This is a genomic window from Streptomyces sp. NBC_00223, from assembly GCF_036199905.1.
Classification (GTDB): Bacteria; Actinomycetota; Actinomycetes; order Streptomycetales; family Streptomycetaceae; genus Actinacidiphila.
Genome location: NZ_CP108109.1, coordinates 7,814,906 through 7,869,963, shown reverse-complemented (window position 1 = coordinate 7,869,963; position 55,058 = coordinate 7,814,906). Strand labels below are relative to the sequence as shown.

The window sequence follows — 55,058 nt, the reverse complement described above, 5'->3', positions numbered from 1 at the left end:
CGGTGTGGCCGCCGGGCGCGAGGGGGAAATGCTGCTCAAGGTGAGCCCTCCTTAGGGGATCGTGCGTCCCTGTTCCATGGGCGTCGTGACGGGTGGCTGTCTGACTCGCCCGCCGCCTGGCGGCGGGGGGCTCACAGTGGCGCGACCGTGCCGGATTCCCACCGGCTTCCCCACACCATCACTACGTCAAGGAGCGTAGGGCTGCCTGTTCAGGGCGTCAATCAGGGCGAACGTCAATCCGCCGGGCGTTCCGACCAGTTGTGACCAAGCTCTCCCGCCGGGCCGGCCCCGCGCCCGCGCGCCCGGCGCACCACCGTTGTCCACAGCCGCACGGGTGACACCCGCGCTATTGCGAGTAAATTGCAACTAGTACATTGCCGCAGTCAGCGCCGCACGCCGTCAGCACGGAGGACCAAACCATGACCAGCACCGCCGAGGCACCGGCCGGTACCGCCGCGTCCCGCTGGAGACGGATATCGGGATCGATGAGCAGGTCCGAGTGGAGCAGGCTCGGCGGCATGGCCGCGTTCATCGTGGCACTGCACGTGATCGGCTGGTTCACGCTGGTGGCGGTCGTGGCCCCCGAGCACTACAGCCTCGGCACGAAGTCCTTCGGCATCGGCATCGGCGTCACCGCGTACACGCTCGGTATGCGGCACGCCTTCGACGCCGACCACATCGCGGCGATCGACAACACCACGCGCAAGCTGATGGGCGAGGGCAAGCGCCCGCTGTCGGTGGGCTTCTGGTTCTCCCTCGGTCACTCCAGCATCGTCTTCGCCCTGGCGCTCCTGCTGTCGCTGGGCGTCAAGGCGCTGGCCAACCCGGTCGAGGACGACAACTCGCAGCTGCACAACGTCACCGGCTGGATCGGCACCACCGTCTCGGGCACGTTCCTGTACGTCATCGCGTTCCTCAACCTGCTGATCCTGGCCGGGATCTGGAAGGTCTTCCGGCAGATGCGCCAGGGCGACTTCGACGAGGCCGCGCTGGAGGAGCAGCTCAACAACCGCGGGTTCATGAACCGGTTGCTCGGCCGGCTGATGAAGTCGATCACCAAGCCGTGGCAGATGTACCCGCTGGGGCTGCTGTTCGGCCTGGGCTTCGACACCGCCACCGAGATCGCGCTGCTGGTGCTCGCGGGCTCCGGCGCCGCCTCCGGGCTGCCCTGGTACGCGATCCTGTGCCTGCCGGTGCTGTTCGCGGCGGGTATGTCGCTGCTGGACACCATCGACGGCTCGTTCATGAACTTCGCCTACGAGTGGGCCTTCTCCAAGCCCGTCCGCAAGGTGTACTACAACCTGACGATCACCGGTCTGTCGGTCGCGGTCGCGCTGATCATCGGCACGGTGGAACTGCTGGGCCTGATCGGTGAGAAGGCCAAGCTGCACGGCGCCTTCTGGGACTGGGTCGGCGGCCTGGATCTGAACATCGTCGGGTATGTGATCGTCGGCCTGTTCTTCGGCACCTGGGCGATCGCCTTCGCGGTGTGGAGGTTCGGCAACATCGAGGAGAAGTGGTCCGCCGGGCTGCGGCCCGCGGAGCAGCAGGACTGAACCCCGAGCCCCGGCACGGCGGCAAGGGGCGGCTCCCGGCGCGGGGGCCGCCCCTTTCGCCCGCGCGGAGGTCAGCGGGCCGCGCGCGTCCCGGTCACGACCGTCGCGTACAGCCCGTCGTCGCTCACCACGCGCGGCCGCAGTCCGGCGGCTTCGACGACCCCGGCAGCGAGGGCGGCCTGCCGCTCGCTGGTCTCGAAGAGCAGTGAGCCGCCCGGCGCCAGCCAGCCGGGCGCCCCGGCGGCCACCCGGCGCAGCACGTCGAGCCCGTCGGGGCCGCCGTCGAGCGCGATCAGCGCCTCGTGCTCCCGGGCCTCCGGCGGCAGAAAGCCGACGTCCCCTGTGGGCACGTAGGGCACGTTGGCGGCGAGCACGTCGACGCGCCCGCGCAGGTCCGCGGGCAGCGGGTCGAACAGGTCGCCCTCGTGGACCCGCCCGCCCGCGGCGCCGACGTTGCGGCGGGCGCAGCGCACCGCGGCCGGGTCGAGGTCGGCGGCGTGCAGTTCGACCCGGCCCAGGGCCGCGGCGAGCGCCACGCCGACCGCGCCCGAGCCGCAGCACAGGTCCAGGACGACGGCTCCGGGGCGGCCGAGCCGGGCCGCCTCCCGGACCAGGAGTTCGGTACGGCGGCGGGGTACGAAGACCCCGGGGTCCACGGCGATCCGCAGTCCGCCGAACTCGGCCCAGCCGATGACGTGTTCCAGCGGCAGACCGGCGGCGCGCCGCTCGACCATGGCGGCGAGTTCGCCCGGGGTGCGGGCGGCGGCGGTGAGCAGCCGCGCCTCGTCCTCGGCGAAGACGCAGCCGGCCGCGCGCAGGGTGGCGACGAGAACCGGTTCGGACGGTTGTGATGCGATTTCCGACATGAGAGCCTTTCGGGAAGCCTGCGGGAGCTCCCCGGCGTCGATCGGCGGCCGCGCCGTCAGTCCGCGCGGCCGTGGGGCGGGAGCGCCCGTCGTGTGCTGGGGGTAATCGGTCCCACCTCCTCCGGTTCGTCCGCGCTGCCGTACCCGGCGCACGCGCGGTGCCGATGGGCTTCAACCTACCCCACCGGCGGGGCCGCCGGGCCTGTCCCGCCCGTCCGCCGGGGCCTCGCCGCGCCTTCTCCGCGTGCCCCGCACTGAACCGCAATGTAACGGTTAAGCATCAGCGCTGAATCAGTCCCTTTACCGACCAACAACCCAATGCAATAGTGCGGTCGTTCCGCTACTGAATCGCTTAAGTAACCGCGCTGCGCGACTCGTCCCCTCCTGGACTCGCTCGGACGGATGTCGTGAAACGGAGATGGTGCACATGAAGCGCAAGGTACTGGCCGGTTCGCTGCTCGCCACCATGGCGCTGCTGGCGACGGCCTGCGGCGGTGGCGGAGGCTCGTCGTCGAGCGGTGAGTCGGCCTCCTCACCCACCGATCCCGCCAAGGTGACCGGTGACGTCAAGGTCCTCACCCAGCGCACGGACCTGGTGCAGGACGGCACGATGAAGAAGTACGCCGCCGAGTTCAACAAGATCTACCCGAAGGTGCACGTGACCTTCGAGGGCATCACCGACTACGAGGGCGAAGTCAAGATCCGCATGAACACGTCGAACTACGGCGACGTGCTCATGATCCCCGCGGTCATCAAGCAGGACGACTACCCGAAGTTCTTCGCGTCGCTGGGCAGCGCCGCGGACCTCAGCAAGCAGTACACCTTCACCGACAAGGCGACGGTGGACGGCAAGGTCTACGGCATCGCCAACTTCACCAACGCCAACGGCTTCGTCTACAACAAGAAGGTCTGGGAGCAGGCCGGCATCACCACCTGGCCGACCACGCCGGACGAGTTCATCAGCGACCTCAAGGCGATCAAGGCCAAGACGTCCGCCACGCCGTACTACACCAACTACAAGGACGGCTGGCCGCTCACCGCCTGGTCCAGCGTGGTCGGCGCGGTCTCCTGCGACCCGAAGGCCAATGACGAGCTGGCCACCGAGCCCGACCCGTGGAAGGCCGGAAGCGACCTCAACGTCGGCGACACGCTGCTCTACAACATCGTGCACGACAAGCTCTCCGAGGAGGACCCGACCACCACGAACTGGGAGAACTCCAAGGGCCTGCTCGCCACCGGCAAGATCAGCTCGATGTGGCTCGGCTCCTGGGCGATCGTCCAGATGCAGGACGCCGCGAAGAAGGCCGGCCAGGACCCGTCCGAGATCGGCTACATGCCCTTCCCCAGCCAGGTCGACGGCAAGTTCTGCTCCCCGATCGCCCCTGACTACCAGGAAGCGGTGAGCATCCACTCCAAGCACAAGGCGGCCGCCCGCGCCTGGATCGACTGGTTCACCGACAAGTCGGGTTATGTGCAGACCAACCAGGCCGTCCCCTCGCTCAAGGGCGCGCCGCTGCCCAGCTCGCTGAAGCCGTTCAGTGACGCGGGCGTGAAGCTGGTCGAGGTCTCCCAGGCCAAGAACGCCGAGGTCAACAACATCGACAACCAGTCCGAGGTCGGTCTGACCAAGCCGGACTACCGCCAGCACCTGATCGACGTGGCCAGGGGCGCGGCCGGCGGCGACCTCGACGGGGTCTTCACGTCGCTGAGCAAGAAGTGGGCCGAAGCACAGAAGACCGCGGGCCTGTGACCCGGGCGCGGGTGTGGCGGCTCGTCACGCCATGGATGTTCCTGGCCGTACCGCTCGCCCTCCTGATCACGTTCACCTATGTCCCGGTCGCGAACATGATCTCGGACAGTTTCACCGACTGGGACGGGGTGAGCCCGGACAAGAACTTCGTGGGCTCCAAGAACTACGTCGAGCTCTTCACCCGCCCCGAACTCTTCCAGGTCTTCTTCGTCAGCCTGTACTACCTGGTGGCGTCGGTGGTGCAGATCACGCTGGCGCTGTACTTCGCCACCGTGCTGAGCTTCAACCTGAAGTTCAGGAACCTCTTCAAGGGGATCCTGTTCTTCCCCTACCTGATCAACGGTGTCGCCGTCGGCTTCGTCTTCCTGTACTTCTTCCAGCCCGGCGGCACCCTCGACTCGGTACTGAGCCTGTTCGGGGCGCACGGCCACCACTTCTGGCTGGGCAGCGGGCGGATGGCCAACACCTCGCTGTCCGGGGTGTCGGTGTGGCGGTTCATGGGCCTGAACTTCGTGCTGTTCCTCGGGGCGATCCAGTCCATCCCCGGGGAGCTGTACGAGGCCTCGGAGCTGGACGGCGCCAACCGCTGGCAGCAGTTCCGGCACATCATCGCGCCGGGTATCCGGCCGGTGCTGAGCCTGAGCGTGATCCTGGCGATCTCGGGGTCGCTGTCCGTCTTCGAGATCCCGTACATCATGACCGGCGGCGCGGCCGGCACCCAGACGTTCGTCATCCAGACGGTGAAGCTGGCCTTCCAGTTCAACAAGATGGGTCTCGCCTCGGCGTCGGCCGTCGCGTTGCTGGTCATCATTCTGCTGGTCACCTGGCTGCAACGGCTGCTGGTGCCCGACGAGAGGACCGACCTCGTATGACCTCGACGCTCGTCCCGCCGCCGGGCGCGAAGACGCGGGACCTCTCCGAGCAGGACCGTTCGGCGCACACGCGCCGGACGGTCGCCAGGACCCTGACGTACGTCTCGCTCGTGGCGGCCTCCGTGGTGATGCTGCTGCCGCTGTTCGCGGTGTTCCTCACCTCGCTCAAGACCTCGCGTGAGCTGGCGCAGGACGGCGGCGCGCTGTCGCTGCCGCACAACTGGCTCAACTACCACAACTACGTGACGGCGTTCCGCGACGGGAAGATGCTCTCGGCGTTCTGGAACACGTCGTTCATCCTGCTCTTCTCGATCACCGGGACCGTGCTCATCGGCTCGATGGCGGCCTACGCCATCGACCGGTACCACTTCCGGATGCGCCGCCCGGTGGTGGCGCTCTTCCTGATCGGCACGCTGGTGCCCAGCGTCACCACCCAGGTGGCGACCTTCCGGATCATCAACGACTTCGGGCTGTTCGACTCCCGCTGGGCGCCGATCCTGCTCTACACGGGCACGGACATCGTCTCGATCTACATCTTCCTGCAGTTCATCCGGGGCATCCCGGTGTCCCTGGACGAGGCGGCGCGGATCGACGGGGCGAACTCGTTCACCATCTACTGGCGGATCATCCTGCCGCTGCTCAAGCCCGCCATCGCCACGGTCGTGATCATCAAGGGGATCACCGTCTACAACGACTTCTACATCCCCTTCCTCTACATGCCCTCGGAGAACCTGGGCACGATCTCGACCTCGCTCTTCCGCTTCAAGGGCCCCTACGGCGCCCACTGGGAGGACATCTCGGCCGGCGCGATCCTGGTGATCGTGCCGACGCTGGTGATCTTCCTGTTCCTCCAGCGGTTCATCTACAACGGCTTCACCCAGGGCGCGACGAAGTAGCCGTCACGTCCCCGGACCGCGACAGCACTGCCCCGCCGGCGCTCAGGCCGGCGGGGCGGTGCTGTTGCGGGGGACGAGCACGGGTGTGGCGACCGGGCCCTGCCGCGGCTGCTCGCCGCCGAGGACCGCCAGCAGCCGGCGGGCCACCTCGGCGCCGAAGCCGTACACGTCGTGGCTCATCGCCGACAGCTGCGGCCGGGTGAGCTGGCACAGCTGCGAGTCGTCCCAGGCCAGCAGGGAGATGTCCCGGGGCACCGACAGACCCATCTCGTCGGCCACGGACAGCCCGGCGACCGCCATCAGGTCGTTGTCGTAGAGGATGGCGGTGGGCCGCACGGGGGCGGCGAGCAGGGTACGGGTGGCGCGGGCGCCCTGGCCGCCGGAGAAGTCGGTGACGACGCTGCGGCCCTGTTCCAGGCCCAGTTCGCGCACGGTCTCCTCGAAGGCGGCGGTTCTGATGGCGGTGTGGCCGAGCACGGCGGCGCCGCCGACCCGGGCGATCCTGCGGTGGCCGAGCGCGGCCAGATACCGTACGGCGTCGGAGACGGCCGCCGCGTCGTCGGTCCAGGCGGCGGGCACCGGCCCGGTCAGCGAGGGGTGGCCGACGGCGACCGCGGGCATGCCCAGCGAGCCGATCGCGGGAACACGCGGGTCGTCCTGGCGGAAGTCGACCAGGATCGAGCCCGAGACCTGCCGGGAGCGCCACCACGCCTGCTGGACGGCGATCTCCTCGTCCACGTCGCGGACCAGCCGCAGCAGCAGCGCGCTGTCGTGGTCGGCGAGCACGCTCTCGATGCCGGAGATGAACTCCATGTAGAAGGGTTCGAGGCCGAGCATCCGGGCCGGCCGGGCGATGACCAGGCCGATGGTGTCGACCCGGGTGCCGGACAGGGCGCGCGCGTTGAGGCTGGGCGCCCAGCCGAGCCGGCCGGCGGCGTCGAGGATCCGTGCCCGGGTGGCCTGCGAGACGCCGGGGCGCCCGTTGAACGCCATGGACACCGCCCCCTTGGACACCCCCGCGAGCGCGGCGACGTCCTTGATGGTGGGGCGGTGTCCCGGGTCCTGGGCCGGTTCGCTCACCGGCCGCCGTCCGGGCCGGACAGCTGCCCGGCGGCGCCGGCCGCCGAGCCGACCGCGGTGTTGACGGTGTACAGGGCGGCGGACACGGAGTCCGGGTTCGGCCGGTCCCAGCCGCGTACGGTGATCGTCGCGCTCTCCCCCGGCAGCAGCGTGATCAGCCCCCGGTCGGCGGCGGCCGACGGGCTCAGCCGGTCCGCCTGGAGCAGCAGGTCGCGCAGCAGGGAGCGGGCGGTGACGGTGACCTCGGTGGTGTCGCCGCCGGCCGTCACCGAGACGTCCCAGCGCGGCGCCGGATAGGCGAAGTCCTTGTCCGGTACGGCGAACCACAGTCCGCGCAGACCGTCGGCCTCGACGGTCAGGAACTCCTTGTCGCTGCCGGCCGCGGGCAGCACCCGCTCCGGTACGGGAAGGTCGGCGACCGTCCGGGAGGCCGCGGTGAACGGCTGCCGTGCCTCGGCAAGCACAGTGCCGTCCACCGCGACCCTGCGCAGGACCGCCGTGCCCGACCAGTCCCGCGCGCTCTGGTTGACCAGCGCCGCGACGAGCCCGCCGGGGCGCTGCTGCACGGTGACGAGCCGGTCGGCGTAGAGCCGCTTCAGCTCGTGGTAGAGCGGCTTCTCGCGCTCGTCACCGTCGATCGCCGCCCAGGAGGTCACCGGCCAGCAGTCGTTGAGCTGCCAGACGATCGTGCCGGCGCACCGCGGCCAGTGCGAGCGCCAGTGCTCGATGCCGGTGGCGATGGCGCGGGCCTGGTTGACCTGGGTCAGGTAGTGCCAGGTGTCGAAGTCGGCCGGGACCGGGAAGTGGTGGGCGAGTCCCCGGTCCAGCTTGCCGTTGCCGTCCTCGGCCTTCTGGTGGTGCAGCATGCCGGGCGAGACCGGGCTCAGCGGCTCGTCGCTGATCGCGCGGCGCGCGGTGGCGTACGCGGGCGGCGCCTGCCAGCCGAACTCGGCCACGAAGCGCGGGACGCTGTCGAGGTACTCGCGGTAGTCGCGGCGGTTCCACACCTCCCACGAGTGGGCGGTGCCGTGGCCGGGGTCGTTGGGGTGGTGGTCCCAGGAGCCGGACCAGGGGCTGCCCGCCCAGTACGGCCGGGTGGGGTCGGTCTCGGCGACGATCCGAGGCAGCAGGCCCAGGTAGTAGCCCTCGCCCCAGGAGCCGCCCGCGAGGTCGCCCTCCCAGTCCCAGTCGCGGAAGCCCCACAGGTTCTCGTTGTTGCCGTTCCACAGGACCAGGCTGGGGTGCGGGGTGAGGCGGGCGACGTTCTCGCGGGCCTCGGCGTCGATCTCGGAGCGCAGCGGCTGCTCCTCGGAGTAGGCGGCGCAGGCGAAGAGGAAGTCCTGCCAGACCAGCAGGCCGAGTTCGTCGCAGGCGTCGTAGAAGTCGTCGCTCTCGTAGATCCCGCCGCCCCACACGCGGATCAGGTCGATGCCGGCGGCCGCGGCCTGCTCCAGGCGGCGGCGGTAGCGGGCGGCGTCGATCCGGGTGGGCAGCACGTCGTCGGGGATCCAGTTGACGCCCCGGGCGAAGACCGGGGTGCCGTTGACGACCAGGGTGAAGGCGCTGCCGTGTTCGTCGGCGGCGGTGTCGAGCACGATGTCGCGGAAGCCGATCCGCCGCCGCCAGGCGTCCAGTTCGGCGTCGCCGTCCAGGAGGGTGATCTCCAGGTCGTACAGCGGCTGTTCGCCGTAGCCGCGCGGCCACCACAGGGCGGGGTCGGGCACCTCGGCGGTGACCGTCAGCCGGTCGGCGCCGGCCGGGACGTCCGCCTCGACGGAGGTCTCCCCCACCCGCAGCCGTACGGTCAGCGCGCGGTCGGCGCCGGTCGCGGTGCGCTCCAGCTCCAGCCGGGCCTCGACCCGGCCGGTGCCTGCGTCCACGGTGACCAGCGGGACGACCCCGGCCAGCCGGGCGGTGGACCAGTGCTCGATCCTGACCTGCTTCCACATTCCGGCGGTGACCAGGGTCGGTCCCCAGTCCCAGCCGAAGGAGCAGGCCATCTTGCGGATGTACTGGAAGGGCTCGGGGTACGAGTTGGGCCGGTCGCCGACCAGCGCGCGGACCCGCTCGGCCTCGGTGTAGGCGGAGGTGAACTCGACGGTCAGCGGTGTCTCCCGCTCCCCGTACGGCCCGGTGACGTCGAAGCGGTAGCCGCGGTGCATGTTGCGGGTGGTGCCGAGCAGCGTGTCGCCGAGGCGGACCGCGGCGACGGTGTCGAGGCCGTCGAAGACGAGGTCGGTGCGCTCGTGTCCGGTGGCGCGGGGCGGGAGCACGGTCTCGTACGTCCAGTCGGCGCGTCCGACCCAGGCGACCTCGGTCTCGTTCCGGTCCAGGAACGGGTCCACGAGCAGCCCCGCCGCCATCAGGTCGGTGTGCACGCAGCCCGGCACGACGGCGGGCACACTGCCGGTGTCGGGCAGGCGCAGCCTCCAGCCGTCGGCGACCGGCGTGACGTCCTTCATCCCTACTCCTTGCCTGCTGGTCCGGCCGACTCGGCTGATTCGGCCGGTGTGGCGCCTGCTGGTCCGGCCGCGGCGGACTGCTGCCGTCGGCTTTCACCGTCGACGCCGGTCAGTGGGCCGCGGGGCACCGGCGCTCAACCTAGCGGGCCGCCGACTGGCTGTCCATTAAACGGTAAAGCACCACAAGTGCAGATGGGAAGCGGGGTGTTCATTTGTTGTGGACCGTTTTACTGAACCGATCCAGCGCGCATTCACCTGGTGTGATGCCGGGTGCGCCGGGCGCTAGTCGCGGCGGTGGCGCAGCGAGAGCGCGAGGCAGGTGACGGTCGCGGCTACGGCGAGGGCCGCCGGGAGGCGGGCCCAGGAGGTGTCCGCGACCGGCGCCTGCGCGGCGAGGAGGACCACGGCGCTCGCCGCGGCCGCGATCAGCGGGGGCCCCGCGGCCGGGCGGCCGCGCGGCGCGGTGGCGCCGAACAGCCACGGGTCGGTGACCAGCAGATAGGCCAGGAGCAGTACGGCCACGCACACCGCCAGCCAGGCCGGCGGCTCGGTTACGGCGGCGAGGACGACGGCCCCGGCGGCGAGCAGGGTCGTACGGCGCCGGGCGGCCATCGCCGTCGGCCGCGTCGAGCTGCGCACCGGCCGCTCGTCGACCAACGGCGCGGCCCACCAGGCGGCACCGGCCGCGAGCACCACCAGCGCCTGGGCGAGCACCGACGCGTGCAGGGCGGCGGGCGGATCGCAGGCCGCGAGCACGAGGGCGACGCCCAGAAGACGGGCGGCGAGCCGTTCCCCGGCGGGGCTCATCGGGTTCCTCCGTGGATACGGGCGCGCAGCAGCGGGGCGAGCGCGAGGTCGAGGGTGTCACCGGGCCGGTGGCGCACGACCGCGATACCGCGTTCGGTGAGCGCGAACCGCGTCGCGTCGCGGTCGGCCCGCCACAGCCGCAGGGCGAGTTCGGCGGTGACGTCGCCGGGCTCGACCGGCGGGTCGCCGGAGGGGATCTCCACGACGACCATCGGGTTGGCGCGGCCGCGCACCTGGTGCAGCACGTCGAGGATGCGGGAGTCGGTGAGCGGGGTGAAGACGTAGACCAGGGCGCCTTCGGGCAGGGCGGGCGGGGGCAGACGGCTGATCCCGGTGGTGCGGTAGGCGAGGTCCTTGCGGACCTCCAGCACGCTCTCCACGATGCGGTAGAAGTAGCCGTTGCCGGTGCCTGCCTGGAGCCAGCGGGTGGCGCCGCCCACCGAGACCACGCCGATCCGGTCGTGGGTGCGCAGATAGGCGCGGACCAGCCCGGCGGCGGCGCGGAAGGTCTCGTCGAGCGAGGAGGTGCCGGTGCCGGGGTCGCGTACGTCGGTGAGCACGTCGAGCAGGACGACGGTGTCGGCGGCGCGTTCGGCGGCGAACTGGTGCAGTTGGATCGAGCCGCGGCGGGTGCTGGCGGGCCAGTTGATCCTGCGCTGCCGCTCACCGCGTACATACGGGTGGACGCCGGTGACCTCGACGCCCTCGCCGCGCTGTACGGCGGTGTGCTCGCCGAGCCGCTGCGGCAGCCGGACCGGGACGGGGGTGAGCGCGGCGTGCGAGGGCACCGGGAAGACCGCGATCTCGCCGAGGTCGGCGCGGACCGTACGGCGGGCGGTGCCCCCGGTGTCGTAGAGGTCGATGTCGACGGTGCCCAGGGTCCAGCGGCCCCAGCGCTCGGCGGTGAAGACCAGTTCCAGGTGGGCGCGGCCGGTGGTGAGGTGGTCGAGGCGCAGGCCGGGGCCGAGGGTGACGCCGGGGTCGAGCCGGCCGGCCCGGCCGTCGTGGGTGACGGTGATCCGCGCGGTGACCTGCTCTCCCTCGAAGACCCGCCGCGGCTCGACCTCGACGGAGGTCTCGACGCGCTCCGGGCGGGCGCCGTACGGCAGGGCGAGGGCCAGCAGCGTCAGCGGTCCGGCGGCCAGTGCGAGCAGCCACGCGTGGCCGGTGATCAGGGCGGCGGCCAGTGCGACGGCGGCCACGGTGGCGTGGCCGAGGGCGCGTTCGCCGGCCCGCCAGCCGGCCGGGGGCGGCGGCGGGGGTTCGGCGGGCTCGCCGGGCTCCCCACCGAGCGCCCGCCGCACGGCGGCCTCGGCCCGGGCGTCGGGCACGGCGGAGGGGGCGGGGGCGGGGGTCGCGGTGGGTCCGGGCACGCCGGAGGGTACGGCCGGGACCAGCGGCGCGCCCCGGCCCGGGGACACGGCGGCGTCGAGCGGGCCGGAGGGCACGGGCGGGACCGGTGTCGCGGGCGGGACCGGCATCGCGGCCCGACCCGGGGTCGCGGCGTCTCCCTGCGTCCCCGTCCCCGTCCCCGCCTCGCCCGCCGGCCCGGCTCCGCGCGGCGGCCGGCTCACGACGCGCCGGCCGCGGCCCGCGGCAGCGTCCGCGGCGCGGGGGTGGACTGGACGATCTCCTGGACGACGTCGTCCGCGTCGATCTGACGGACCCACAGCTCGGGCTTGAGGGTGATCCGGTGGGCGAGCGCGGGGACGGCGACGGACTTGACGTCCTCCGGGGTGGCGTAGTCGCGCAGGTCCAGCAGCGCCCGGGCGCGCGCGAGTTGGACCAGGGCGAGCCCGCCGCGCGGCGAGGCGCCGACCTGGACGTGCGGATGGGCGCGGGTGGCGCCGGTCAGCGCGACGATGTAGTCGAGCAGGTCGTCCTCGACCTCGACGCGTTCGACGGCCGCCCGCAGGGCGAGCACTTCTGCGGGCCCGCTGAGGGTGCGCAACTTCGCCTCGGGGGCGGCCCGGTCGATCCGGGCCCGCAGCATGCCGGTCTCCTCGGGCGCGGTGAGGTAGCCCATCCGCACCCGCAGCAGGAAGCGGTCGAGCTGCGCCTCGGGGAGGGTGTACGTGCCCTCGTACTCGATGGGGTTGGCGGTGGCGACGACCACGAACGGCTCGGGCAGCGGCCGGGTCTCGCCGTCGATGGACACCTGCGCCTCGGCCATCGCCTCCAGCAGGGCGGCCTGGGTCTTGGGCGGGGTGCGGTTGATCTCGTCGGCGAGCAGCAGGTGGGTGAAGACCGGCCCGGGGTGGAAGACCATCTCGCCGGTGCGCTGGTCGTAGAAGGGCGCGCCGGTCACGTCGGAGGGCAGCAGGTCGGGGGTGAACTGGACCCGGCGGAAGTCCAGTCCCAGCGTGGTGGCGAAGGACCGGGCCAGCAGGGTCTTGCCGAGCCCGGGCAGGTCCTCGATCAGGACGTGTCCGCCGGCCAGGATGCCGAGCATGACCAGGGCCAGCGGTTCTGGCTTGCCGACCACGGCGGTACGTATCTCGGCGAGCACCCCGGTCGCCCGCTCGCCCGCCTCCCGCGGGCTGAGGGCGTCGGGGTGGGAGCGGGGCTGGGGGCTGGTCACGGGACGGGTCCTCACTTGCCGGGGCGGGTCGGGTGCGGCGCTGCGGGCCGGGCCGGGTCCGGCCGGGGGCGCCGCGGGGAAGGCGGGATGTGCCGGAACACGGGCGGGGCCTACAGCGCTTCGAGTCGGTCGAGCAGCGCCCGCAGGTCGTCCGGGGAGAGCGGCCGCCGGGGCGGTGGCTGCGCGGGGTCGATCCACGGCCACAGGTCGGCGCCGACCAGGGTCCGGGCCCGCTGCGGGGAGCGGTGGAGGGCGACGCCGTGGCGTTCGGCGAGCCGGGCCGCGAACAGCCGCTGGAGCTGAGGGCGCAGCGTGGTGGTGAAGTGAACGTCTCCCTCGCGGCCGAACGCCTTGTCGACGATGCGCTGCCACTCCCCGAGCGCGGGGGCGCGGCTGCCGAGCAGCCGTACGGATCTGCGGAAGCCGCTGTCCTGCGAGCCGCCGCCTGCCGCGAAGCGGGCCACGGCGAGCCCGGCGGCGGTGAACAGCGCGAGGCCGGTCGCCGCGGCGGCCGTGCCGTCGGCGAGCCAGAGGACGAGGACCGAGGCGACGGCGAGCGCGCAGAGCACGGCGGCGGAGTGGCGTACGGAACCGGGCGCGTACCGGGGGCGGGTCATGAGGCGGCTCCGGCGGCGGCCGCGGCGCGGGATTCGAGCCGGTCGGCGATCCCGGCGAGCGCGGCCGAGGCGCGCTCGCGGTGGGAGCCGTCCATGGGGTGGGTGGAGTAGCGGGCCTCGCGGAAGAGCGCGGTCAGCTCCGCCGCGGCCGGGCCGGTGAGCAGGCCGTCGGCGGAGGCCCTTTCCAGCAGGTCCCGCGGGCTGTCGGAGGCGTGCCGGGCGACGCCGGAGGCGGCCAGCGACTCCTCCATGGCCGCGTAGCAGGCGATGACGGCGGCCCGCGGGTCGTCGCCGTCGAGCAGCGCGCGGCGCCCGGAGTCCACCGCCTGGGCGAGCGCTTGCTGCGCGTCGTCGTCGGCGGTGGCGTAGGTCGTGCGGTGCGGCAGCGGCAGCGGCCTGCGCAGCCGCCACAGGGACAGCGCCGCCCAGCCGGCCAGGGCGAGGAGCAGCAGCGCGCCGACGCCGAGCAGGAGGGCCGTCAGCAGGGGGTGGCCGTGCGGGGACCCGGGCGGGGGCGGCGGGGGAAGGGGCGCCCGGTTCGGCGGGAGTGTCACCCGCGGCGGGGGCTGCCCGTCACCGCCCGTGCTGATCGGGTGGAGGGCCAGCAGAAGGGCCGGCAGTGCGACGGGCAGCACCAGGAGCGCGCAGCGGACGGTGTCGGCCAGGCGCTGTTCGACGGGGCCGAGGCGCGGGTCGGCGTCACCCATGCGTTCCCGGTAGCGCTTGTTGAGCCAGATCCCGGCGGCCAGCCAGCCGGCCACGAGGGCGGCGACGGCCAGTCCGTGCTGGCCCCACGGGCCCTTGCCCCGGGCGGGGCCGCCGGGCCGCAGCGCGAGCGCGCCGAGCGCGGTTCCCGCGACCACGATCACGGCGAGCGCGGCCTGTCCCGCGCCGACGCCGCCCGTTCCCGTTTCCCGCCCCACCACCGGCTCCCGCCCCGCCACCGTGCCCGTTCCTCGCGGTCGGCAGCTTCGCACACCGCCGCACACCTGTCATCACGCGCCCCCTCGGGCGCGGTGGCGGCGGTCTCAGTAGCGCTGGGCCTTGGCGACGCGGGGGAAGAGGGTGACGCCGGGCTCCTCGGTGCTGAAGGCGATCGGCTGGGCCCGGTGCCCGGGGGCGAGGGAGGGGGCGCCGACGACCGCGGAGGCGGCCACCCTGCCGGAGGAGTCGACGAACTCGACCTCGACCGCGAAGGACTCCCTGCCGCGGCTGTGGTTGACGACATTGACCGCGACCGCGTGCAGACCGACGGTGTCCTTCTTCGGCAGGCCGACGAGGGTGACGTCCTCGATGGCGTTGCCCTTGCCCACGGCCGCGTCGACGGCCCGTCGGGCTTGCAGGGAGTCACCGCTGACCCTGGTCTGGGCGGATTCGGCGAAGCTGGAGGCGGCGGCTCTCGCGGAGGAGACGGCGGACGAGGCCGCGGCCTTGCCCGAGGCCTCCAGCGAGGCCAGCACCGAGGGCAGCGAGCCGGAGAATCCGGCGGTGCCGGGCGAGGTGTGGCCGCTGCCGGAGGAGTCGGAGGAGGAGTCGCACGCGGTGAGCAGCGAGAGGCCGACGGCCGCGGTGGTCACCAGCAGACCGGCCGTCACCGAGCGCAGCGGCCGGCCGGCCGGGAGGGCGGGGCGGGCGCGGGCCGGGGCACGCGCACGGGTTCGGCTCATGGGCGGCCTCCAGGTCGGTCCGACACACCCACGCTGGGCGCTGCCCCCGGCCGCCGCAGCGCCCGGCGGGCCGTACGGGTGACTCGGCGGCGGCCCGTCGCGTTGCGGGGGCGGCGGGCCGCGCGAAGCATGGACGCATGGCGGGTGCCGCGGAGTTCGACGTGATCAGCGAGGGGCTGGCGGACGTGCACCGGCGGCTGCTGCCGCTGACCGACGGCGAGGTGGCCTCGTACATCCCGCAGCTGGCCCTGGCCGACCCGGACGACTTCGGCATCGCCCTGGTGAGCATGAGCGGCCACCGCTACCAGGCCGGGCACGCCCGGGTGCCGTTCACGGTCCAGTCGGTCTCCAAACCCTTCGTGTACGCGCTGGCGCTGGCCGAGCTGGGGGTGGACGAGGTGAGCCGCTGGGTGGGCACCGAGCCCAGCGGCGACGCCTTCAACGCGATCAGCCTGGAGCACGGCACCGGGCGCCCGGCCAACGCGATGATCAACGCGGGGGCGATCGCCACCACGAACCTGGTCCCGGCCTCGTCGCCCGGGCAGCGCTTCGCCCGGATCCTGGACGTGCTCAGCGGCTTCGCCGGGCGCCGGCTCGACGTCGACGAGGACGTCTACCGCTCGGAGTCCGCGACCGGCGACCGCAACCGGGCGCTGGCCTATCTGATGCACGCGGCCGGGTCGCTGCGCGGAGACCCGGTGGTCGCGGCCGAGGCGTACTTCCGGCAGTGCGCGATCCGGGTGGACACCGTGGACCTGGCGGTGATGGCGGCGACCCTGGCCGCGGGCGGGGTCAACCCCGTGACCGGCCGCACGGTGGTGCCCGAGCCGGTCGCCGTGCAGGTGCTCGCGGTGATGGCGACCTGCGGGATGTACGACGCGGCGGGCGACTGGCTGGTACGGGTCGGGCTGCCCGCCAAGAGCGGGGTCTCCGGCGGGCTCACGGCCGCCAGCCCGGCGCGGTTCGGCATCGCCTGCTACAGCCCGCCGCTGGACCGCACCGGCAGCCCGGTGCGGGCGGTGGCGGCGATGCGCGAGCTGTCGGAACGGTTCGGCATGCATCTGATGCACCGCCCGGCGCCGGGCCCGGACACGGTCACGGTGTCCACGACCGCCGCCCGTACCCCCTCGCGCCGCACGCGTACGGCCGCCGAGCACGCGCTGCTGGCCCGCGAGGGCCGGCGGATCGCGGTCGTCGCCGCGCAGGGCGAGCTGGACTTCACCGCCGCCGAGCGGGTGCTGCACGAGCTGGCCAGGATCGCGCCGGACACCCCGGGGTGGCTGGTGGTCGACCTGGCGGAGGTGAGCGGTGTGCGGCCGCCGGCCCGGGCGCTGCTGACCGCCGCGCTGGAGCGGGTCACGGCCGTCGGGCACCGGCTCGGCGTGGTCGGCGCCGCGGGCGACGGGCTGGCCGGGGGCGCGGTGCGGTTCGACAGCCTGCCGGAGGCGCTGGCCTGGGCCGAGGACGGGCTGCTGGCCGAGTCGGCGCGGTCCGGGGAGAGCTGACCGCGAGGGCCGGCCACCGGGCGGGCGGGGCCGGGCCGCGGGCGGCTGGGGCTGCGGAAGTCGGCACATTGAGCTATCCAGGAAGAGAGAAGAAGTGAGGAATCGGGGGGCCGCCCGCGCGGTCGTACCCCCGCCGCCGGCCCCCGCACCGCGCCGAATCCGCCGCCCCGCGCCGTACTGCCGGGCCACGCGCCCCCGCACGCCGTCGCCGGAAAGGTTCGCCATGCCCTCGATGTACCAGCCGCTGACGCCCGCCGCCCTCGCCGAGCTGCGCCGACCGCGCAAGTACCCCGCGGTGTCGGTCCTGCTTCCCACCCACAGGCGCGAACCGGACAACGCGCAGGACGCCGTACGGCTGCGCAACCTCCTGGAGGAGGCGAAGGAGGCCGTGCACAACGATCCGGACATCCCCAGGGCCGACCGGATCGACGTCATAGGCCGGCTCGACCAGGCGCTCGGCGATGTCGACCTGGTGCACGCCGAGGAGGGCCTGGCGATCTTCGCCGCGCCGGGCGAGCACCAGGTGTGGACGCTGAGCCGGCCGGTGCCCGCGCGGGTGGTGCTCGCGCAGACCTTCCTGACCCGCAATCTCGTCGCCGCGCACGCCGCCGACCAGCCGTACTGGGTGCTGGCGCTGTCCGCGGACGTCGCCACCTTGTGGAGCGGCAGGCGCGGGCGCATCCCCGAGCCGGAGAAGGGCCCCTTCCCCGTGCGGCGCGCGGCGCTCGCCTTCGACCCCGAGCGGCTGCAGCGCGGCGGGGACCGGCCGAGCCTGTACAACGACGAGGAGACCCGCACCTTCCTGCGGCAGGTCTCCGAGGAGGTCGGCACCGTGCTGGCCGCCGATCCGCGCCCGCTGTACGTGGTGGGCGAGAGCGAGGCGATCAGCACCCTGGACGACGTGGGCCGGGTGGTCCACGACAGCGTCGCCCGGGTCCCCCTGGGCGGTCTGGTCGAGGGGCCGGCCGAGGCGCTGGGCCGGGCGGTGCGGGAGGCCGACCGGCGGCGTGACGCCGAGGCGGTCGCCGCGGTCCTCGACGACCTCGACCGGGCCCGCGGCCGCAAGGAGTTCGCGGGCGGCGTGGACGAGGTGTGGCAGTCCGTCACGGAGGGCCGGGCCGCCCTGGTCGCCGTCGAGGACGGCTACCGCACCACCGTCCGCGACGACGGCGAGCATCTGGTGCCCGCCGCGCCGGACGACCGCGACGCCCGGGACGACATCGTCGACGAGATCACCGAACAGGCCCTGGAGACGGGCGCCCGGGTCCGCTTCGTGCCCGACGGCGGGCTCGCGGACGCGGGCCGCATCGCGGCGGTGCTGCGCTACTGACGCCCGCCCCGGCTGCCGCCGCTCGACGGTGGTGACGCCGGCGACGGTCGGCCGGACGGGCAGGGCGCCGCCGGTGAGCGGCGCGGCGGCCGGCGCGGCGGCGCGGACCGTACGGTGCGGGGACAGGCGCTCGGTGTGAAGGCCCGGGACCGGTCGCCGCGGTACGTTCCCCCGCCGGCGACCGGCCTCAGCCCGCGGGGGCGGCCGGGCGGACGGCGGAGCGGCCGACCCAGGCGTGCATCACGACCGACACCACGGCGGCGAAGGCGCACCACGTGGAGACGAACTCCAGCCGCCACAGCTCGGCGCAGATCACCGCGCCCGCGCCCGTGAGCACCCCCAGCAGCCGCAGCACGCGGTCCGCGCTGATCAGCAGGGAGCCGACGGTCGCGATCAGATAGCCCGCGATCAGCAGTGACCCGTGCGGGACGTCGACGCCGTACCCGACGGTGTGGCCTCGGATGTCGGCGACCGGCGGGTGGTCGGCCAGGGACGCGGCGAGCACGGCGGCGGTCGCCAGGCCCGCCACGACCGGGACGGCGAGCCGGGCCCCGGCCCCGCGCGGTGCCGCGCAGAGGACGGCGAGCGGCACCCAGACGGCCAGCAGCGGCAGCGCGATGACGGCCCAGGCGGTGGTGGCGGCGCCCGTGCCCCCGCCGGAGTGCCAGACCTCGGCCTCGATCAGCTGGTGGACGCCGAGGATCAGCGGCAGCGCGGCGAGCGGCAGGTCGCGCACCCGCCGGGCGCGGGCCACGCAGACCACTCCGGCGGCGGCGATCACCGATCCCGCCGCCAGGTCGGCGGTCGCGCTCCAGCACATGCGGTCACCTCGCAGCGGTCCACCGGTCGTCGGGTCCCACGGTACGGCCCGCGGGCGCGGCCCGGGGTCGAACGTCCGCGGCCCGGCGGCCGTAACCGGCTCCCCCGCCGGTCCCGGCCGCCGGGCCGCGAAGTCCCGTTCAGCGCACGGCCGTCAGATCCACCATCCAGTCGTGGGAGACCATCGGCCGGCCCTTCGGATACTCGAACGCGCACTCCCCCACCAGGATGAAACCGGCCTTTCGGCACACCGCGTTGGAGGCCGCGTGCTCGACGGAGGGGAAGGCGTGCAGCCGGCGGCGGTCACCGCGCCCCGCGGCCTCGGCGACGACCGCCCGCGCGGCCGCGACCGCGACGCCCCGGCCCTGGAACTCCGGCAGCACTCCCCACCCGGTCTCGTACACCGGCTCGTCCCGCCAGGTCCGTGCCCAGAAACCGATGGACCCGGCGACCTCGCCGCCGGGCTCCAGGACGATCGCGAACATCCGGCCCGTTTCCCCCTGGATGTCCAGATAGCGCTGGTGGCGGTCGACCAACTGCTCCTCGGTCTCGGGGCCGCCGAGGTGTTGGGTCATTTCCGGTGCGTTCGTCCGGCGGAGCAGCCAGAGGTCCCCCTCCGACCAGGGCCGGAGCCGTACCCGCTGTGGTCCTTCGGTCTGTGCGTCGCTCATCCCGGCACCGTACGCCGGGGCCACGACACAAGGAACGGGCAGGAGGGAGGTCGGTGCGGAAATCGGCGGCGCGCGGCGCCGGGCGGTCGAATGCAATCGTGGGCGTCCGCAATCATTGACGACGCGCGGGCGGCACCCTAGAGTCTGCCGCCAGGAACCATGACCGGGGAAGCCATGGGACCGCTCGGAGGGGACGCGGAATGGATTCTGCGACAGTTCGGAAGTTGTTGGGCGGAGAAGTCGAGGTGATTCCTTTCGCCGGGGAATCGGTATCGGCTCATTCACCGGGAGAACCGGGACCGCCGCCTTTCGCGTCCCGTCACCGTGGGCGCTGAACCGTCCCGCGCGCCACGGCACCGGTGACCGTTCGCCTCGTACCGCACCATTGCGGCCGGGCTGCCGAGATGACGGCACTTCAGCTAACATGAATCCCCCGATGGGGATGATTCACCTCCGCTGGATGTGTCGGTGAGGCGAAAGGCCAGGTCATGAACGAGGCGAACGGCACCGCGTCGACGCTCGCCGAGAAGATCGACGCGCTCTTCCGTGTCGTCCGCCGACCGGACCGCGAAACGTACAGCCATGAAGAGGTGGCGCGGGCATGCCGGGAAGCCACCGGGGAGAGCTTTTCGGCCACCTACCTCTGGCAGTTGCGCACCGGGCGCCGGGACAATCCGACCAAGCGCCATCTGGAAGCGCTCGCGCAGTTCTTCCAGATTCCGGTGGCTTATTTCTTCGACGACGAGCAGGGGGCCCGTATCGCCGCGGAACTGGAACTGCTCGGCGCATTGCGCGACGCGGGTGTCAGAAGCGTGGCGCTGCGTGCCGTCAACCTTTCACCGGAAGGCATGGGGACGATCAGCGACATGATCGACCTGATTGCCAAGCGGGAAGCCGACAGAAACTCCCGGTAGCGCGGCCGCGCTTTCGGGATCGGGACCCTTTCACCGGCGGCTGCCGTCATACCGGGGGTAATGGACATGTGGCTGCACCCGTCCCACCGGGAATTGTGGGGCGTCTACCGGCGGGCCATCGGTGACGCGCCGCTGCCGCGCCCGTTCGACGCGGTGGAGCTGATCGCGCGGCTCGCCGAGCGGCGCGGGCGGCCGATCGAGCTGATCCCGGTCGCCGCGCGGCCCGATGTGCCGTGCGGTCTGCTGATGGTCACCGACAGCGCCGACTGCATCCTCTACGCCTCGGACACCTCCGCCCTGCACCAGCAGCACATCCTGCTCCACGAGGCCGCCCATCTGCTGTGCGGGCACGACCGCTCGGCGGGGCCCGATCCCTCCGGCGCGCAGGGCCTGCTCCCCCACCTGCCCGGCGCCCTGCTGCGCCGGGTGCTGGGCCGGACCGTGTACAGCGAGCCGCAGGAGCACGAGGCCGAACTGCTGGCTTCCCTCATCCGGTACCGGGCCGCGCGCGACGACCGGGACCCGGACCCGACGGACGGTCAGCAGCGCAGGCTGAGTTCGGTGTTCGGGGTGCCGGCCCGGCGGAGCGCCCGGCGTGGTTGACGCCGCCACGTACACCGCGGGCTGTCTGCTGCTCGCCTTCGCCTGCTACCGGATCGCCGGGGAGTCCCGCGGCGGCCCGCCCGACCCGGGGACGCGCTACATCTGCGGATTCGCGCTGTCCCTGGGCACCGCGCTGCTGGTGCTCGCGCCCTCCAGCATGGATCTGCTCAACGGCCTGGAGTGCGCGCCGCAGCTGGGGGTGCTGGCCGGGGCCGAGCTGAAGCTGACCGCGCTGACCTTCCTCGCCCTGCTGGCGCGCTCGCTCGGCCCGCCGGGGCACGAGCCGCGCTCCACCCGCGGACCCGTGGTGCGGTCCGCGGCCGCGCAGTCGGCGCTTGCCGTGCTCTTCGTGCTCGCGCATCTGCGCTACGAGGCCGGGAGCGGGCGGTTCACGCCGGGCGGCAGTCTGCTGCTGGCGGCGTACGACCTGCTGTTCCTCGGCTACGCCGCGCACTGTCTGGTGGTGCTGGCCACCCTGCTCGGCCGGCACGCCCGCCGGATCGGGCCGAGCCCGCTGCGTACCGGTCTGCGGCTGATGACGGCGAGCACGGTGGTCGGCGGGGTGTGGACGCTGTGGATTCTCAGCGATGTCGTCCATGTGCTCGCCCACGGCGCGCAGGACACCGCCGAGGACGCCCCGGCGGCGGTGCTCGCCGTGCTGTGCGCCGGGCTCGCGGTCGCCGGGGCCACCGCCACCTGGTGGGGCAGGCTGCTGGCCGCCCCCGGGCGGCTGCTGCGCGCGCACCGGGCGCACCGGGCGCTGGAGCCGCTGTGGTCGGCCCTGCACGAGGCCCATCCGGAGATCGCGCTGGCCCCGCCGGCGGCCCCCTGCCGGGCCGGGGGCGGGCTCGGCGGGCTGCGGCAGGCGGAGTTCGCGCTCTACCGCCGGGTGATCGAGATCCACGACGGGCGGCTGTCGCTGCGGCCGTACTGCCCGGCCGATGTCTCGCCCTGGCTCGCGGCGCACGGCCGCCCGTGCGGCACCGGTCGGGAGGCCGTGGGCCGGACGGGAGGCCCGGCGGACGCGGTGATGGAGGCGGCGAGCATCGCCGCGGGCCTGGAGGCGCGCCGGGCCCGCGGGGGCCGTCCGCCGCGGGGCGCCGCCGCCCCGGTACTGCCGGCGGCGCGGCCGGGCACGGTCGACGCCGATGTCGCCTGGTTGCTGAGCGTCACCGAGCAGTTCCGGACGTTCGTCAGGGCGCGGCCGGCCGACAGGACCGGGACGGCGGCCGTGGACGCACCCGGAGGCCGGTGACAGCGGGGGCGCGGCGGGTCCGGACAGCAAGGAGCCCCGGCCGGGACGGGGGGACCAGGCCGGGGCAGTCTTGGGGTGACGGACACGCTCAGTACGGACGATCGCGCCGCGTCAGATAGTTAGTTTAACACTCAATGAGCGTAGTCGAAGCCATGCGGCGGCGCCGTCCCCAGCGGACCGGCGGCCGCCACCGGGGAACCCGCGGGGAGCACGGTCGCCGGGTCGGCGGCCGGTACGGGCGCGGCCGGCGTACCGCTCAGCGCCTCCACGGGGGTGCGCGCGCCGCCCAGCAGCTCGCGGAACTTGCGGCTGTCGGTCGGCAGGTCCCGCCGCCAGGCCATGGCGATCACCGGCCCGAGCAGCAGCAGCGCCGCGCTCAGCGAACTGGTGACCGACAGCCGGACCAGCGTCCCGTCGGCGTGCGGCAGCAGATCGAAGGCGTAGAGCGGCACCTGGGTGCCCAGCGGACTCCACATCCGCTGGCCGCGGAACGCTATCCGCCGGCACGGCTCGAAGTCCGCGCAGACCAGCAGATGCGGGCGCCGGCGGCCCGGATAGCGGTAGCGATAGCGGGCGTCGACGCCGGGGACCACATGGGTCTGATCGACGGAGGTCACCCCGGAACTCCAGAGGGCGAGGTTGCGGGCGTCCGCGAGGAAGTCGAAGACCTCCGTGGGGCGCCTCGGCACGAACACGTTCGTGGACACGCTCGGCATCACTAACCTCCCCGGTAGCGGCGTGGGCGGCCGGCCTGGCGCGGGGCGCGGACCTGACGTCGGTGCCTGCGCCGGCGGGCCGAAGGCCGCCTGTATCACTCCTCCCGGAAAGCGTGCCCCGCAAAAGGTCCCATGTCGTGGCAATAGGTCCATTGGAGTGAGAACGCTGCGTGTTCGGGCGGGAGCCGTACGCCCGGAGGGCCGATAGCCTGGCCCGGTGGAAGAACAGCAGGTGCCCGCGCGTTTCGAGCGCGGTACGGACGGGCCCAAAGTGATCGTCGCCGGGCTGGACGGGTCGGATTCGTCCTGGCGCGCGGCGGCGTACGCCGCCGGACTGGCCCGCCGGCAGAAGGCCCTGCTCGCCCTGGTGTACGTGCAGCCGTATCTGGCCGGGGGCGCGGCGCTCGGCGTCCCGGTGTCGGAGGTGGACACCGGGGTGGCCGAGCAGTTGCTCGCGGAGATCCGCGAGGCGGTGGAACGGGTGCGGGACGCCTTCCACGTGCGCTGGGAGTTCCACACCTTCCGCGGCGACCCGTACAACGGGCTCGCGATGGCCGCCGATCAGCTCACCGCCGACGCGGTCGTGGTCGGCGCCTCGGAGCGCGCCGGGCACCGGCTGGTGGGCTCGGTCGCCGTCCGGCTGGTGAAGGCCGGACGGTGGCCGGTCACCGTCGTCCCGTAAGCCCGGGTCGGTGGCGCGCGGCGGTCACGCGGTCGTGCCGCGGCCCGCGTCGGAGACGCGCGGCGCCCTCGCGGGACGCCGTCGGCGCCGCGGACCCCGGGCGCCGCGGGAGCGCCCGGGGTGCCGGGGCCGCCGTCAGCGCACCGCCGCGGCGACCGCGGGGGCGGCCGGAGCCGTGTGCGCCGGGGCGTACTTGTACCCGACCCGGCGTACGGTCACGATGCTGCCGCGGTGCTCGGCGCCCAGCTTGCGGCGCAGCCGCGCGATGTGGACGTCCACCGTACGGCCGTCGCCGACGTGGCCGTATCCCCACACGGTGGTGACCAACTGGTCGCGGGAGTGCACCCGGTGCGGGTGCGCGACCAGATGGGCCAGCAACTCGAACTCCAGGTAGGTGAGATCGAGCGGGCGGCCGTCGACGACCGCGGTGCGGCGCTCGCCGTCGATCCGTACGGGAACGGTCCCGCCCGTCTCCTCGACGGAGGGGACGGCGGACTGCGCGGCCGCGCCGGTCACGGCGGCGGGCTCGGGCAGGGCCTGGTCGGCGGGGACGAGCACCAGGTAGCCGACCATCGGGGCGCCGCCCGCCACGGTCGGCAGCACATGTCCGGGGGCGGGCAGCCAGGTGGCACCGGGCGGCAGGAAGTCCGGCGCGGGCGGCACCTCGTCGGGCCGTACGGCGCGCAGACGCTGCCGGTTCGCGGTGGCGGATCCGGCGGCGGGGGTGGGCAGGGTCTGGAAGTGCGAGACGTTCGACATGGGTTCGGCTCTTTCGCGCGAAGGGTCGTGGGACTCCGTCTTGCGCGGGACCGGGTGCTGACCTCGGCGGCTTGTGGCCGTGCAGGGGTGGGTCAGCGGGCGACGCGGGTCCGCGCGGGGATCGCGCGGCAACACCAGCGGTCGAAGTGGTGCTCCTGCCGGGACGGCCAGAAGGGCTCAAGGTCGTGGCGACCTGTCCCGGTGTCAGTAGTGCTGGCCATGTCCCCCATTGAACCAGACCGCGCGCATGGGGTGTACGTGAACGGGGCACGTCATCAGGTGTCCGCGGTCACGTCCACCCCCGACGCGCCGCGGCCGCGGCGCACGGAACGGACGGCGGCGGAGGCTATGGGACGGTTTCTGCCTATTCTCGGGAACATGATCCGCAGCGGGAGAAACGGAAGAAACGGAAGAAGGGGCGGCGCGTGGGGACGCGCGCTGCGCCGGACCACCCGTTCCGGTCTCCGGGTGCAGCGGATCCGGCTGGAGCCGCTGACGGCGCTGCGCACGGCGGCGGGCGTCGCGATCGTGCTCGCGTTGTCGCTGTGGCTGTGGTCGCCGCCGGTCGCCGCGTCCTCCGCCTTCGGCGCCTTCGCGGCGGGCGCGGCCACTTTCCAGCGCAGTTGGCGGCCGCGCCCGGTGCTGGCGCTCGTGACCGGTACGGGCCTGGCGGTGAGCACCTTCCTCGGCTATCTGGCCGCCTCGCACCTGGCGCTCTTCGTCCTGCTGCTCGCGGTGTGGGCGTTCGGCGCGGGCATGGCGTGGGCGCTGGGCCCGACCACGGGCATGGTCTCCGCGTTCACGGTGGCCGTGATGCTGGTCGTGGTCACGCTGCCCACCTCCGTGCCGAACGCGCTGCACCACGCGGGGCTGATCGCGGCCGGCGGTGTGGTGCAGGCGGCCCTGATCGTGCTGTTCCCGGTGCGCCGCTGGGGCGCCCAGCGCGACGCGCTCGCCGACGCCTTCGCCGCGGAGGCGGACTTCGCCCGCCTGCTGCGGCAGGACCCGCTGGCGCCCTTCGACCCGGCGCCGCTGATGGCCGCCCGCAGCGCCGCCACCTTGACGGCCCGCCAGGCCAGGCGCCGCCCGGAGGAACTGCACGGCAACCGCGCGCTGGCCGAGCGCATCCGCCCGGTGCTCGCCTCGCTCGCCGACCCCCGGGTCGGCGCGGCGGCCCAGGGCCCCGAACGCCGACTGGCCCGCGAGATGCTGACGGTCGCCGCGGACGTCCTGGACGCGGTGGCCCGCGCGATCCGGCACGGCAGGCCGGTACGGGTGCCCGCGACTGCCGAGGAGATGCTGCGCGCGCCCGACGTGGACACCGAACTGTCCGGCGCCGCGGGCCGGTCCGCCACCCGGCTGGTGTCGCTGCTGGTCGCCGCCGTCGAGGGGGCCGACGGCTCGGGCCCGACGGACGCGACCGGCGCGACCCACCTGCTGCGGCCCCCGGTGCGCGAACTGCTGCCGCTGACCGTGCGGGCGGTGCGCCGCCAGGCGCGCTGGGAGACCCCGGTCTTCCGGCACGCGGTACGGCTCGCGGTGGTCGCCGCCGTGGGCTACCTCCTGGGCACGGCGCTGCCGCTCGGCCACGGCTACTGGGTGCCGATGGCCTCGGTGATGGTGATGCGCCCGGACTTCACCCAGACCTTCGAGCGCGGCGTCGGGCGTTTCGCCGGCACCCTCGTCGGCGTCACCCTCGCCTCGGCCGTCGCCCAGGCCCTGCACCCGGGCACGTACACCTCCGCGGGGCTGGCCGTGCTGTCGGTGGGACTGATGTACCTGCTGCTGCGTACCGGATACGTGGTCGCGCAGGTGTGCGTGGGCGCGTACGTGGTCTTCCTGCTGGGCATGGCGGGGGTGCAGTGGGAGCAGACGGTACGGGACCGGGTGCTGCTGACCCTGCTCGGCGGGATGCTGGCGATGATCGCCTACGCGGTCTTCCCGGCCTGGGAGACGCCCCGGCTGCGCGACCGGCTCGCGGAGTGGCTGGAGGCCTCGGCCGGGTACGCGGCCACGGTGATGGAGGCGTACGCGGAGCCCGGCCGGGCGCGGTCGCGGGCCGTACGGCAGGCGCTGCTGGAACTGCGGGCGGCGGGCGCGGCCTGGGACCAGGCGGTGGCCCGCGCGGACGTCGAGCCGGTGCGGCACCGCGGGCTGTCGCGCACCGCGGTGCGCAACGCCGACGCGGCGCTGTCCGCGCTCGGCCGGATCGGGCTGCTGATGGAGGCCCATCTGCCGCCGCGGGACGCGGCCCCGCTGCCGGGCGCGGCGCGTTTCGCGACGGCCCTGCGCGAGACGACGGCGGTGGCGGCGCAGGCCGTACGGGAGCGGCGGGCGCCGGACTGGAGGCCGCTGGACCCGGTGCTGGCGGAGTGGCGGGGCGGGCCGCCCGAGGAGCGGATCGTCCGGCGCGGGGGCGAGCTGCTGACGGAGACGCTGGGCGAGCTGGCGGAGGCGCTGCGGCCGCGCTCCCCCGGGCGCGGCCACCCGGCCGGCGGCGCCACCCGCGCGGCGCCCTGACGGCCGGGCGCCGGGGGCCCGGCCGGGGGGCGAAGGGGGACGACCGGAGGCGGCCGTGCTGTGGCCCCCGGCGGCGGAGGCGGGGTACGGCGGGGTCTACGCTGAGGCGTCGAAGTTTAAGGAGTTGCCATGCAGATCCACTCCGTGCTGACGACCCTCGCGGTCAGCCACTCGCCCGGCCCGGGCCCGGTGATGCGCGGCTTCATCGTCGTCTCGGTCGTCGGCGTGGCCCTCCTCGGCTGGTTCCTCCTGCGCGGCTACCGCGACTGACCCCGCCGCTTCGCCCCGCGCCGGAGGCGGTCAGCGGATCGGGAGGCCGGAGAGGGTGCGGGCGATGACCAGGCGCTGGATCTCGCTCGTCCCCTCGAAGATCGTGTAGATCGCGCTGTCCCGGTGCATCCGCTCCACCGGGTACTCACGGGTGAACCCGTTGCCCCCGAGGATCTGCACCGCCTGGGCGGTGACCTTCTTGGCCGTCTCGCTGGCGAACAGCTTGGACATCGAGCCCTCCGCCGAGGTGAACGGCCGGCCCGCGGTCGCCATCCAGGACGCCCGCCAGACCAGCAGCCGGGCCGCGTCGATCTGCGTACGCATGTCCGCGAGCTGGAACGCGATCCCCTGGTTGTCGATGATCGGACGGCCGAACTGCTCGCGGGTCATGGCGTAGTCGAGCGCGTACTCGTACGCGGCGCGGGCCGTGCCGACCGCCATCGCGCCGACCGCCGGGCGGGACGCCTCGAACGTGGCCATCGCCGCGTTCTTCACACTCCCCGCGCTGCCCCCGCTGCCCGTGCTCCCCGCCTTCGCCCGCTCGCGGGCCCGGGCCAGCCGCTCGTCCAGCTTGTCCTTGCCGCCGAGCAGGCAGTCGCCGGGGACGCGGACGTCCTCCAGGACGACCTCGGCGGTGTGCGAGGCCCGGATGCCGTGCTTCTTGAACTTCTGGCCCTGCGACAGCCCCGGTGTGCCCGGCGGGACGATGAAGGAGGCGTGGCCCCGGGAGCCGAGCCCGGGGTCGACCACGGCGACCACCACATGGACGTTGGCGATCCCGCCGTTGGTGGCCCAGGTCTTGGTGCCGTTGAGCACCCACTCGCCGGTGGCCTCGTCGTACACCGCCCGGGTGCGCATGGCGGCCACGTCGGAGCCGGCGTCCGGCTCCGAGGAGCAGAAGGCGGCGACCTTCACGTCGTCGGCGTCGCCGTACATCTGCGGGACCCATGTGCCGATCTGCTCGTCCGTGCCGTTGGCCAGCACACCCACGGCGGCCAGCCCCGTGCCGACGATGGACAGCGCGATGCCCGCGTCGCCCCAGAACAGCTCCTCCATCGCCATCGGGATGCCGAGCCCGGTGGGGTCGAAGTACTGCTGGGCGTAGAAGTCCAGCGAGTAGATGCCTATCTTGGCCGCCTCCTGGATGATCGGCCAGGGCGTCTCCTCCCGCTCGTCCCACTCGGCGGCCGCCGGGCGCATGACATCCGCGGCGAAGCCGTGGATCCAGTCGCGCACGGCCCGCTGGTCGTCGTCGAGATCGAGCGTGAAGTCGCCCATCGTCCCCTCCACGTGGTGGTTACTTGCGGTAACAGAAGTCTGTTACCCCCTGGTAAAGAATGTCAACTCACCCCACCGCGGGCAGACCGGGGCACGAGGGGTGTTACGTTGCGCAGACCACCAGCAATCGAACAACCGGGGAGGCTCGGGTGGAGACCGGCCAGCGGCGGGACCAGCGGACGGCTACGGAGCGGCGGCGCGTCGAGCTGCTCGAAGCCGCCGAACGCGTGGTGCTGCGGGACGGCCCCGAGGCGTCCATGAACGCCATCGCCGCCGAGGCGGGCATCACCAAGCCGATCCTCTACCGGCACTTCGGCGACAAGAGCGGGCTGTACCGGGCGCTGGCCAAGCGCCACACCGACGCCCTGCTGGCCACGCTGCGCACCGCGCTCGACTCCGCAGGCGACCGCCGCGACCGGGTCGAGGCGACCCTGCACGCCTATCTGTCGGCGATCGAGACCCGCCCGCAGGTCTACCGCTTCCTGATGCACCCGGCCGAGACGCCCGCCGCCGACGGCGAGAAGGGCTTCGACGTCGGGCGGCACCAGGTCCCGCTGCTGCGGCGGATGGGCGAGGACCTCGGCGAGGTGATAGCGGAACGCCTCGACCTCGGCCCTGACACCCGGCAGCTGGCCCGGGTCTGGGGGCACGGCATCGTCGGCATGATGTACGCGGCGGGCGACTGGTGGCTGGGCGAGCGGCCCTGCTCCCGCGACGAGTTGGTACGCGGCCTGGCGGACCTGCTGTGGGGCCGGCTCGCCGTCGCCGACGACCGCGCGGGCAGCCGGGGACTCTAGTCCGCCGAGGAGCCGCGGCTCCCGGCGCCGCGGCGGGCGGCCCACAGCGCCCGGGCCCGGCGCGGGCCGCGCAGCCGGTCGGAGAAGACCGTGCCCTCCAAGTGGTCGCCCTCGTGCTGGAGGCAGCGGGCGAAGAACCCGGTGCCCTCCACGGTCAGCGGCCGTCCCAGCATGTCGAAGCCGTCGACGGCGGCCTCGTCGTGGCGCCGGACGCCCGACTCGATCCCGGGCAGCGACAGACAGCCCTCGGGGCCGGTCAGAATGATCCCGCCGGTGCGCACCGGGCCCGGGTTGACCAGATGGCCCAGATGGCGGCGGTCCTCGTCGTCCGGGCAGTCGTAGACGAACACCCGCAGGGGGACGCCGAGCTGATTGGCCGCCAGCCCGACCCCGCCGGCCGCGTACATCGAGGCGAACATGTCCTCGATCAGCCGGTACAGCTCCGCGCCGAACTCGGTGACCTCCGCGCAGGGGGCGTGCAGTCCGGGGTCGCCGAACCGCCGCACCGGGCGTACGGTGCCGGTACTGCCGGGGATGGTGCCGCGTCGCATGCGGCACAGCGTAACGACCGCGACGCCGTCAGGACCCGGCCGGGCGACTGTTCCTGATCGCCGGTGGGGCGGCGCGGTGCGGACCGGGCGCGCGGAGTCGATAGGCTGGGTGTTGACCGGAACTTGTCGGCCGCCGCAGCGGTGCCCGGGGGCGCGGTACCGGCCGTCCGCCGGGGCTGCGGCGCGGCCGGAGTCGAGGAGGAAACAGGACGATGGCAGGCAACTCGGAGCCGCTGTCGCCACGGGCCAAGCTGGCCGTGACGGCGGGCAAGGCCGCGGCGGCGGTGTCGCGTGTGGCGGGCCGCGGCAGCGGATCGGTGATCGGCGGCCGGGTCGCGCTCAGGTTCGACCCCGACCTGCTGGCCAGGCTCGCCCGGCATCTGGACGTGGTGCTGGTATCGGCCACCAACGGCAAGACCACCACCACCCGACTGCTCGCCGAGGCCCTGCGCGCCAACGGCCAGGTGGTCTCCAACGCGCTCGGCGCCAACATGCCGGCGGGCATCACCTCCGCGCTGGCCGGCGGCTCCGACGCGCGCTACGGCGTGATCGAGGTGGACGAGAAGTACCTCGCGGGCGTCGCGCGCGATGTCGCCCCCAAGGCCATCGCGCTGCTCAACCTCTCCCGCGACCAGCTCGACCGGGCCGCGGAGACCCGCATGCTGGCCGAGAAGTGGCGCGAGGGCCTGGCCGGGGTCGAGGCGATCATCATCGCCAACGCCGACGACCCGCTGATCACCTGGGCGGCCTCGTCGAGCCCCACCGTGGTGTGGGTGGCGGCCGGCCAGGAGTGGAAGGACGACGCCTGGTCCTGCCCGTCGTGCGGCGGTGTGCTCCAGCGCCCGTCGGAGGACTGGTTCTGCGCCGAGTGCGGCTTCCGCCGCCCGATGCCGACCTGGTCGCTCTCCGGTGACCACGTCATCGACCCGTACGGTGTCGCCTGGCCGATCCACCTCCAGCTGCCGGGCCGGGCCAACAAGTCCAACGCGGCCGTGTCCGCCGCCGCGGCCGCCGCCTTCGGGGTCGACCCCAAGGTCGCGCTGGAGCGGATGTACAAGGTGCAGGCCGTCGCCGGGCGGTACGACGTGGTGTCGTACCAGCACCGCGAGCTGCGGCTGCTGCTGGCGAAGAACCCGGCCGGCTGGCTGGAGACGTTCTCGCTCATCGACGGCCCGCCCACCCCGGTGCTGCTGTCGGTCAACGCGCGCGGCGCCGACGGCACCGACACCTCCTGGCTCTGGGACGTGGACTACACCCGGCTGGCCGGGCACCCGATCATGGTCATCGGCGACCGCCGGATGGACCTCGCGGTGCGCCTTGAGGTCGCGGGGCTCCAGTTCCGGGTCTGCGACGACCTGGACGAGGCGGTACGGGCGGCGCCGCCCGGCCGGATCGAGGCCATCGCGAACTACACGGCCTTCCAGGACATGCGCCGCCGTGTCGGCAACTGACCCGATGAGGAGAGCACGCATGAGTGAGTCCAGCCTGCGGGTGGTGTGGGTCTACCCCGACCTGCTGAGCACCTACGGCGACCAGGGCAATGTCCTGGTCGTGGAGCGCCGGGCGCAGCAGCGCCGGGTGCCGGTCACCCGGGTCGACGTCCGCTCCGACCACGCGATCCCGACCTCCGGGGACATCTATCTGATCGGCGGCGGTGAGGACCGCCCGCAGCGGCTCGCGGCCGAGCGGCTGCGCCGCGACGGCGGGCTGAACCGGGCGGTCGCCAACGGCGCGATCGTCTTCTCGGTCTGCGCGGGCTACCAGATCCTGGGCCACGAGTTCGTCAACGACCTGGGCCGCCCCGAGCCGGGCCTGGGCCTGCTGGACGTGGTCAGTGTGCGCGGCGAGGGCGAGCGCTGCGTGGGCGACGTGCTGGCCGACATCGACCCGAATCTGAACCTGCCGCCGCTGACCGGGTTCGAGAACCACCAGGGCGTCACGCATGTCGGCCCGGCCGCGCGCCCGTTCGCGCGGCTGCGGATCGGCAAGGGCAACGGGACCGGCGACGGCACCGAGGGCGCGTTCAACGACACGGTCTTCGGCACGTACATGCACGGCCCGGTGATGGCCCGCAATCCGCAGATCGCCGATCTGCTGATCAAGCTGGCGCTCGATGTGAACGCGCTGCCGCCGGTCGACGACCAGTGGTACGAGTCGCTGCGCGCGGAGCGGATCGCGGCGGCCGTCCAGCCCGCCTGACAACGGCGGCGGGGCGGCCGGGGGGCGGCCGGGGCCGCTTTCGGGGGCTGTCCGCGCGTATGCCGGAAATCACAGTTCCGCGGCGGCCGTACGCCCCACCTCGGTCCCGTCACGCTGCGCAGGCGCCCCCCGGAGTTTGAGTAATCGTCAGGTGTCCGCAGTACGGTCGGCATGGAGACGTTCCGGGTCGGCTCGGTAAGCTGGCGGCGATCCATCCGGACGACGGGGTCCGGCCGTCCGGTCGACTTGCGGGAGTAGCGAGAGCAATGCGTATTGGTGTGCTGACCAGCGGCGGCGACTGCCCCGGGCTGAACGCCGTCATCCGGTCCGTGGTGCACCGCGCCGTGGTGGACCACGGTGACGAGGTGATCGGCTTCCACGACGGGTGGAAGGGCCTGCTCGAATGCGACTACCGCAAGCTGGACCTGGACGCGGTGAGCGGCATCCTCGCCCGCGGCGGCACGATCCTCGGCTCGTCCCGGGTGCAGCCCGCCCATCTGCGCGGCGGGGTGGAGCAGGCCAAGGGCCACGTCCGTGACCTGGGCCTGGACGCGATCATCCCGATCGGCGGCGAGGGCACCCTCAAGGCGGCCCGGCTGCTGTCGGACGCGGGCCTGCCCATCGTCGGCGTGCCCAAGACGATCGACAACGACATCGCGTCCACCGACGTCACCTTCGGGTTCGACACCGCGGTGACGGTCGCGACCGAGGCGCTCGACCGGCTCAAGACGACCGCCGAGTCGCACCAGCGGGTGCTGATCGTCGAGGTCATGGGCCGCCACACCGGCTGGATCGCGCTGCACTCGGGCATGGCGGCCGGCGCGCACGCCATCGTGGTGCCCGAGCGGCCCTTCGACGTGGAGGAGCTGGCCGACGTGGTCGGCAAGCGCTTCGAGGCGGGCAAGAAGTTCGCGATCGTGGTGGTCTCCGAGGGCGCCAAGCCGCGCGAGGGCACGATGGAGTTCAGCTCCGGCATCACCGACGTCTACGGCCACGAGCGCTTCACCGGCGTCGCCAACCAGCTCTCCATCGAGCTGGAGCAGCGGCTCGGCAAGGAGGCCCGGCCGGTGATCCTCGGCCATGTGCAGCGCGGCGGCACCCCGACCGCGTACGACCGGGTGCTGGCCACCCGGTTCGGCTGGCACGCGGTCGAGGCCGTGCACCACGAGCGGTTCGGCATGATGACCGCGCTGCGCGGCACGGACATCACGCTGGTGCCGCTGTCCGAGGCCGTGGAACAGCTCAAGACGGTGCCGGCCGAGCGCTACACCGAGGCCGAGTGCGTCCTGTGACCGTCTGACCGGCGGCCCGTCCGCGCTGCCCGCCCCCGGCCGAGTTCGCGGCCGGGGGCGGTTCTACTCTGGAGCGGGCACAACGGACAGGAGAACCACGGATGGATCACGGCGGATACGGCACGCACATGGACTTGCCGCCGTTCACCCTCGGCAGGGGGCTGTCGTACAGCGGCGGTGATCCGTTCTTCCTGGTGCTGTGCGCGGTGCTGCTGGTCCTGTACGGCTGGGGTGTCGTACGGCTGCGGCGGCGCGGCGACGGCTGGCCGGTGGGCCGGACGGCGGCGTTCGCGGCCGGGGTGCTGACCGTGGGTGTGACGATGTGCACCCGGCTCAATGACTACGGCATGGTCATGTTCAGCGTGCACATGACGCAGCACATGATCCTCAGCATGCTCTCGCCGATCCTGCTGCTGCTCGGCGCCCCGGTGACGCTCGCGCTGCGGGCACTGCCGACGGCCGGGCACGGGCGGACCGGGCCGCGCGAGCTGCTGGTGAAGCTGCTGCACAGCCGGTATCTGCGGATCGTCACGCATCCGGCGTTCACCATCCCGCTGTTCATCGCGAGCCTGTACGGGCTGTACTTCACGCCGCTGTTCGACACGCTGATGGGCAGCAGGGCCGGGCACATCGCGATGATGCTGCACTTCCTCGCGGTGGGGCTGGTGTTCTTCTGGCCGATCATGGGCGTCGACCCGGGGCCGCACCGGCCCGGCTATGTGATGCGGATGCTGGAGCTGTTCGCGGGCATGCCGTTCCACGCGTTCTTCGGCATCGCGCTGATGATGGCGAGCGAGCCGATGGTGACGACGTTCCTGCGTCCGCCGGGGTCGCTCGGGATCAATCCGCTGGACGACCAGACGGCGGCCGGTGGTATCGCCTGGGCGTTCAGCGAAGTCCCTTCGGTCATCGTGCTGGTCGCGCTGGTGTTCCAGTGGTACACCAGCGAGCAGCGGCAGGCGCGGCGCGGCGACCGGGCGGCGGACCGTGACGGCGATGCGGAACTGGTCGCGTACAACGCGTATTTGGCGTCGCTGGAGGCGCGCAGCCGCGGTTGAAGGAAAGGGGCCCTTCGGTGGCCGAGCAGGTGCGGATATCGGGTGCGGCGCTGGAGTTGCCCGGCGGCGCGACAGTCAGGTTCATGCGGACGCTGCGGCTGCCGGAGACGGGCACCCACCCGCTGCCGCCGGGCCTGGGTACGTTCCCGTTGCGCCGGGTGTCCGACTTCCCCGGGCGGGCGCCGGCCGAGTGGCGGGAGCGCGGCGGGGTGCTGCTGCCGGTGTACCAGCGCGAGGCGATGTGGCTGAGCTTCTCCTCGCCGGTGCCGGCCGCCCTCCAGGTGGGGGTGGGCAGGGTGTGCGCGGTCTCGGGGCGGCCGTGGAGCGACCGGCTGACGCAGAGTCCGCAGAATTACGTGGTGCTGCCGCGTCAGCCGTGGCTGGACGGCATCAACTCCGGGCAGGGCACGATCCGGCAGTTCGTCGCGGTGCCGCTGGGCCTGGGGGCGACGGTGGAGGGGCAGGTCTCCGGCGAGGAGGTCTGGGGCGGGGTGCAGTTGCAGGTCTTCGAGCTGCGCCGCGACGTGCTCGACCAGTGGCAGGCCGCGCAGGCGCGGGAGCCGCACCGGGGCTGGGGCACGGGCGCGCAGAAGCCGGCGCCCGGGCAGCCGCCCTTTCCGCCCTCGGCGCCGGGAGCGGCCTTCGGGTCGGCGGCCTTCGGGTCGGGTCCGGTGCCCGCGGCGGCGCCGGTGGCGGCCCGCTCGGCCCCGCCGGTGGCCTCGATGGGTCTGGGCGCGGGCGGGCGGATGCGGCAGGACGTCTACCGCGACGAGCGGCCGCTCGACGACTGGCGGGAGCAGCCCTCCGGCCGGGTCTTCGTCCACCTGGCGACCGCGCCGCAGTGGCGGGCGGTCACCGGGGAGCCGGCCCCCTCCTCCCCTGTGGACCGGGGGGCGTACAACGCGGCGGGCCTGCCGTGGTTCGACTATTTCGACGCGGACGCGGAGGATCTGGCGCCCGGCGGCCCGCTGGCGGACGTGAGGCCGGTGGGTGACTGGCTCGGGGACGACGGGCAGCCGTGGATCCCGCCGCGGCCGCACCAGGTCAAGCCGCTGGGTGACGATCCCGGCCAGGTGACCGACGGGAAGTGGTAGCGCCCGGCCCGTCCGCGGGGCCACCATGAAAGCCGGGGCCGCCGCCGGGCGTGGCGCCCGCGCGTGCTCCGGGAGGAGGGCGTGCCATGTCGGGACCGGCGAAGTCGATGGCGGTGTGCACCCTGGTGTGCCTGGTGGCGGTGGTCGGCTACACCGTGGCGCTGGGGTCGAGCAGTTGGCTGTGGTCCGCCTGGGTGGTGCTGGCGCTGTGCACGGCCGGGGTGGCGGCGATCCGGGTGCGGCGCTAGGACGTCCGGGGCGCTAGGGCGTCCGGCCTGACGAGGGGTGCGGCGCGTACCGGGCCAGGCCCGTCACCAGCAGGTTGAGGCCGAACTCGAACCGCTCGTCGCCCTCGTCCCGCATCAGCTCGTCCACCATGCCGTTGATCATCGGGAAGCGGTCCGCGGGCAGGGCCTGGAAGTACGCGCGGGTCCGCTCCATCATCCCCTTCCGGTCGGGCCCGCCCGCCCGGTGGCGGGCGGTGCGGACCGCCTCCTCGGCGGCGGCGCCGGTGATGTAGAGCGGAAGGGCGTCGACCGCGTAGGCGCAGACCTGCGGCGGCAGTCCGGCGGCGGCGAGAACGGCCAGCAGCCCTTCGGTGCAGCGGGCGGCGTTCCCGCCCATCGGCACGCCGATCTCCTGGAAGAGCCGCGCCAGGTCGCCGTGCGCGACCAGCACCGCGCGGGCCTGCCGCATCACCTGCTTCACCTGCTCCTGCCAGCGGCCGGGGTCGGGCTCGGGGCACTCGACGCCGCCGAGCGCCCGGTCGATGGCCAGGGCGATCAGTTCCTCACGGCCCGAGACATGCGCGTAGAGCGAGGCCGGGCCCGTACCGAGTTCCTGGGCGACCCGGCGCATGCTCAGCGCCTCGGCGCCCTCGGTGCCGATGACGTGCAGCGCCGCGGTGACCACCGCGTCCTGGCTGAGCGTGCGCCGGGGGGCGGTCCTGCGGGCGCGGGGCCACGGCGGGGCGGGCATGTCGGTCACGGGCGGGACACCTCCGGCGATGGGGACCCCTCCACTGTATTTGACGCGAACAGTGTTCGTGAGTAGAACGGTGTTCGTCCAAGACGAACAGTGTTCGCGCCGCGCTTGCCAGAGGGCGGCGCACTCCCGAAGGGCTCCCGCATGACCGCATCCGCACTCGCCACCGGACCGGCCGACACGCCCGGACCGCCCGGACCGCCCGCGCCGCCCGCACCGGCCGTCGGCCGGCTGCGCTGGCTCGGCCTGGCCGTGGTCCTCGCCGTGGAGGTGATGGACCTGCTCGACACGACGATCGTCGGCATCGCCTCCCCGTCGGTCCAGGCCGACTTCGGCGGCAGCTCCACCCGGATCCAGTGGATCACCGCCTCCTACACGCTGGCCTTCGCGGTGCTGATGATCGCCGGGGCGCGGCTCGGCGACATCGTCGGGCGGCGCCGGATGTTCCTGGTCGGCGTCGCGGGCTTCGCGGTCTGCTCGCTGCTGTGCGCGTGCGCGTCCTCGTCAGGGATGCTGATCGCGACGCGCGCCGGGCAGGGCGTCTTCGCCGCGATGATGGTGCCGCAGGGCATCGGGCTGGTCCGGCAGATCTTCCCGCCCGACCGGATCGGCTCGGCCTTCGCCTTCTTCGGCCCGGTGATGGGGCTCGCGGCGGTCGGCGGCCCGGTGCTCGGCGGCTGGCTCACCGACGCCGACGTGCTCGGCACCGGGTGGCGCGCGGTCTTCCTGATCAACGTACCGCTCGCCGCGGCCGCCTTCCTCACCGCGCTGCGGGTGCTGCCGGAGAGCCGGGCCCCGCACGCGCCGCGGCTCGACCTGCCGGGCGTCGGCCTGGTCAGCGCCGCCGTACTGCTGCTGGTCTATCCGCTGGTGCAGGGCCGTGACCTGGGCTGGCCGCTGTGGTCGTACGGGCTGATGGCCGCCGCGCTGCCGGTGCTCGGTGTCTTCGCCCTGCGCCAGCGCGCGCTGCGGGCGCGCGGCGGCTCGCCGCTGATCGAGCCGGGTCTGTTCCGGCACCGCGGCTACACCGGCTCGCTGGCGGTCGGCGTGGTCTTCTTCGCCGCGCTCGCCGGGCTGATGCTCGTCCTCACCCTGTTCCTGCAGTACGGCCTCGGGTACAGCCCGCTGCGGGCGGGCCTGACCACCTTCCCCTGGGCGCTCGGCTCGGCGATCGGCGCGACCCTGTCCGGGACGTGGCTGGGCCCGAAGTACGGCCGCCGTACGATCCAGGCGGGGCTGGTCACCACCGCGGTGGCCATCGGCGCGGTCGCCCTGACGGTGCGTCTGGCGGGCGACGCGGTGACGGGGTGGCAGCTGCTGCCGTCGCTGCTGGTCAGCGGGATCGGGCTCGGGGTCGTGATGGCGCCGTTCTTCGACATCGCGCTGGCCGGGGTCTCGGACGAGGAGACCGGTTCGGCGTCGGGGGTGCTCAACGCGGTGCAGCAGCTGGGCGGTTCGATCGGGGTGGCGGTGCTGGGCACGGTCTTCTTCTCGCGCGCCGGACAGGGGGCGGGCGAGGGCGGGCCGGGGACGCGCGGCGCCGCGCACGGCGTCGCGCACGGGATGGGCGGCGCGGCCGAGGCCACGCTGCTGATCGCGGCGGCGGCGCTGGCGGTGAGCGGTGCGGTCGCCTTCCTGATGCCGAGGAGGGCCGCGCACGCGGCCCCGGCGGGGCCCTCCGAGGGATCTTCGGACGGGTCTTCGGACACGCCTCTTGACGCGGCCGGGCCCGCCGCCTCGGTCGCGTCCGAGCCGGCCCCCGCCGCCGACCGCTGATACGCCGGGCGACGCGCCGGGGCCGGGGACCCTGGTCGCGGCGCCGCCCCTGGCACTACTCTGCCGGGGCACCGGCACGGCCGGGGCGCCGCGGCCCGGGCGGGCCGGGGCTGGCCAGGGGGAGGGTGCCGCCGTGTTCTACCGGGTGCTCAAGTACGTGTTCCTCGGGCCCTTGCTGCGGCTGATGTTCCGGCCGCGGATCGAGGGCATGGAGCACATCCCGGAGGACGGCGCGGCCATCATCGCGGGCAACCATCTGTCGTTCGCCGACCACTTCGTGATGCCCGCGATCCTGCCGCGCCGGATCACCTTCCTGGCGAAGGCCGAGTACTTCACCGGGTCGGGCCTGCGCGGGCGGCTGATCGCGGCCTTCTTCCGCGGCATCGGTCAGATCCCGGTGGACCGCTCGGCGGGCAAGGGGCAGTCGGCGATCACCGCGGCGCTCGACGTGCTGGGCCGCGGCGAGCTGCTGGGCATCTACCCGGAGGGCACCCGCTCGCACGACGGCCGGCTCTACCGGGGCCGTACCGGTGTCGCGGTGATGGCGCTGCGCGGGGGCGTTCCCGTGATCCCGTGCGCGATGGTCGGCACGTTCGAACTCCAGCCGCCCGGACGGGTGATCCCGCGTTTCGGCCGGGTCACCATCCGCTTCGGGGCGCCGCTGGACTTCACCCGGTTCGCCGGAATGGACGGCCAGCGGTACGTGGTCAGGTCGGTGACCGACGAGATCATGTACGAGATCCTGGCGCTGTCCGGCCAGGAGTACGTGGACCGGTACGCGGGTGAGGTGAAGGCGGAGCAGCAGGCGCGGGAGGCGGCGGGGCGGCGGCGCGGCAAGCCGTGAGGCCCGGTGGGTGGTTGCCGTCGCCGTAGCCGCGACGCCCGGCGTGGCCTGGACTGGCTTGGAGGCCGTGTCCGCCCTCGGCGCCGCGGCCGCCGTCCCGCCGTGTCGGCCGTGTCCGCCGACAGCGAATCCGCGCTCGGCGAACTCCCCTGTTCGCGAGGGCGGCGCCGACCGTAGCGTCGCGGGCATGACGGGAACCGCGTTCGTGATCGGCGCTTCAGGACAGATCGGACGGCAGGCGGTACGCGCGCTCGCCGCGGACGGCTGGGCGGTGACGGCCGCCTCCCGGGGCGGCGGCGCCGACGACGGGTGGCCCGAGGGCGTCCGTACGGTGCGGGTGGACCGCGAGGACACCGCCGCGCTGACGGCCGCGCTCGGCGAGGGGTGCGATGTGCTGCTCGACTGCGTGGCCTACGACGGCGGCCACGCACGGCAGTTGCTCTCGCTGGCCGATCGGATCGGCTCGGCGGTGGTGATCTCCACCGGCGCGGTCTACCAGGACGAGCGGGGCCGCAGCTTCGACACGCAGGAAGAGCCGGACGGTCAACCGCGGTACCCGGTGCCGATTCCCGAGAGCAACCCCACGGTTCCGGCCGGCCCCGCCACGTACGGCACGCGCAAGGTGGAGTTGGAGCAGACGCTGCTCGGCGCCGGGGACCGGCTGGCCCCGACGCTGCTGCGGGCCGGCGCGGTGCACGGCAGGCACAGTCCGAACCCGCGGGAACTGCACTTCGTCAAGCGGGCGTTGGACGGCCGTCGGGTGCGGGTGCTGGCGTACGGCGGCGCGAGCCGTTTCCACCCGGTGCACACGTCCAATCTCGCGGAGCTGGTCCGGCTGGCGGCCCGCAACCCCGGCACGCGGGTGCTCAACGCGGGTGACCCCGGGGTGCCGACGGCCGCCGAGATCGGCGCGGCGGTGGACGCGGTGCTGGGCCGTACGAGTGAGACCGTGCTGGTGGACGGTCCGCCGCCGGAGCCGACGGTCGGCGATCACCCGTGGGCGCTGGCCCACCCCGTGATCTTCGACATGACCGCGGCGCGGCGGGAGTTGGGCTACCGGCCGGTGACGACCTATGAGCAGGCGCTGCCGGACACGGTGGCGTGGCTGGTGGAGACGCTGAAGGACCGCGACTGGCGGGACGCCTTCCCCTTCGTCGCGCGCCTCGCCGAATCCAACGGCAGCCCCTTCGACTACGCAGCGGAAGACCACTGGCTCTCCACACAACGCCTCCGGCGCGGCTGACCAAATCGGGGTCTCGCGCCACCCGCCCGACACCGACCAGCCCGCTCGCCCCCGGCAGCCGGCAACAACCCAACCGACGGTTGACGCCGACCCGGGCCGTCCGCTGCCCCGGCTTCCGGCGGCGGACGGCCTGTTGCCCGTGACGCGCGTTACCGCGCGGCGGCCGGTACCGGCGTGGCGTGCGGCCCGCACACTACGTCCTGCGGGTCGAGCGCCCCGGTGAGCAGATAGGCGTCGACCCGCGAGTTGACGCACGGGTTGACCAGGTTGGTGACCCCGTGCGACCCGGCGTCCTTCTCGGTGATCAGCCGCGATCCGGTCAGCCGCCGGTGGAGTTCGAGCGCCCCGGCGTACGGGGTCGCCGCGTCGCGGGTGCTCTGCACGATCAGTACCCCGGGCAGCCCGGGGTGCGTGGTGACGTCGACGGGGGTTTGCTGCGGGACCGGCCAGGTCGCGCAGGGCAGGTTCATCCAGGCGTTCGACCAGGTCAGGAAGGGGTAGCCGGCGTTGAGCGCGGTGTTGTCCCGGTCCCAGGTCCGCCAGTCGGCCGGCCACCGGGCGTCCGTGCACTCCACGGCGGTGTAGACGGCGTTGCCGTTCTCCTCGGAGATGTTCCCCGCGGTGTCGGAGGGGTCGGGGGCGGCCGCGTCCAGCAGGGCCTGGGTGTCACCGGCGCGGTAGCGGCTCCAGACGCCGGCGACGTTCGCCCACGTGGAGTCGTAGTAGGGCGCGTTCTGGAAGAAGCCGAGGAGTTCGGCCGGGCCGACGACGCCGCCGACCGGGTGCGCCTTGACGGCGGCCCGCAGTTGCTCCCAGTTCGACTGGACCTTCGCGGCCGTGGCGCCGAGGTGGTAGACGGAGTCGTAACCGGCGGCCCAGTTCTCCCAGTCCTTCCAGCGGCCCTCGAAGGCCACGTCCTGGTCGAGGTTGTCGCGGTACCAGATCTGTTCGGGGGCCGGGTCGACCACGCTGTCCACGATCATCCGGCGCACATGGGTCGGGAACAGATCGGCGTAGACCGCGCCGAGGTACGTGCCGTAGGAGGCGCCGAGGTAGTTGAGCCTCTTCTCGCCCAGCGCGGCCCGGATGACATCGAGGTCGCGGGCGGTGTTGGGCGTCGTCATCCGGGAGAGCACCGCGGCGCCGGTGCGGCGCAGGCAGCCGTCGGCGTAGGCGCGGGCGAGCGCGCGCTGTGCCCGCTTGTCGGCCTCGTTGTCGGGCACCGGATCGGCCTTGGGCGCCTTGGCGGCCTCCTGCGGGTCCTCGCAGGAGATGGGCGCGGAGTGGCCGACGCCGCGCGGGTCGAAGCCCACGAAGTCGTACGCCTTGGCGGTGTTGACCCACAGGGCGGCGGAGGAGCTGCTGCGTACCGGGAAGCGCAGGCCGGAACCGCCGGGGCCGCCGGGGTTGTAGACCAGCGCGCCCTGGCGCTGCGCAGGGGTGCCGGTGCTGACCGCCCGGTCGACGGCGAGCCTGATGGTGGCCCCGAAGGGCCGGGTGTAGTCGACGGGCACGGTGACCCAGCCGCACTGCACGGGTGCGGCCAGGCCCCAGCCGGCCGGGCAGTCGGCCCAGTCGATGCCGTGTTTCTTCGCGTCGGCGGCGGCGATCACGACGCCGACGGACTCGGGTACGGTGACCCGCCCGGGCCGGTCGGCCCCCGGGGAACGCGCGCCGGCCGCCGGGGCGGCGGCGATGGCACCGGCGATCAGGGCGCCGGCGGAGACGAGCACGATCGTGCGTCTCAAGGTCGAACCTCCCCCTCCGCACTGTGGGTGGCTTGTGACCACTGTGGCCACAGTGACGAGGTGCGAATCATTTCCCCCGGAGGTCAGCCCCGAACAGGCCAGGCGGGTGATTCTTCATCAAAGTGTGACGATGTCCGGGAGTTGCCCCCGTGCGCCCGGGCGACGGCGGCCTCGGCGAACGCGCGCACATACGGGTGCGGGACCGTGCCGTCGCCGGACAGCTCGGGCTGGAAGAGCGTGGCGAGGAAGAACGGGTGGCCGGGCAGTTCGACGACCCGGGGCGCGCCCTCGGGGTCGTGGCCGGTGAAGCGCAGCCCGCGCTCCTCAAGTCGGGGCAGCAGCGCGGACACCGGCCCGTACGCGCAGTGGAACCGCTCGACGGTCTCCCGGCTGCCGAGCAGTTGTTCCGCGAGGCTGCCGGGCGTGGTGCGCAGCCGGCCCTCGTGTCCGACCAGCGAGCAGGCGAGCGGGGCGATCAGTACGTCGTCCGCGTCGCCGTCGGGGTCGTTCTCGGTGTGGCGGGCGTTGGTCAGTCCGCAGACGTTCCGGGCGTACTCCAGCAGCGTGTGCTGGAAGCCGCCGCAGGTGCCGAGGAAGGGAATCCCGTGCTCGCGCGCGGTCCGTACGGCCTCCAGCGCGCCGGACTCACTGCGGTACGGGCTGCCGGGCAGCAGCCACACGGCGTCGAACCCGCTGACGGCGCCGGGCTGTTCGGCGTCCCGCGACGCGATCCAGTAGGCGTCGACGGGCACGCCGTGGTGCTCGCGCAGCGCTCCGAGCAGACCGGGGATGCGCTGGTGGGAGCGGACGGACGGGGAGTGGTCGCCGACGAGGGCGATCCGGGCGGCGGTCGGTGTCATACGGGTCATCCTGCGCGCGGCGCCGGTATCGCGTCCGCCGCCGCGCCCGACCCGGCGGCGGCGCTCTTCACCGAGTTGCTGGGCGCCGAAGGCTAGCCGGCCGCCCAGCCGGGCGTACGGGCTGTTAAGCCGAACGTACGTGCCGCTGAGCCGGGCGCAGGCGCCTTGCCGCCGCTGCTCGGCCGACCGTACGGGCGCCGGGCCGGGGTCACCTCACCTCCGGGCCGCGGTGCTCGGCGGCGATGCCGAACCTGCGGCGTTCGCCCGTGGCGGACGCGCGGGAGCCCACGGTCGAGACGGTGCTGATCACCTGCTCCTCGGCCGGGGCGTCGAGCTCCTGGAGTCGTCGCAGGTCAGCGGCGGAGACCAGTGCCACGAGCGGCTTGCCGTGGCGGGTCAGCACCACCTGTTCGCCGCCGTAGACGACACGGTTGATGAGTTCCGCGAGTTCCGCGCGCGCTTGTGTCACCGGGACGTCATGGGTCATGCTCCCCATCATAACGAGATGTACGTCCTGTACATTTTGTAGTGATGGAGGTGCGTACCCGTGTTCCGTCCCACCGCCCGCTACGTCCTGCCCGAGTTCACCGAGCGCGGCAGCAACGGCGTCCGCACGATGGACCCCTACTCCAAGCTGCTCCAGGAGCGGATCGTCTTCCTGGGCACGCAGATCGACGACACGTCGGCGAACGACGTGATGGCCCAGCTCATCCACCTGGAGAGCTCCGCGCCCGAGCAGGACATCAACCTCTACATCAACTCCCCCGGCGGCTCCTTCTCCGCGATGACCGCGATCTACGACACGATGCAGTTCGTCACCTGCGACGTGGCGACGGTCTGCATCGGCCAGGCGGCCTCCGCCGCCGCGGTGCTGCTGGCCGCGGGCTCGCCCGGCAAGCGGTTGATCACACCGGGCGCGCGTGTTCTGATCCACCAGCCCTCGCTGAGCGAGGCCGTACAGGGCGATGTGTCGGACCTGGAGATCCAGGCCAATGAACTGCTGCGCACCCGCGAGCAGTTGGAGACGCTGCTGGTCAGGCACACCGGCCGGGAACTGGATCAGGTCCGCGCCGACATCGAGCGGGACAAGGTCCTCGACGCGCAAGCGGCCGTCGACTACGGCCTGGTGGACCGGACGACCACCAGCCGCAAGGCCAACACCCCCGCGTACGGCCTGCGGTGACCCGCGGTGGTGCCGGAACCGCCGCCGCTGCCGGCGCTGACCCGCTCGGAGGGCGAGCTGATCGACACCTATCTGGAGGTCGTCGACCTGCTCGGCCGGATCAACCCGTCCCGCAACACGGACACCTATGCCGCGCTGCGGGCCGCGCAGGCGCTGGTGAGCCGGGCGGTCGCACTGCGGGAGGCGCTCACCGTGATGCATCTGCGCGGTGAGACCCAGATGCACCACGCCACGCTCGGGCGCGCGCTGCGGGTGCTCGACGGGCAGCGGCGGACCGGTCAGGTGGCTGTGCCGCCCGACCCCGCGGCGCCGCCGGACGCGTGAGGCCGCGGAGGTGCGAACCCCCGACGCGTGAACCGGCGGACGCGTGAGCCGCCGGACATGTGCCGTCGCGGCGCCGAATTCGTGACGCTGCGCCACCGGTTGCGCCACCCGGTGTCGGCTCGGCTCAGTCCATTGGCGTATTCCGCCGCTTCCGGCAATCCGTCGAACAGTTGCGGCCAGCGGCCGGGCCCGGCCGGGAGCCCCGGAGATCGTCGCAGGTCAGATCGTACGGCGACGGCGGCCGGCGGGCGCGGGCCGCAGGCGCTCACCCGGACGGCGGAGGCGTGACGAGACTCACATCGCGCGTTTCTGTGACCGCGCGAGTGCGTGGAGTGGGTAACCATCCGTGCTGACGACAAGCCCCCGCCGCCGTGGCGGGGCGGTCCGCGCGGATGCCCAGTCCTGCCGACGCGTTGGATGCCAGGTCGACATGAGTGCAGCGGCAGGAGCGGAGGACCCAGCACGACGGGTCGGTCCCGGAACGCGTCCGGGCCGGCCCTTGGGGTGAAGCCGCAGTGCGCGGCCGGGCATCTTCGCCTGCCCGAACCCGACAGGTCATCCTTCGCAGGCTGATGACGAAGGGTTGCGCATGACCGCGCTCAACCGCATCACGTCTCCTCACCTGTCCGCGCGGCTGACCCGGCTCGGGGCCGCCTCCATGCTCACCGCGGCGGCCGTCACCGTACCGTCCCTGCTGCCGGAGACCGTCCAGCGGGCCGAGGCCGCGTCACTGGGCGCGGAGGCGCTCGGCATCGCGGCCTCGAAGAAGGGTTCGCCCTATCAGTGGGGGGCGTCCGGGCCGTACCGCTTCGACTGCTCGGGCCTGACGCTGTACTCGTTCAAGGCGGCGGGCAAGTCCCTCCCGCGTACGGCGGCGGCGCAGTACAACAGCACGCAGCACATCTCCGTGGGCTCCCGAAGAGTCGGTGACCTGGTCTTCTTCCACTCCGGTTCCTCCGTTTACCACGTCGGCATCTACGCCGGCGCCGGCACCATCTGGCACGCGCCCAAGACCGGCACCACGGTCCGGCTGGAACGCATCTGGACGAACAGCGTCTGGTACGGGCGGGTGGTCGGGTGAGCCGGGGTCCGGGCCGGGCGCCTGATCCGGGCCCTGGTCGGGCGCCCGGCCCGGACCGTCAGACGGCGAGCGCGCGGCCCCAGCCGCGGGTGACACGCCGGACGGCGATCGTGCCCGTGACGGCCGCTATCGCCAGCAGCACGCAGATGTCCGTGTACGTACGCGGCGCGTGGCCCATGGCGGCCTCGCGCAGGGCGTCGGCGGCCCAGTACCCGGGTGAGAGCGGGGCGGCCGCGCGCATCCAGCCCGGGAGGGTGGACAGCGGTACGAGCACACCGCCGAGGGTGGTGAGGAAGAAGGCGCCGATGTCGAACGCGGCCATGAGCTGGCCGTAGCTCCGTACGAGCAGGGCGGCGGCCGAGCCCATGCCCAGCAGCGCCAGTATCCAGGCGACGCAGGCGGCCACGAGCAGGCCGGGCGCGGCCACGCGCATTCCGAAGGCGACCACGCCGAAGCCGAGGACGAACACCTGCTGGGCGGCGAGCACGCCGAACACGGGCAGGGCCTTGCCGATCAGCAGCTCGCCCGCGCGTACGGGGGTCTGGCGCAGCCGGTCCCAGGTGCGCCAGACCCGCTCGGACAGGATCGACGAGCCCACGATCGACAGGGCGAGCAGCGAGAACGTCACGAGCGAGCCGACGACGGCCAGCGCGGTCCCCGACGGCCCCTGGACGGCCGTGTAGAGCGGCCGCATCGCGAGCAGCAGGATCACGGGCATGAGGAGGCGGCCGATCAGCGGGCCGGGCTCGTGCAGCAGCACGGCGGCGTTGTGCCGCACGAGCACGCCGGCCCTCCCCACCCCGCCCCGCGCGCCCCCGCCACCCTCGCGCGGGTCGCGCGGTTGCCGGGGCTCACCCGCCGACGTGACCCCGGAGGCGGCGGCCGACACACGGACGGCGGAGTCAGCCCCCGCGTCGGCACCAGGGCGAATCCCTTCCTCGCCGCCCGGCGGAAGGAAGACGGCCGCGTGCCGGTCCACGCCTGTCACGGCGGGACGGCGCTGCGTGGCAGCGGCCGCGGAGATCGGGGATCCGGCGCCATCCGAGACGCGCACACCCCCGTTGCGACCCGCCTCGGCACGCGGCGACCGGATCCCGGAACAGCCCGGCTCTCCACCCGCCCCGGCCGCGTCGGCGGCGTCGGCGGCGCCGGGCACATTGGCGACGGACATACGCGCGTCGACAGCATCCGGGCCGGGTTTCCGGCCGCCCGCGCCCGGCCCCGGCGGGCCGGCGGCGAGGACACCCGCGCCCGGCTCCGGTTGCCGCCCGCCGTCCACGAAACCGCCGGAGGCGAACTCCGCCTCGGTGCCCGGCGGGGTGGCGAGGGCCTTGGGCGCCGAGGTGGCGAGGGCCGCGTAGAGGTCGTCGAGGTCGGGGCGGCGGACGTCGACCGCGAGGGGCGCGCACCCGGCGGTGAGGAGCGCCGCGAGGTCGGCCGGCGGATCGAAGGTGGCGATCCGCAGCCCGCCCTGCCCGTCGTCCCGGGTACGGGAACCCAGCTCGGCGGGGAGCCCGGGCCGCGGCCGGTCCGGGTCGAGGGCGACCCGTACCTCGCCGGGCAGCCCGCTCGTGAGCGCCGCCCGCTCCCCGCGGGCGACCACGCGTCCGGCCCTGGCCACGGCCAACGTCGCGTCCAGGTCGACGAGTTCGGGCAGGTAGTGCGTGGTGTAGACGACCGCCGCACCCGCGTCCGCGCGGGCCCGTACCGCCGCGAGCAGCGCCTGCCGGGTCTCGGGGTCCGCGCCCGCGGTCGGCTCGTCGAGCAGCAGCACGCGCGGCGAGCCGACCATCGCGGCGGCGGCCTGCGTACGGCGCCGCTGCCCGCCGGAGAGGACCGCGCACCGCCGGTCCAGCACGTCCCCGAGCACCAGCTCCTCCGCGACCGCCTCGACCGAGCGGGCTGCGGCGGCCCGCCGCAGCCCCGCGAGCCCGGCGAACAGCCCCAGGTGCTCGCGGACGGTGACCGTCGGGTAGAGGGCGAGCTCCTGCGGCGCGACGCCGAACAGCGCGCGGGCGGCCCGCGGTTCGGCCAGCGCGTCGATCCCGCAGACGGTGACGCGCCCCGCCCCGGGCCGCACCAGACCGGTGGTGACCTCCACGAACGTCGTCTTCCCTGCCCCGTTGTGCCCGATCAGCCCGGTGACCTCCCCGGCCCGCACCTCCAGCGAGAAGCCGTCGAGCGCCAACGTCTTCCCGTACCTCTTCGTCAGTCCCTCGACGACCAGCATCGTCACCCCTCCAGAAGTTGATCTACACCGTATAGATCTACACTGTAGAGGCATGAGCGGAAAACGGGAAGAGATCCTGGAAGCGGCCCTGGCCATCGCTGACGAACGCGGCCTTTCCGGCCTGTCGATGCGGGCCGTCGCGCAGGCGGTCGGCGTCACCCCGATGGCGCTGTATCCGCACGTCAAGGACAAGGCGGGCCTGCTGGACGCGATGCTCGGCCGGGTGCTCGCCCAGGTGTACGAGGCCGCGCCCGAGATGGGGCAGGACGTGGACTGGCGCAAGCGGCTGCGCGCCTTCGCGCACACCGCGCGGAGCCTGTCGATCGGTCACCCGTGGGTGGCGTCCCTGGTGTTCTCCCGGCCGGCCGTCACCCCGGACGCGGTGGCCACCGTCGATCTCCTCTACTCCGCACTCCTCGACGCGGGCATCCCCCCGGCCGAGGTGCCGCGCATGGAACGGCTCGTGAGCACCTTCGTGCTCGGCTGGATCGCCTCGGAGGCCGGCGGCCGCTTCGGCCCCGGCGTGCCGGACCCGCGCGGGGAGCGCGGCCGGCAACTGCCCGGCGGCACGCTGCCGGGCCATCGGGCGGTCGCGGAGTGGCTGATCCCCCCGGTGGACTGGGACGCCGAATTCGCCGCGAATCTCGACAACCTGGAAGCGCTCGTCGAGGCCGCCGCCCGCGGCTGAACGACCCCGCCGGTCAGCTGAAATGATGGCCGGATGAGCGAACCGGCGTCCCTGCGGCGCATGCTGGCCGAGGCCGCCCGAGGCGCCTTCCCGCCCGCCGACGGCACGGTCACCTTCCTGCCGCAGCCGTCGGCGCGGGACGCCGGGGTCATCGCCTTCACCGCGCACACCGTGGTCTTCGCCGACACGGACGCGAAACCGGACGCGGCCCCGGGCGCGGAATCGGGCGCGGAATCGGGCGCGGAGTCAGCCGCCCTGCGCGCCCTGCTCCCGCCCGGCGACCTCTCCGCGCCGCTCAACCCGCCCTTCCTGACCGCGCTCGCCGCCGGCACCGGCCGCCGCGTCAACAACATCGACCTGCTCACCGTGGCGGCCCCGCTCCCCGGCCCTCCGCCGCTCGACCTGCGGGAGACCGAGGACCGCGGCCACCCGAGGATCGTCCGCGCGCTGCGGCACCGCGACGGCGTACGGGCCTGGACCGTCCCCGGGGGCACGGTGCTCCTCGGGCGCGGGGTCGCCGGGCGCTGGGAGACCGCCGTCGAGGTGGACCCGGACGCGCGCGGCCGGGGGCTGGGCCGCCGGCTCGCCCTGGCCGCACGGCATCTGGTGCCCGACGGTGAGCCGTTGTGGGCGCAGATCGCCCCGGGCAACGCGGCGAGCGTACGGGCCCTGCTCTCCGCGGGCTTCACACCGGTGGGCGCCGAGGCCCTGCTCGTACCGCCGTGCGCGGACTGAGAACGGCCCGCGGACGGAAGCCGTACAACGCCGTGCACCGGCGGAGGGCCGTACCCCTGCCCGCCCCCGGGCTCACCGCACCGGCACCGCCCAGGGAATCATGATCCAGATGGTCTTCCCGCCGTCCTCGGTCGGGGTGATCCGGAGCTTGCCGCCGGACTCGGCGATGAGGTGACGGATGATCACCATGCCCCGCCCGTTGTCCTGCTGGACGGCGGCGGGCAGCCGCTGGGGCCAGCGTGGATGGCTGTCGGTGACGCCGAGGGACAACTCCTCGGAGCGCTCCAGCCGGAGGTCGACGGTGAAGGTCGGCGACTGGCCCGAGGTGTGCAGTACGGCGTTGGTGGCGAGCTCCGAGACGATCAGGCGTACGGAGTCGAAGGCCGGGGTGTCCGGCGGCAGCCCCCACTCGGCGAGCCGCGCGCACACGTAGGACCGGGCGGTCGTCACCGACGAGGGGTCACTCGGCAGGGTGACGGATACTTCCTGAAGATCTGCCATGGCGACGCTGTTCCCTTTCCCGCCGTGCCCGCAGTCGGGCGCCGGCCCGCCTACGGACCGGGCTCCGGATACGGCTGATTCGCGCCAGAGTGGCACCCATCGTGCCGCTATTACGGTCGATCCACAGTGCAATGCATATATCTGTCGCTCGAAACGGTGAACTCTGCTACGTGAGAATGCATTTGGTCGGCAGACTGTCGTAACGACGGCGCTTCGGCCGCACCGCTCACCATCGGAGGTTCGAGAAGCCATGGAACAAGTCCCGGCCGTACGGCGGCGCCGGCTCGGCGAGGAGTTGCGCCGGCTGCGCGATCTGGCCGGACTGACCAGCGGGGAGGCGGCCGGCCTGGCCGGCTGGCACCAGTCGAAGGTCAGCCGGATCGAGACCGGCCGCAGCAGCGTGCGCGCCGAGGACGTGACCGTGCTGCTCGATGTGTACGGGGTGCGCGACCGCGATCTGCGGGACCTGCTCGGCACGCTGGCCGGCAAGGGGCACCAGCGCGGGTGGTGGCACGAGTTCCGCGAGGTGCTGCCGGTGGAGTACCGCGACTTCATCAACCTGGAGACGGGCGCGAGCCGGGCCCGTTCGATGGAGAACAGCGTGGTGCCGGGGCTGCTCCAGACCCCGGCCTACGCTCACGCGCTGACCAGGGACGTCATGCCGCATCTGGGCCGGCGCGAGGTCGACGCGCTGGTCGATGTGCGAATAGCCCGGCAGGCGGTGCTGCGTCAGGACCGGCCGCTGGAGCTGTGGGTGGTGCTCGACGAGGCCGTGCTGCGGCGCGGGGTCGGCGGCCCCGAGGTGATGGCCGAACAGTTGCGCTGCCTGGAAGAGGCCGCCCGGCTCCCGCAAATCCGCCTTCAGGTTCTGCCGTTCACGGCGGGCGGGCACATGGGTGTGACGAATTCGTTCATCATCTTCTCATTTCCGCGCATTGCCGATCTGGATGTGGTTGTTGTCGACCATTTGACGAGTAGTGTTTACATCGATCGGAAAGAGGACATCACCGCGTACGGCACCGCGTTCGCCCGATTGCGCGCCCGCGCTCTACCGTGCGAGGAGTCGGCTGCCATGATCGCCGGTATCCGTGCGGAAATGTCGCTTTAGCGCTCCCCGTGTACCCGTCATAAGAACCGCCGCACAAAGGAGGCATCATGACGACGTTGTCCCGTTACCTTTCCTCCAGCGCGACGCTTTCCGGCGTGAGTTGGAGACGCAGCAGCCACAGCACCGCCGCGAACAACTGCGTGGAGACAGCCCGGCTCGGCTCGGGCGAGGTGGCCGTCCGCGACTCCAAGGACCGGCTCGGACCCGCGCTGCTGTTCGCGCCGGACGCCTGGGGTGACTTCGTTCAGGCGCTGGAGGGCGGCGGGCTCGGCTCGGTCTGACCGGACGCGGGCCCGGGTGGACGGGTACGGGCGGGCACGGGCCCGGGTGGATGGCGCCGCTCAGCCGCGCGGCGCCGTCCGTACGATGACGTCGACCGCGGCGGCCACCTGGCGGTCCGTCAGGTCGCAGCGGGCGGTGAGCCGCAGCCGGGACACCCCGTCGGGCACGGACGGGGGCCGGAAGCAGCCGACCGCCAGGCCCTCGTCCCGGCACCGGGCCGCCCAGCCGAAGGCGGCCTCGGGCGAGGGCGCGCGCACCGACACCACGCAGGAGTCGGGCGCGACCGCGTCGAACCCGGCCCCGGTCAGCCGCCGGTGGAAGTCCCGGGCCACCGCGCGGGCCCGGTCGGCCCGCTCGGGCTCGCGGCGCAGCACCCGCAGCGCGGCGAGCGCGGCGGCGGTGGCGGCGGGGGCCAGGCCGGTGTCGAAGATGAAGGTGCGGGCCGCGTTGACCAGGTGCTCGATGACGGCGGCCGGGCCGAGCACCACCCCGCCCTGCGCGCCCATGGCCTTGGACAGGGTCGCGGTGCACACCACGTCGGGCGCCCCGGCGAGCCCGGCGGCGTGCACAGCGCCGCGCCCGCCCTCGCCCAGCACCCCGAAGCCGTGCGCGTCGTCGACGAGCAGCGCGGCGCCGTACTCCCGGCAGGCGGCGGCCAGCCCAGGCAGCGGGGCCGCGTCGCCGTCCACCGAGAAGACCGAGTCGCTGACCACGACGGCCCGCCCGTCGTGCCCGTCCAGCGCCTTGCGCACGGCCTCGGGGTCGGCGTGCCGTACGACCTCGGTACGGGCCCGGGAGAGCCGGCAGCCGTCGATGAGCGAGGCGTGGTTGGCCGCGTCGGAGACCAGCAGGCTGCCGGGGGCGGTGAGCGCGGTGACCGCGGCGAGGTTGGCGGCGTAGCCGGAGGCGAGTACGAGCGCGGCCTCGAAGCCGGTGAAGTCGGCGATCTCGGCTTCGAGTTCGGCGTGCAGTGCGGTGCTGCCGGTGACCAGCCGGGAGCCGGTGGAGCCCGCGCCCCAGCGCAGGCAGGCGTCGGCCCCGGCGCGGGTGACCTCGGGGTGGCGGGTCAGACCGAGGTAGTCGTTGCCCGCCAGGTCGGTCAGCGGCGAGTCGGCGGCGCGCGGCCGCAGTTCGCGCCGCAGCCCCGCCTCGGCCCGGACCCTGGCCTGTTCGGCGATCCACCCGAAGGGGCCGTGCGGCGGCTGCGTGCTGTTCACTGCGGTCCCTGGGGTCGGTCGGCGGATCGGAGTACGTGCAGCAACGTACTGGGCCGGGACCGTGCACGGGGTGTGGTGATGCACACAGCCTGGGGCGCGCGTGTTGTGCGGTCCGCCATTGGCCGGGGGTGTCCTCGTAGGCGAGGATCGGCCGTATGGATCTGCTGACCACTCTGGTGGACAAGGGGCTGCGGCGTGAGCTGCCCACCCGGGACGAGGCGCTTGCCGTGCTGGCGACCTCCGACGACGAACTGCTGGAGGTGGTGGCGGCGGCGGGCCGGGTGCGCCGTCAGTGGTTCGGGCGCAGAGTCAAGCTGAACTACCTGGTCAACCTCAAGTCCGGGCTGTGTCCCGAGGACTGCTCGTACTGCTCGCAGCGGCTCGGCTCCAAGGCCGACATCCTCAAGTACACCTGGCTGAAGCCCGACGAGGCCGCGGCGGCGGCGCGGGCCGGGGTGGCCGGCGGCGCGAAGCGGGTCTGCCTGGTGGCGAGCGGACGCGGCCCGACCGACCGGGACGTGGACCGGGTCTCGAAGACCATCGAGGCGATCAAGGAGCAGAACGAGGACGTCGAGGTGTGCGCCTGCCTCGGGCTGCTCTCCGACGGTCAGGCCGGCCGGCTGCGGGCGGCGGGCGCGGACGCGTACAACCACAACCTCAACACCTCCGAGGGCACGTACGGGGACATCACCACCACGCACACGTACGCCGATCGGGTGGACACCGTGCAGCGGGCGCAGGCGGCGGGGCTGTCGGCGTGCTCCGGGCTGATCGCCGGCATGGGCGAGAGCGACGCGGACCTGGTCGACGTGGTGTTCTCGCTGCGGGAGCTGGACCCGGACTCGGTGCCGGTGAACTTCCTGATCCCGTTCGAGGGGACCCCGCTGGCCGAGGAGTGGAACCTCACCCCGCAGCGGTGCCTGCGCATCCTGGCGATGGTCAGGTTCGTCTGCCCGGACGTGGAGGTACGGCTGGCGGGCGGGCGCGAGGTGCATCTGCGGACGATGCAGCCGCTGGCCCTGCACCTGGTCAACTCGATCTTCCTGGGCGACTACCTGACCAGCGAGGGCCAGGCCGGGCAGGCCGACCTCGACATGATCGCCGACGCGGGCTTCGAGGTGGAGGGCGCGGGGACGACCACGCTGCCCGCGCACCGGGGCGCGGAGGGCGCGGGCGGGTGCGGGACGCACGAGGGCGGGTGCGGGCCGTGCGGTGAGGCGGGCTCAGGTGCGGGCTCGTGCGGGGTTCCGGTGCAGGCCACCTCCGAGCCGGCCGCTGCCGAACACGCCTCTGCCGAGCCGGTGGCCGCCGAGCCGGTGGCCGCTACTGCCCGTACGGGTCTGGTCTCCGTACGGCGGCGCGGCGCGGGCACGGATCTGCCGCCCAATGCCTGAGCCGCTGCCCGCCGGGCTGACCCCCGAGGCGCTGCTCGACCTCGACCGGCGGCACGTCTGGCACCCGTACGGTCCGATGCCCGGCCGCCAGGAACCGCTGGTCGTCGAGTCGGCCGCCGGGGTACGGCTGCGGCTGGCCGCGCCCGCCGAGGGCCACCGCGAACTCGTGGACGGCATGTCCTCCTGGTGGTCGGCGATCCACGGCTACCGGCACCCGGCGCTGGACGAGGCCGTACGCGACCAGTTGTCCCGGATGAGCCATGTGATGTTCGGCGGGCTCACCCACGAGCCCGCGGTACGGCTGGCCGCCCGGCTGGTCGAGATCACCCCGGAGCCGCTGCGGCATGTCTTCCTGGCCGACTCGGGCTCGGTGTCGGTCGAGGTCGCCGTCAAGATGTGCCTGCAGTTCTGGCGTTCGCTCGGCCGCCCGGAGAAGCGCCGGCTGCTGACCTGGCGCGGCGGCTACCACGGGGACACCTGGCAGCCGATGTCCGTGTGCGACCCGGACGGCGGGATGCACGAGCTGTGGGCCGGGGCGCTGCCCCGGCAGGTCTTCGCGGACGCCCCGCCGCCCGGCTTCGACACGCCGCCCGACCCCGCGTACACCGCGCACCTGCGCGAGCTGATCGGGCGTCACGCGCACGAGCTGGCCGCGGTGATCGTGGAGCCGGTGGTGCAGGGCGCGGGCGGGATGGCCTTCCACTCCCCCGGGTATCTGCGGGTGCTGCGGGAGGCGTGCGACGAGCACGACGTGCTGCTGGTCTTCGACGAGATCGCCACCGGGTTCGGGCGCACCGGGCGGCTCTTCGCGGCCGAGCACGCGGGTGTCTGCCCGGATGTGATGTGCCTGGGCAAGGCGCTGACCGGCGGTTATCTCACGATGGCGGCGGCGCTGTGCACGTCGCGGGTGGCGGAGGGCATCTCGCGGGGCGAGGTCCCCGTGCTGGCGCACGGCCCCACCTTCATGGGCAACCCGCTGGCCGCGTCGGTGGCCTGCGCGTCGCTCGACCTGCTGCTCGACCAGGACTGGGCGCTGGAGGTCAAGCGGATCGAGGCGGGCCTGCGGGACGGCCTGGCCGGTGCGGAGTCCCTGCCGGGGGTGCGGGACGTACGGGTGCTGGGGGCGATCGGCGTCGTCCAGCTCGACCACCCGGTCGACATGGCGGCCGCGACGCGGGCGGCGGTCCGGGCGGGGGTGTGGCTGCGGCCGTTCCGGGACCTGGTCTATACGATGCCGCCGTATGTGACGGGGGATGAGGATGTTGCGAGGGTCGCGGCGGGTGTTCTGGCCGCCGCGGCGGCGGGCTGAGGGCCCGCGGGGGCGCGCGGAGCGCGGGCGCGGCGCCGTGGTCGTCCGCACGTCCGTGCGGGGTGCCGTCCCGGCGGGGGTACG

55 protein-coding genes and 2 riboswitches (1 of these 57 cut by a window edge) are annotated in these 55,058 nt (G+C 73.6%); of the genes, 31 read left to right on the top strand and 24 right to left on the bottom strand.

The features are described from left to right. Positions 1–39, bottom strand: partial view of a CbtB domain-containing protein gene (locus OHA30_RS33465; protein ID WP_328917613.1) — the 5' portion only. It extends 177 nt beyond the left edge of the window; the window shows 39 of its 216 coding nt (coding positions 1–39); it begins with the start codon at positions 37–39; the stop codon falls past the left edge of the window. 34 nt (positions 40–73) lie between these two features. Further along, positions 74–195: riboswitch (cobalamin riboswitch) on the bottom strand. 290 nt (positions 196–485) lie between these two features. Between OHA30_RS33465 and OHA30_RS33460 the strand changes: the two genes are divergently transcribed. Beyond that, positions 486–1,556, top strand: coding sequence for a HoxN/HupN/NixA family nickel/cobalt transporter (locus tag OHA30_RS33460; protein WP_328918101.1), 1,071 nt, complete (start codon positions 486–488; stop codon positions 1,554–1,556). Between the two features lie 71 nt (positions 1,557–1,627). Here the strand turns inward: OHA30_RS33460 and OHA30_RS33455 are convergent, their stop codons facing one another. After that, positions 1,628–2,422, bottom strand: a complete 795-nt coding sequence (locus tag OHA30_RS33455; RefSeq protein WP_328917612.1) for a putative protein N(5)-glutamine methyltransferase — start codon at positions 2,420–2,422, stop codon at positions 1,628–1,630. Positions 2,423–2,849: 427 nt separating this feature from the next. Between OHA30_RS33455 and OHA30_RS33450 the strand changes: the two genes are divergently transcribed. The 3 genes from OHA30_RS33450 to OHA30_RS33440 are packed head-to-tail and all read left to right on the top strand — an operon-like array spanning position 2,850 to position 5,940. Beyond that, entirely contained in the window at positions 2,850–4,172 is a 1,323-nt protein-coding gene (locus OHA30_RS33450) for an ABC transporter substrate-binding protein (RefSeq protein WP_328917611.1), read from the top strand. After that, entirely contained in the window at positions 4,139–5,044 is a 906-nt protein-coding gene (locus OHA30_RS33445) for a carbohydrate ABC transporter permease (protein WP_405784849.1), read from the top strand. Before OHA30_RS33450 ends, OHA30_RS33445 begins: the two co-directional genes overlap by 34 nt. Beyond that, positions 5,041–5,940: a carbohydrate ABC transporter permease gene (locus OHA30_RS33440; RefSeq protein ID WP_328917610.1), complete on the top strand. Its 900-nt coding sequence runs from the start codon at positions 5,041–5,043 to the stop codon at positions 5,938–5,940. Before OHA30_RS33445 ends, OHA30_RS33440 begins: the two co-directional genes overlap by 4 nt. Positions 5,941–5,982: 42 nt before the next feature. On the opposite strand, the gene OHA30_RS33435 is transcribed toward OHA30_RS33440, so the two are convergent. The 8 genes from OHA30_RS33435 to OHA30_RS33400 all read right to left on the bottom strand — a co-directional run bounded on the left by OHA30_RS33435 (position 5,983) and on the right by OHA30_RS33400 (position 15,154). Then, complete coding sequence (locus OHA30_RS33435) at positions 5,983–7,020, bottom strand: LacI family DNA-binding transcriptional regulator (protein WP_328917609.1); 1,038 nt, start codon at positions 7,018–7,020, stop codon at positions 5,983–5,985. Then, positions 7,017–9,482: a glycoside hydrolase family 2 protein gene (locus OHA30_RS33430; RefSeq protein ID WP_328917608.1), complete on the bottom strand. Its 2,466-nt coding sequence runs from the start codon at positions 9,480–9,482 to the stop codon at positions 7,017–7,019. Before OHA30_RS33430 ends, OHA30_RS33435 begins: the two co-directional genes overlap by 4 nt. A gap of 282 nt (positions 9,483–9,764) precedes the next feature. Further along, complete coding sequence (locus tag OHA30_RS33425) at positions 9,765–10,289, bottom strand: hypothetical protein (protein WP_328917607.1); 525 nt, start codon at positions 10,287–10,289, stop codon at positions 9,765–9,767. Next, positions 10,286–11,662 (bottom strand): DUF58 domain-containing protein, encoded by a 1,377-nt coding sequence (locus OHA30_RS33420; protein WP_328917606.1) that lies wholly within the window; start codon positions 11,660–11,662, stop codon positions 10,286–10,288. The genes OHA30_RS33425 and OHA30_RS33420 overlap by 4 nt, the downstream gene beginning before the upstream one ends. Positions 11,663–11,859: 197 nt before the next feature. Further along, on the bottom strand, positions 11,860–12,870 hold the full coding sequence (locus OHA30_RS33415) for an AAA family ATPase (protein ID WP_328917605.1): 1,011 nt from the start codon (positions 12,868–12,870) through the stop codon (positions 11,860–11,862). Between the two features lie 110 nt (positions 12,871–12,980). Next, positions 12,981–13,487 carry a hypothetical protein gene (locus OHA30_RS33410; protein WP_328917604.1) on the bottom strand — a complete coding sequence of 169 codons (507 nt, stop codon included), beginning with the start codon at positions 13,485–13,487 and terminating at the stop codon, positions 12,981–12,983. Next, positions 13,484–14,431 (bottom strand): DUF4129 domain-containing protein, encoded by a 948-nt coding sequence (locus tag OHA30_RS33405; RefSeq protein WP_328917603.1) that lies wholly within the window; start codon positions 14,429–14,431, stop codon positions 13,484–13,486. The genes OHA30_RS33410 and OHA30_RS33405 overlap by 4 nt, the downstream gene beginning before the upstream one ends. 84 nt (positions 14,432–14,515) lie before the next feature. After that, positions 14,516–15,154, bottom strand: coding sequence for a hypothetical protein (locus OHA30_RS33400; protein WP_328917602.1), 639 nt, complete (start codon positions 15,152–15,154; stop codon positions 14,516–14,518). Positions 15,155–15,291: 137 nt separating this feature from the next. Between OHA30_RS33400 and glsA the strand changes: the two genes are divergently transcribed. Both glsA and OHA30_RS33390 read left to right on the top strand, forming a co-directional pair. Next, positions 15,292–16,659, top strand: coding sequence for a glutaminase A (gene glsA, locus OHA30_RS33395; RefSeq protein ID WP_328917601.1), 1,368 nt, complete (start codon positions 15,292–15,294; stop codon positions 16,657–16,659). Positions 16,660–16,891: 232 nt separating this feature from the next. After that, the gene (locus OHA30_RS33390; RefSeq protein ID WP_328918099.1) at positions 16,892–17,989 is read left to right on the top strand and encodes a baeRF3 domain-containing protein; all 1,098 of its coding nucleotides are present in this window, start codon (positions 16,892–16,894) and stop codon (positions 17,987–17,989) included. 187 nt (positions 17,990–18,176) lie between these two features. Here OHA30_RS33390 and OHA30_RS33385 read toward each other — a convergent pair whose 3' ends face one another. Next, positions 18,177–18,809 (bottom strand): DUF6629 family protein, encoded by a 633-nt coding sequence (locus tag OHA30_RS33385; protein WP_328917600.1) that lies wholly within the window; start codon positions 18,807–18,809, stop codon positions 18,177–18,179. 139 nt (positions 18,810–18,948) lie between these two features. Then, positions 18,949–19,479 (bottom strand): GNAT family N-acetyltransferase, encoded by a 531-nt coding sequence (locus OHA30_RS33380; protein ID WP_328917599.1) that lies wholly within the window; start codon positions 19,477–19,479, stop codon positions 18,949–18,951. A 488-nt stretch (positions 19,480–19,967) separates the two neighbouring features. On the opposite strand from OHA30_RS33380, the gene OHA30_RS33375 reads away from it, so the two are divergent. Genes OHA30_RS33375 through OHA30_RS33365 form a run of 3 tightly spaced genes read left to right on the top strand, consistent with a single transcriptional unit; the run spans position 19,968 to position 22,251 of the window. Next, positions 19,968–20,393 carry an XRE family transcriptional regulator gene (locus OHA30_RS33375; RefSeq protein ID WP_328917598.1) on the top strand — a complete coding sequence of 142 codons (426 nt, stop codon included), beginning with the start codon at positions 19,968–19,970 and terminating at the stop codon, positions 20,391–20,393. 60 nt (positions 20,394–20,453) lie between these two features. Next, positions 20,454–20,996 carry a ParH-like protein gene (locus OHA30_RS33370; protein WP_328917597.1) on the top strand — a complete coding sequence of 181 codons (543 nt, stop codon included), beginning with the start codon at positions 20,454–20,456 and terminating at the stop codon, positions 20,994–20,996. After that, complete coding sequence (locus OHA30_RS33365) at positions 20,989–22,251, top strand: MAB_1171c family putative transporter (RefSeq protein ID WP_328917596.1); 1,263 nt, start codon at positions 20,989–20,991, stop codon at positions 22,249–22,251. Before OHA30_RS33370 ends, OHA30_RS33365 begins: the two co-directional genes overlap by 8 nt. Before the next feature lie 131 nt (positions 22,252–22,382). Here the strand turns inward: OHA30_RS33365 and OHA30_RS33360 are convergent, their stop codons facing one another. Then, positions 22,383–22,958 carry an SRPBCC family protein gene (locus OHA30_RS33360; protein WP_328917595.1) on the bottom strand — a complete coding sequence of 192 codons (576 nt, stop codon included), beginning with the start codon at positions 22,956–22,958 and terminating at the stop codon, positions 22,383–22,385. 226 nt (positions 22,959–23,184) lie between these two features. Here OHA30_RS33360 and OHA30_RS33355 point away from each other — a divergent pair, with 226 nt between their 5' ends. Further along, entirely contained in the window at positions 23,185–23,649 is a 465-nt protein-coding gene (locus tag OHA30_RS33355; protein WP_328917594.1) for a universal stress protein, read from the top strand. Between the two features lie 135 nt (positions 23,650–23,784). Here OHA30_RS33355 and OHA30_RS33350 read toward each other — a convergent pair whose 3' ends face one another. Both OHA30_RS33350 and OHA30_RS33345 read right to left on the bottom strand, forming a co-directional pair. After that, the gene (locus OHA30_RS33350; protein ID WP_328917593.1) at positions 23,785–24,408 is read right to left on the bottom strand and encodes a winged helix-turn-helix domain-containing protein; all 624 of its coding nucleotides are present in this window, start codon (positions 24,406–24,408) and stop codon (positions 23,785–23,787) included. Between the two features lie 92 nt (positions 24,409–24,500). Then, the gene (locus tag OHA30_RS33345; protein WP_328917592.1) at positions 24,501–24,629 is read right to left on the bottom strand and encodes a hypothetical protein; all 129 of its coding nucleotides are present in this window, start codon (positions 24,627–24,629) and stop codon (positions 24,501–24,503) included. A 247-nt stretch (positions 24,630–24,876) separates the two neighbouring features. Here OHA30_RS33345 and OHA30_RS33340 point away from each other — a divergent pair, with 247 nt between their 5' ends. Both OHA30_RS33340 and OHA30_RS33335 read left to right on the top strand, forming a co-directional pair. Continuing rightward, a complete protein-coding gene (locus tag OHA30_RS33340; RefSeq protein ID WP_405784855.1) occupies positions 24,877–26,928 on the top strand; it encodes an FUSC family protein in 2,052 nt (683 codons plus the stop codon). 129 nt (positions 26,929–27,057) lie between these two features. Next, positions 27,058–27,198: a hypothetical protein gene (locus OHA30_RS33335; RefSeq protein WP_328917590.1), complete on the top strand. Its 141-nt coding sequence runs from the start codon at positions 27,058–27,060 to the stop codon at positions 27,196–27,198. A gap of 30 nt (positions 27,199–27,228) precedes the next feature. Here the strand turns inward: OHA30_RS33335 and OHA30_RS33330 are convergent, their stop codons facing one another. Continuing rightward, the gene (locus OHA30_RS33330; protein WP_328917589.1) at positions 27,229–28,476 is read right to left on the bottom strand and encodes an acyl-CoA dehydrogenase family protein; all 1,248 of its coding nucleotides are present in this window, start codon (positions 28,474–28,476) and stop codon (positions 27,229–27,231) included. A 149-nt stretch (positions 28,477–28,625) separates the two neighbouring features. On the opposite strand from OHA30_RS33330, the gene OHA30_RS33325 reads away from it, so the two are divergent. Then, positions 28,626–29,273 (top strand): TetR family transcriptional regulator, encoded by a 648-nt coding sequence (locus OHA30_RS33325; protein WP_328917588.1) that lies wholly within the window; start codon positions 28,626–28,628, stop codon positions 29,271–29,273. Here the strand turns inward: OHA30_RS33325 and def are convergent. Further along, positions 29,270–29,824: a peptide deformylase gene (gene def / locus OHA30_RS33320; protein WP_328917587.1), complete on the bottom strand. Its 555-nt coding sequence runs from the start codon at positions 29,822–29,824 to the stop codon at positions 29,270–29,272. The genes OHA30_RS33325 and def overlap by 4 nt on opposite strands. A 212-nt stretch (positions 29,825–30,036) precedes the next feature. On the opposite strand from def, the gene OHA30_RS33315 reads away from it, so the two are divergent. The 6 genes from OHA30_RS33315 (at position 30,037) to OHA30_RS33290 (ending at position 35,715) form a co-directional block, all read left to right on the top strand. Then, positions 30,037–31,275, top strand: a complete 1,239-nt coding sequence (locus OHA30_RS33315) for a MurT ligase domain-containing protein (RefSeq protein WP_328917586.1) — start codon at positions 30,037–30,039, stop codon at positions 31,273–31,275. A 19-nt stretch (positions 31,276–31,294) separates the two neighbouring features. Then, complete coding sequence (locus tag OHA30_RS33310) at positions 31,295–32,023, top strand: type 1 glutamine amidotransferase (RefSeq protein WP_328917585.1); 729 nt, start codon at positions 31,295–31,297, stop codon at positions 32,021–32,023. A gap of 266 nt (positions 32,024–32,289) precedes the next feature. Then, on the top strand, positions 32,290–33,315 hold the full coding sequence (locus OHA30_RS33305) for a 6-phosphofructokinase (RefSeq protein ID WP_328917584.1): 1,026 nt from the start codon (positions 32,290–32,292) through the stop codon (positions 33,313–33,315). Positions 33,316–33,416: 101 nt separating this feature from the next. Further along, positions 33,417–34,373, top strand: a complete 957-nt coding sequence (locus OHA30_RS33300; protein WP_328917583.1) for a cytochrome c oxidase assembly protein — start codon at positions 33,417–33,419, stop codon at positions 34,371–34,373. Positions 34,374–34,390: 17 nt separating this feature from the next. Continuing rightward, a complete protein-coding gene (locus OHA30_RS33295) occupies positions 34,391–35,467 on the top strand; it encodes a hypothetical protein (protein WP_328917582.1) in 1,077 nt (358 codons plus the stop codon). A gap of 86 nt (positions 35,468–35,553) precedes the next feature. Continuing rightward, complete coding sequence (locus tag OHA30_RS33290) at positions 35,554–35,715, top strand: hypothetical protein (protein ID WP_328917581.1); 162 nt, start codon at positions 35,554–35,556, stop codon at positions 35,713–35,715. A gap of 13 nt (positions 35,716–35,728) precedes the next feature. On the opposite strand, the gene OHA30_RS33285 is transcribed toward OHA30_RS33290, so the two are convergent. Further along, positions 35,729–36,445: a TetR/AcrR family transcriptional regulator gene (locus OHA30_RS33285; RefSeq protein ID WP_328918098.1), complete on the bottom strand. Its 717-nt coding sequence runs from the start codon at positions 36,443–36,445 to the stop codon at positions 35,729–35,731. A gap of 150 nt (positions 36,446–36,595) precedes the next feature. Between OHA30_RS33285 and OHA30_RS33280 the strand changes: the two genes are divergently transcribed. The 3 genes from OHA30_RS33280 (at position 36,596) to OHA30_RS33270 (ending at position 40,314) form a co-directional block, all read left to right on the top strand. Beyond that, positions 36,596–38,227 carry a DHA2 family efflux MFS transporter permease subunit gene (locus OHA30_RS33280; protein ID WP_328917580.1) on the top strand — a complete coding sequence of 544 codons (1,632 nt, stop codon included), beginning with the start codon at positions 36,596–36,598 and terminating at the stop codon, positions 38,225–38,227. A 133-nt stretch (positions 38,228–38,360) separates the two neighbouring features. After that, positions 38,361–39,071 (top strand): lysophospholipid acyltransferase family protein, encoded by a 711-nt coding sequence (locus OHA30_RS33275; protein ID WP_328917579.1) that lies wholly within the window; start codon positions 38,361–38,363, stop codon positions 39,069–39,071. Positions 39,072–39,258: 187 nt separating this feature from the next. Then, positions 39,259–40,314: an NAD-dependent epimerase/dehydratase family protein gene (locus OHA30_RS33270; protein ID WP_328917578.1), complete on the top strand. Its 1,056-nt coding sequence runs from the start codon at positions 39,259–39,261 to the stop codon at positions 40,312–40,314. Between the two features lie 149 nt (positions 40,315–40,463). On the opposite strand, the gene OHA30_RS33265 is transcribed toward OHA30_RS33270, so the two are convergent. The 3 genes from OHA30_RS33265 to OHA30_RS33255 all read right to left on the bottom strand — a co-directional run bounded on the left by OHA30_RS33265 (position 40,464) and on the right by OHA30_RS33255 (position 43,409). Further along, positions 40,464–42,062: an alpha/beta hydrolase gene (locus OHA30_RS33265; protein WP_328917577.1), complete on the bottom strand. Its 1,599-nt coding sequence runs from the start codon at positions 42,060–42,062 to the stop codon at positions 40,464–40,466. 83 nt (positions 42,063–42,145) lie between these two features. After that, positions 42,146–42,922 (bottom strand): CTP synthase C-terminal region-related (seleno)protein, encoded by a 777-nt coding sequence (locus OHA30_RS33260; protein WP_328917576.1) that lies wholly within the window; start codon positions 42,920–42,922, stop codon positions 42,146–42,148. Between the two features lie 208 nt (positions 42,923–43,130). Then, positions 43,131–43,409 carry a type II toxin-antitoxin system Phd/YefM family antitoxin gene (locus OHA30_RS33255; protein WP_328917575.1) on the bottom strand — a complete coding sequence of 93 codons (279 nt, stop codon included), beginning with the start codon at positions 43,407–43,409 and terminating at the stop codon, positions 43,131–43,133. A gap of 60 nt (positions 43,410–43,469) precedes the next feature. Between OHA30_RS33255 and OHA30_RS33250 the strand changes: the two genes are divergently transcribed. The 3 genes from OHA30_RS33250 (at position 43,470) to OHA30_RS33240 (ending at position 45,510) form a co-directional block, all read left to right on the top strand. Then, on the top strand, positions 43,470–44,105 hold the full coding sequence (locus OHA30_RS33250; RefSeq protein ID WP_328917574.1) for an ATP-dependent Clp protease proteolytic subunit: 636 nt from the start codon (positions 43,470–43,472) through the stop codon (positions 44,103–44,105). 6 nt (positions 44,106–44,111) lie between these two features. Continuing rightward, positions 44,112–44,429, top strand: a complete 318-nt coding sequence (locus tag OHA30_RS33245) for a hypothetical protein (protein WP_328917573.1) — start codon at positions 44,112–44,114, stop codon at positions 44,427–44,429. A gap of 408 nt (positions 44,430–44,837) precedes the next feature. Further along, positions 44,838–45,015: riboswitch (cyclic di-AMP (ydaO/yuaA leader) on the top strand. Positions 45,016–45,018: 3 nt separating this feature from the next. Next, positions 45,019–45,510, top strand: coding sequence for a C40 family peptidase (locus OHA30_RS33240; protein ID WP_328917572.1), 492 nt, complete (start codon positions 45,019–45,021; stop codon positions 45,508–45,510). A gap of 58 nt (positions 45,511–45,568) precedes the next feature. On the opposite strand, the gene OHA30_RS33235 is transcribed toward OHA30_RS33240, so the two are convergent. Beyond that, positions 45,569–47,740 carry an ABC transporter ATP-binding protein/permease gene (locus OHA30_RS33235; RefSeq protein ID WP_328917571.1) on the bottom strand — a complete coding sequence of 724 codons (2,172 nt, stop codon included), beginning with the start codon at positions 47,738–47,740 and terminating at the stop codon, positions 45,569–45,571. 52 nt (positions 47,741–47,792) lie between these two features. Here OHA30_RS33235 and OHA30_RS33230 point away from each other — a divergent pair, with 52 nt between their 5' ends. Beyond that, positions 47,793–48,428, top strand: coding sequence for a TetR/AcrR family transcriptional regulator (locus tag OHA30_RS33230; protein ID WP_328917570.1), 636 nt, complete (start codon positions 47,793–47,795; stop codon positions 48,426–48,428). A gap of 33 nt (positions 48,429–48,461) precedes the next feature. Further along, positions 48,462–49,163: a GNAT family N-acetyltransferase gene (locus tag OHA30_RS33225; RefSeq protein WP_328917569.1), complete on the top strand. Its 702-nt coding sequence runs from the start codon at positions 48,462–48,464 to the stop codon at positions 49,161–49,163. 72 nt (positions 49,164–49,235) lie between these two features. On the opposite strand, the gene OHA30_RS33220 is transcribed toward OHA30_RS33225, so the two are convergent. Continuing rightward, positions 49,236–49,664 carry an ATP-binding protein gene (locus OHA30_RS33220; protein ID WP_328917568.1) on the bottom strand — a complete coding sequence of 143 codons (429 nt, stop codon included), beginning with the start codon at positions 49,662–49,664 and terminating at the stop codon, positions 49,236–49,238. 250 nt (positions 49,665–49,914) lie between these two features. Between OHA30_RS33220 and OHA30_RS33215 the strand changes: the two genes are divergently transcribed. After that, positions 49,915–50,772: a helix-turn-helix domain-containing protein gene (locus tag OHA30_RS33215; protein ID WP_328917567.1), complete on the top strand. Its 858-nt coding sequence runs from the start codon at positions 49,915–49,917 to the stop codon at positions 50,770–50,772. Between the two features lie 47 nt (positions 50,773–50,819). Continuing rightward, positions 50,820–51,053, top strand: coding sequence for a DUF397 domain-containing protein (locus tag OHA30_RS33210; RefSeq protein WP_328917566.1), 234 nt, complete (start codon positions 50,820–50,822; stop codon positions 51,051–51,053). A gap of 60 nt (positions 51,054–51,113) precedes the next feature. On the opposite strand, the gene OHA30_RS33205 is transcribed toward OHA30_RS33210, so the two are convergent. Then, positions 51,114–52,271: an 8-amino-7-oxononanoate synthase gene (locus tag OHA30_RS33205; protein ID WP_328917565.1), complete on the bottom strand. Its 1,158-nt coding sequence runs from the start codon at positions 52,269–52,271 to the stop codon at positions 51,114–51,116. 155 nt (positions 52,272–52,426) lie between these two features. On the opposite strand from OHA30_RS33205, the gene bioB reads away from it, so the two are divergent. Beyond that, positions 52,427–53,665, top strand: a complete 1,239-nt coding sequence (gene bioB / locus OHA30_RS33200) for a biotin synthase BioB (RefSeq protein ID WP_328917564.1) — start codon at positions 52,427–52,429, stop codon at positions 53,663–53,665. Further along, positions 53,658–54,974, top strand: coding sequence for an adenosylmethionine--8-amino-7-oxononanoate transaminase (locus OHA30_RS33195; protein ID WP_328917563.1), 1,317 nt, complete (start codon positions 53,658–53,660; stop codon positions 54,972–54,974). The genes bioB and OHA30_RS33195 overlap by 8 nt, the downstream gene beginning before the upstream one ends. Positions 54,975–55,058: the final 84 nt, after the last annotated feature.

Coding starts and splice junctions, on each gene's coding strand:
- OHA30_RS33385 (WP_328917600.1), bottom strand. CDS start 18,809: ATGTGCTGGAGCGCGACCGCCGACCTGGCGGCGGGATCGGTGATCGCC.
- OHA30_RS33310 (WP_328917585.1), top strand. CDS start 31,295: ATGAGTGAGTCCAGCCTGCGGGTGGTGTGGGTCTACCCCGACCTGCTG.
- OHA30_RS33460 (WP_328918101.1), top strand. CDS start 486: ATGAGCAGGTCCGAGTGGAGCAGGCTCGGCGGCATGGCCGCGTTCATC.
- OHA30_RS33440 (WP_328917610.1), top strand. CDS start 5,041: ATGACCTCGACGCTCGTCCCGCCGCCGGGCGCGAAGACGCGGGACCTC.
- OHA30_RS33215 (WP_328917567.1), top strand. CDS start 49,915: ATGGAACAAGTCCCGGCCGTACGGCGGCGCCGGCTCGGCGAGGAGTTG.
- bioB (WP_328917564.1), top strand. CDS start 52,427: ATGGATCTGCTGACCACTCTGGTGGACAAGGGGCTGCGGCGTGAGCTG.
- OHA30_RS33210 (WP_328917566.1), top strand. CDS start 50,820: ATGACGACGTTGTCCCGTTACCTTTCCTCCAGCGCGACGCTTTCCGGC.
- OHA30_RS33390 (WP_328918099.1), top strand. CDS start 16,892: ATGTACCAGCCGCTGACGCCCGCCGCCCTCGCCGAGCTGCGCCGACCG.
- OHA30_RS33400 (WP_328917602.1), bottom strand. CDS start 15,154: ATGAGCCGAACCCGTGCGCGTGCCCCGGCCCGCGCCCGCCCCGCCCTC.
- OHA30_RS33255 (WP_328917575.1), bottom strand. CDS start 43,409: ATGACCCATGACGTCCCGGTGACACAAGCGCGCGCGGAACTCGCGGAA.
- OHA30_RS33305 (WP_328917584.1), top strand. CDS start 32,290: ATGCGTATTGGTGTGCTGACCAGCGGCGGCGACTGCCCCGGGCTGAAC.
- glsA (WP_328917601.1), top strand. CDS start 15,292: ATGGCGGGTGCCGCGGAGTTCGACGTGATCAGCGAGGGGCTGGCGGAC.
- OHA30_RS33450 (WP_328917611.1), top strand. CDS start 2,850: ATGAAGCGCAAGGTACTGGCCGGTTCGCTGCTCGCCACCATGGCGCTG.
- OHA30_RS33220 (WP_328917568.1), bottom strand. CDS start 49,664: ATGGCAGATCTTCAGGAAGTATCCGTCACCCTGCCGAGTGACCCCTCG.
- OHA30_RS33285 (WP_328918098.1), bottom strand. CDS start 36,445: ATGCCCGCCCCGCCGTGGCCCCGCGCCCGCAGGACCGCCCCCCGGCGC.
- OHA30_RS33345 (WP_328917592.1), bottom strand. CDS start 24,629: ATGGCCAGCACTACTGACACCGGGACAGGTCGCCACGACCTTGAGCCC.
- OHA30_RS33430 (WP_328917608.1), bottom strand. CDS start 9,482: ATGAAGGACGTCACGCCGGTCGCCGACGGCTGGAGGCTGCGCCTGCCC.
- OHA30_RS33425 (WP_328917607.1), bottom strand. CDS start 10,289: ATGAGCCCCGCCGGGGAACGGCTCGCCGCCCGTCTTCTGGGCGTCGCC.
- OHA30_RS33300 (WP_328917583.1), top strand. CDS start 33,417: ATGGATCACGGCGGATACGGCACGCACATGGACTTGCCGCCGTTCACC.
- OHA30_RS33315 (WP_328917586.1), top strand. CDS start 30,037: ATGGCAGGCAACTCGGAGCCGCTGTCGCCACGGGCCAAGCTGGCCGTG.
- OHA30_RS33290 (WP_328917581.1), top strand. CDS start 35,554: ATGTCGGGACCGGCGAAGTCGATGGCGGTGTGCACCCTGGTGTGCCTG.
- OHA30_RS33260 (WP_328917576.1), bottom strand. CDS start 42,922: ATGACACCGACCGCCGCCCGGATCGCCCTCGTCGGCGACCACTCCCCG.
- OHA30_RS33235 (WP_328917571.1), bottom strand. CDS start 47,740: ATGCTGGTCGTCGAGGGACTGACGAAGAGGTACGGGAAGACGTTGGCG.
- OHA30_RS33280 (WP_328917580.1), top strand. CDS start 36,596: ATGACCGCATCCGCACTCGCCACCGGACCGGCCGACACGCCCGGACCG.
- OHA30_RS33230 (WP_328917570.1), top strand. CDS start 47,793: ATGAGCGGAAAACGGGAAGAGATCCTGGAAGCGGCCCTGGCCATCGCT.
- OHA30_RS33410 (WP_328917604.1), bottom strand. CDS start 13,487: ATGACCCGCCCCCGGTACGCGCCCGGTTCCGTACGCCACTCCGCCGCC.
- OHA30_RS33225 (WP_328917569.1), top strand. CDS start 48,462: ATGAGCGAACCGGCGTCCCTGCGGCGCATGCTGGCCGAGGCCGCCCGA.
- OHA30_RS33350 (WP_328917593.1), bottom strand. CDS start 24,408: ATGTCGAACGTCTCGCACTTCCAGACCCTGCCCACCCCCGCCGCCGGA.
- OHA30_RS33370 (WP_328917597.1), top strand. CDS start 20,454: ATGGACATGTGGCTGCACCCGTCCCACCGGGAATTGTGGGGCGTCTAC.
- OHA30_RS33455 (WP_328917612.1), bottom strand. CDS start 2,422: ATGTCGGAAATCGCATCACAACCGTCCGAACCGGTTCTCGTCGCCACC.
- OHA30_RS33195 (WP_328917563.1), top strand. CDS start 53,658: ATGCCTGAGCCGCTGCCCGCCGGGCTGACCCCCGAGGCGCTGCTCGAC.
- OHA30_RS33330 (WP_328917589.1), bottom strand. CDS start 28,476: ATGGGCGACTTCACGCTCGATCTCGACGACGACCAGCGGGCCGTGCGC.
- OHA30_RS33270 (WP_328917578.1), top strand. CDS start 39,259: ATGACGGGAACCGCGTTCGTGATCGGCGCTTCAGGACAGATCGGACGG.
- OHA30_RS33375 (WP_328917598.1), top strand. CDS start 19,968: ATGAACGAGGCGAACGGCACCGCGTCGACGCTCGCCGAGAAGATCGAC.
- OHA30_RS33380 (WP_328917599.1), bottom strand. CDS start 19,479: ATGAGCGACGCACAGACCGAAGGACCACAGCGGGTACGGCTCCGGCCC.
- def (WP_328917587.1), bottom strand. CDS start 29,824: ATGCGACGCGGCACCATCCCCGGCAGTACCGGCACCGTACGCCCGGTG.
- OHA30_RS33335 (WP_328917590.1), top strand. CDS start 27,058: ATGCAGATCCACTCCGTGCTGACGACCCTCGCGGTCAGCCACTCGCCC.
- OHA30_RS33240 (WP_328917572.1), top strand. CDS start 45,019: ATGACCGCGCTCAACCGCATCACGTCTCCTCACCTGTCCGCGCGGCTG.